This is a genomic window from Streptomyces luteogriseus (assembly GCF_014205055.1).
In the GTDB taxonomy this organism is placed as follows: domain Bacteria; phylum Actinomycetota; class Actinomycetes; order Streptomycetales; family Streptomycetaceae; genus Streptomyces; species Streptomyces luteogriseus.
In genome coordinates this window covers 1017664-1075334 of sequence record NZ_JACHMS010000001.1, presented here as the reverse complement: position 1 = coordinate 1075334, position 57671 = coordinate 1017664, and the positions used below count along the sequence as shown (strand labels likewise).

Annotated in this window: 52 protein-coding genes and 1 riboswitch (2 of these 53 only partly in view); of the genes, 37 read left to right on the top strand and 15 right to left on the bottom strand. The window is 71.6% G+C overall.

The annotated features are described in order from the left end of the window. On the bottom strand, positions 1-12 hold the start of the coding sequence (locus BJ965_RS04930) for a hypothetical protein (RefSeq protein ID WP_184907533.1). Its footprint begins 183 nt before the window's first position; the window shows 12 of its 195 coding nt (coding positions 1-12); the start codon lies at positions 10-12; its stop codon lies beyond the left edge, outside the window. A 180-nt stretch (positions 13-192) separates the two neighbouring features. Between BJ965_RS04930 and mmpA the strand changes: the two genes are divergently transcribed. Beyond that, complete coding sequence (gene mmpA / locus BJ965_RS04925) at positions 193-339, top strand: morphogenic membrane protein MmpA (protein ID WP_170320889.1); 147 nt, start codon at positions 193-195, stop codon at positions 337-339. 15 nt (positions 340-354) lie between these two features. On the opposite strand, the gene BJ965_RS04920 is transcribed toward mmpA, so the two are convergent. After that, positions 355-1533: a saccharopine dehydrogenase family protein gene (locus tag BJ965_RS04920; RefSeq protein WP_184907532.1), complete on the bottom strand. Its 1179-nt coding sequence runs from the start codon at positions 1531-1533 to the stop codon at positions 355-357. Between the two features lie 91 nt (positions 1534-1624). On the opposite strand from BJ965_RS04920, the gene BJ965_RS04915 reads away from it, so the two are divergent. The 4 genes from BJ965_RS04915 (at position 1625) to BJ965_RS04900 (ending at position 6707) form a co-directional block, all read left to right on the top strand. After that, positions 1625-2005, top strand: a complete 381-nt coding sequence (locus BJ965_RS04915; protein ID WP_184907531.1) for an MmcQ/YjbR family DNA-binding protein — start codon at positions 1625-1627, stop codon at positions 2003-2005. 109 nt (positions 2006-2114) lie between these two features. After that, complete coding sequence (locus BJ965_RS04910) at positions 2115-3260, top strand: CaiB/BaiF CoA transferase family protein (protein WP_184907530.1); 1146 nt, start codon at positions 2115-2117, stop codon at positions 3258-3260. 11 nt (positions 3261-3271) lie between these two features. Beyond that, positions 3272-4486 carry an acetyl-CoA C-acetyltransferase gene (locus BJ965_RS04905; RefSeq protein ID WP_184907529.1) on the top strand — a complete coding sequence of 405 codons (1215 nt, stop codon included), beginning with the start codon at positions 3272-3274 and terminating at the stop codon, positions 4484-4486. A gap of 34 nt (positions 4487-4520) precedes the next feature. Beyond that, positions 4521-6707, top strand: a complete 2187-nt coding sequence (locus BJ965_RS04900) for a 3-hydroxyacyl-CoA dehydrogenase NAD-binding domain-containing protein (RefSeq protein ID WP_184907528.1) — start codon at positions 4521-4523, stop codon at positions 6705-6707. On the opposite strand, the gene BJ965_RS04895 is transcribed toward BJ965_RS04900, so the two are convergent. Then, positions 6693-7415 carry a MerR family transcriptional regulator gene (locus BJ965_RS04895; RefSeq protein ID WP_184907527.1) on the bottom strand — a complete coding sequence of 241 codons (723 nt, stop codon included), beginning with the start codon at positions 7413-7415 and terminating at the stop codon, positions 6693-6695. The two genes, BJ965_RS04900 and BJ965_RS04895, sit on opposite strands and share 15 nt — an antisense overlap. Positions 7416-7634: 219 nt before the next feature. On the opposite strand from BJ965_RS04895, the gene BJ965_RS04890 reads away from it, so the two are divergent. Then, the gene (locus BJ965_RS04890) at positions 7635-9101 is read left to right on the top strand and encodes an amino acid permease (protein WP_184907526.1); all 1467 of its coding nucleotides are present in this window, start codon (positions 7635-7637) and stop codon (positions 9099-9101) included. A gap of 42 nt (positions 9102-9143) precedes the next feature. Here BJ965_RS04890 and BJ965_RS04885 read toward each other — a convergent pair whose 3' ends face one another. Then, positions 9144-10031: an arginase family protein gene (locus BJ965_RS04885; RefSeq protein ID WP_184907525.1), complete on the bottom strand. Its 888-nt coding sequence runs from the start codon at positions 10029-10031 to the stop codon at positions 9144-9146. 212 nt (positions 10032-10243) lie between these two features. Beyond that, positions 10244-11746, bottom strand: coding sequence for a M1 family metallopeptidase (locus BJ965_RS04880; protein WP_184907524.1), 1503 nt, complete (start codon positions 11744-11746; stop codon positions 10244-10246). Between the two features lie 212 nt (positions 11747-11958). On the opposite strand from BJ965_RS04880, the gene BJ965_RS04875 reads away from it, so the two are divergent. The 3 genes from BJ965_RS04875 to BJ965_RS04865 all read left to right on the top strand — a co-directional run bounded on the left by BJ965_RS04875 (position 11959) and on the right by BJ965_RS04865 (position 16995). Then, on the top strand, positions 11959-13914 hold the full coding sequence (locus BJ965_RS04875; RefSeq protein WP_184907523.1) for a Xaa-Pro dipeptidyl-peptidase: 1956 nt from the start codon (positions 11959-11961) through the stop codon (positions 13912-13914). Next, positions 13911-15185 carry a M14 family metallopeptidase gene (locus tag BJ965_RS04870; protein WP_184907522.1) on the top strand — a complete coding sequence of 425 codons (1275 nt, stop codon included), beginning with the start codon at positions 13911-13913 and terminating at the stop codon, positions 15183-15185. Before BJ965_RS04875 ends, BJ965_RS04870 begins: the two co-directional genes overlap by 4 nt. A gap of 85 nt (positions 15186-15270) precedes the next feature. Then, positions 15271-16995, top strand: a complete 1725-nt coding sequence (locus BJ965_RS04865) for a BCCT family transporter (protein ID WP_184907521.1) — start codon at positions 15271-15273, stop codon at positions 16993-16995. 286 nt (positions 16996-17281) lie between these two features. Here the strand turns inward: BJ965_RS04865 and BJ965_RS04860 are convergent, their stop codons facing one another. Then, positions 17282-18232, bottom strand: a complete 951-nt coding sequence (locus BJ965_RS04860) for an NAD(P)/FAD-dependent oxidoreductase (RefSeq protein ID WP_184907520.1) — start codon at positions 18230-18232, stop codon at positions 17282-17284. A gap of 66 nt (positions 18233-18298) precedes the next feature. Here BJ965_RS04860 and BJ965_RS04855 point away from each other — a divergent pair, with 66 nt between their 5' ends. Next, positions 18299-19321, top strand: a complete 1023-nt coding sequence (locus BJ965_RS04855; RefSeq protein WP_184907519.1) for an oxidoreductase — start codon at positions 18299-18301, stop codon at positions 19319-19321. Positions 19322-19350: 29 nt separating this feature from the next. After that, the gene (locus BJ965_RS04850) at positions 19351-20991 is read left to right on the top strand and encodes an ABC-F family ATP-binding cassette domain-containing protein (RefSeq protein ID WP_184907518.1); all 1641 of its coding nucleotides are present in this window, start codon (positions 19351-19353) and stop codon (positions 20989-20991) included. Here the strand turns inward: BJ965_RS04850 and BJ965_RS04845 are convergent. The 4 genes from BJ965_RS04845 to BJ965_RS04835 form a co-directional block, all read right to left on the bottom strand. Continuing rightward, entirely contained in the window at positions 20988-21536 is a 549-nt protein-coding gene (locus tag BJ965_RS04845) for a putative glycolipid-binding domain-containing protein (protein WP_184907517.1), read from the bottom strand. The genes BJ965_RS04850 and BJ965_RS04845 overlap by 4 nt on opposite strands. A 113-nt stretch (positions 21537-21649) precedes the next feature. Then, on the bottom strand, positions 21650-24049 hold the full coding sequence (locus BJ965_RS04840; protein ID WP_184907516.1) for a Tex family protein: 2400 nt from the start codon (positions 24047-24049) through the stop codon (positions 21650-21652). 99 nt (positions 24050-24148) lie between these two features. Beyond that, a complete protein-coding gene (locus tag BJ965_RS39845; protein WP_252100478.1) occupies positions 24149-24280 on the bottom strand; it encodes an LPFR motif small protein in 132 nt (43 codons plus the stop codon). 67 nt (positions 24281-24347) lie between these two features. Beyond that, entirely contained in the window at positions 24348-25223 is an 876-nt protein-coding gene (locus tag BJ965_RS04835) for an SCO6745 family protein (RefSeq protein ID WP_184907515.1), read from the bottom strand. 114 nt (positions 25224-25337) lie between these two features. Here BJ965_RS04835 and BJ965_RS04830 point away from each other — a divergent pair, with 114 nt between their 5' ends. Both BJ965_RS04830 and BJ965_RS04825 read left to right on the top strand, forming a co-directional pair. After that, positions 25338-26297 carry a GlxA family transcriptional regulator gene (locus BJ965_RS04830; RefSeq protein ID WP_184907514.1) on the top strand — a complete coding sequence of 320 codons (960 nt, stop codon included), beginning with the start codon at positions 25338-25340 and terminating at the stop codon, positions 26295-26297. 32 nt (positions 26298-26329) lie between these two features. Next, entirely contained in the window at positions 26330-26965 is a 636-nt protein-coding gene (locus BJ965_RS04825) for a DJ-1/PfpI family protein (RefSeq protein ID WP_184907513.1), read from the top strand. Here BJ965_RS04825 and BJ965_RS04820 read toward each other — a convergent pair. Next, positions 26952-27707 (bottom strand): enoyl-CoA hydratase/isomerase family protein, encoded by a 756-nt coding sequence (locus tag BJ965_RS04820; protein WP_184907512.1) that lies wholly within the window; start codon positions 27705-27707, stop codon positions 26952-26954. The two genes, BJ965_RS04825 and BJ965_RS04820, sit on opposite strands and share 14 nt — an antisense overlap. Positions 27708-27926: 219 nt before the next feature. Between BJ965_RS04820 and BJ965_RS04815 the strand changes: the two genes are divergently transcribed. Continuing rightward, a complete protein-coding gene (locus tag BJ965_RS04815) occupies positions 27927-28433 on the top strand; it encodes an ATP-binding protein (RefSeq protein ID WP_184916776.1) in 507 nt (168 codons plus the stop codon). A 24-nt stretch (positions 28434-28457) separates the two neighbouring features. Here BJ965_RS04815 and idi read toward each other — a convergent pair whose 3' ends face one another. From idi to galE, 3 genes are all read right to left on the bottom strand, one after another. After that, positions 28458-29051: an isopentenyl-diphosphate Delta-isomerase gene (gene idi / locus BJ965_RS04810; protein WP_142157065.1), complete on the bottom strand. Its 594-nt coding sequence runs from the start codon at positions 29049-29051 to the stop codon at positions 28458-28460. Between the two features lie 292 nt (positions 29052-29343). Next, positions 29344-30279 (bottom strand): cation diffusion facilitator family transporter, encoded by a 936-nt coding sequence (locus BJ965_RS04805; RefSeq protein WP_184907511.1) that lies wholly within the window; start codon positions 30277-30279, stop codon positions 29344-29346. A gap of 129 nt (positions 30280-30408) precedes the next feature. Continuing rightward, positions 30409-31398: a UDP-glucose 4-epimerase GalE gene (gene galE / locus BJ965_RS04800; RefSeq protein ID WP_184907510.1), complete on the bottom strand. Its 990-nt coding sequence runs from the start codon at positions 31396-31398 to the stop codon at positions 30409-30411. A 279-nt stretch (positions 31399-31677) separates the two neighbouring features. Between galE and BJ965_RS04795 the strand changes: the two genes are divergently transcribed. From BJ965_RS04795 to BJ965_RS04705, 20 genes are all read left to right on the top strand, one after another. Next, positions 31678-33492, top strand: coding sequence for a DUF5941 domain-containing protein (locus BJ965_RS04795; protein WP_184907509.1), 1815 nt, complete (start codon positions 31678-31680; stop codon positions 33490-33492). Then, a complete protein-coding gene (locus BJ965_RS04790; RefSeq protein WP_184907508.1) occupies positions 33489-34241 on the top strand; it encodes a phosphocholine cytidylyltransferase family protein in 753 nt (250 codons plus the stop codon). The genes BJ965_RS04795 and BJ965_RS04790 overlap by 4 nt, the downstream gene beginning before the upstream one ends. Then, on the top strand, positions 34229-35290 hold the full coding sequence (locus BJ965_RS04785) for an iron-containing alcohol dehydrogenase family protein (RefSeq protein ID WP_184907507.1): 1062 nt from the start codon (positions 34229-34231) through the stop codon (positions 35288-35290). The genes BJ965_RS04790 and BJ965_RS04785 overlap by 13 nt, the downstream gene beginning before the upstream one ends. Beyond that, positions 35268-36047, top strand: a complete 780-nt coding sequence (locus BJ965_RS04780; protein WP_078885076.1) for a CDP-alcohol phosphatidyltransferase family protein — start codon at positions 35268-35270, stop codon at positions 36045-36047. The genes BJ965_RS04785 and BJ965_RS04780 overlap by 23 nt, the downstream gene beginning before the upstream one ends. Before the next feature lie 5 nt (positions 36048-36052). After that, entirely contained in the window at positions 36053-36925 is an 873-nt protein-coding gene (locus BJ965_RS04775; protein WP_184916773.1) for a glycosyltransferase family 2 protein, read from the top strand. 106 nt (positions 36926-37031) lie between these two features. Then, positions 37032-37961, top strand: coding sequence for an ABC transporter permease (locus BJ965_RS04770; RefSeq protein ID WP_184907506.1), 930 nt, complete (start codon positions 37032-37034; stop codon positions 37959-37961). After that, complete coding sequence (locus tag BJ965_RS04765; protein WP_097222056.1) at positions 37954-38733, top strand: ABC transporter ATP-binding protein; 780 nt, start codon at positions 37954-37956, stop codon at positions 38731-38733. Before BJ965_RS04770 ends, BJ965_RS04765 begins: the two co-directional genes overlap by 8 nt. A gap of 360 nt (positions 38734-39093) precedes the next feature. Then, a complete protein-coding gene (hpnC, locus tag BJ965_RS04760; protein ID WP_184907505.1) occupies positions 39094-39996 on the top strand; it encodes a squalene synthase HpnC in 903 nt (300 codons plus the stop codon). Continuing rightward, entirely contained in the window at positions 39993-40943 is a 951-nt protein-coding gene (gene hpnD, locus BJ965_RS04755; protein WP_184907504.1) for a presqualene diphosphate synthase HpnD, read from the top strand. Before hpnC ends, hpnD begins: the two co-directional genes overlap by 4 nt. After that, entirely contained in the window at positions 40940-41131 is a 192-nt protein-coding gene (locus BJ965_RS40365; RefSeq protein ID WP_376777900.1) for a DUF6380 family protein, read from the top strand. Before hpnD ends, BJ965_RS40365 begins: the two co-directional genes overlap by 4 nt. After that, entirely contained in the window at positions 41128-42540 is a 1413-nt protein-coding gene (hpnE, locus tag BJ965_RS04750) for a hydroxysqualene dehydroxylase HpnE (protein WP_184907503.1), read from the top strand. Before BJ965_RS40365 ends, hpnE begins: the two co-directional genes overlap by 4 nt. Positions 42541-42605: 65 nt before the next feature. Continuing rightward, complete coding sequence (locus BJ965_RS04745) at positions 42606-43673, top strand: polyprenyl synthetase family protein (protein ID WP_184907502.1); 1068 nt, start codon at positions 42606-42608, stop codon at positions 43671-43673. A gap of 122 nt (positions 43674-43795) precedes the next feature. After that, positions 43796-45883 (top strand): squalene--hopene cyclase, encoded by a 2088-nt coding sequence (gene shc / locus BJ965_RS04740; protein WP_184907501.1) that lies wholly within the window; start codon positions 43796-43798, stop codon positions 45881-45883. After that, positions 45880-46521: a phosphorylase family protein gene (locus BJ965_RS04735; protein ID WP_184907500.1), complete on the top strand. Its 642-nt coding sequence runs from the start codon at positions 45880-45882 to the stop codon at positions 46519-46521. The genes shc and BJ965_RS04735 overlap by 4 nt, the downstream gene beginning before the upstream one ends. A 5-nt stretch (positions 46522-46526) precedes the next feature. Next, complete coding sequence (gene hpnH / locus BJ965_RS04730; RefSeq protein WP_184907499.1) at positions 46527-47549, top strand: adenosyl-hopene transferase HpnH; 1023 nt, start codon at positions 46527-46529, stop codon at positions 47547-47549. Between the two features lie 4 nt (positions 47550-47553). After that, entirely contained in the window at positions 47554-48711 is a 1158-nt protein-coding gene (gene ispG, locus BJ965_RS04725; RefSeq protein ID WP_184907498.1) for a flavodoxin-dependent (E)-4-hydroxy-3-methylbut-2-enyl-diphosphate synthase, read from the top strand. Between the two features lie 29 nt (positions 48712-48740). Next, a complete protein-coding gene (gene dxs / locus BJ965_RS04720) occupies positions 48741-50636 on the top strand; it encodes a 1-deoxy-D-xylulose-5-phosphate synthase (protein WP_184907497.1) in 1896 nt (631 codons plus the stop codon). After that, on the top strand, positions 50633-52048 hold the full coding sequence (locus tag BJ965_RS04715; RefSeq protein ID WP_184907496.1) for an aspartate aminotransferase family protein: 1416 nt from the start codon (positions 50633-50635) through the stop codon (positions 52046-52048). The genes dxs and BJ965_RS04715 overlap by 4 nt, the downstream gene beginning before the upstream one ends. A 64-nt stretch (positions 52049-52112) precedes the next feature. After that, positions 52113-52757: a helix-turn-helix domain-containing protein gene (locus tag BJ965_RS04710; RefSeq protein ID WP_184907495.1), complete on the top strand. Its 645-nt coding sequence runs from the start codon at positions 52113-52115 to the stop codon at positions 52755-52757. Then, positions 52754-52873, top strand: coding sequence for a DUF6126 family protein (locus tag BJ965_RS04705; protein WP_037820178.1), 120 nt, complete (start codon positions 52754-52756; stop codon positions 52871-52873). The genes BJ965_RS04710 and BJ965_RS04705 overlap by 4 nt, the downstream gene beginning before the upstream one ends. A gap of 15 nt (positions 52874-52888) precedes the next feature. On the opposite strand, the gene BJ965_RS04700 is transcribed toward BJ965_RS04705, so the two are convergent. Continuing rightward, positions 52889-53686 (bottom strand): tyrosine-protein phosphatase, encoded by a 798-nt coding sequence (locus tag BJ965_RS04700; protein WP_184907494.1) that lies wholly within the window; start codon positions 53684-53686, stop codon positions 52889-52891. Positions 53687-53865: 179 nt separating this feature from the next. Between BJ965_RS04700 and BJ965_RS04695 the strand changes: the two genes are divergently transcribed. The 3 genes from BJ965_RS04695 to BJ965_RS04685 form a co-directional block, all read left to right on the top strand. Next, on the top strand, positions 53866-55941 hold the full coding sequence (locus tag BJ965_RS04695) for an alpha-galactosidase (RefSeq protein WP_184907493.1): 2076 nt from the start codon (positions 53866-53868) through the stop codon (positions 55939-55941). Positions 55942-56256: 315 nt separating this feature from the next. After that, positions 56257-56411: riboswitch (cyclic di-AMP (ydaO/yuaA leader) on the top strand. 4 nt (positions 56412-56415) lie between these two features. After that, positions 56416-57330, top strand: a complete 915-nt coding sequence (locus tag BJ965_RS04690; RefSeq protein WP_184907492.1) for a M23 family metallopeptidase — start codon at positions 56416-56418, stop codon at positions 57328-57330. Between the two features lie 169 nt (positions 57331-57499). Further along, positions 57500-57671, top strand: partial view of a DUF6250 domain-containing protein gene (locus BJ965_RS04685; protein WP_184907491.1) — the start only. It continues 545 nt past the right edge of the window; the window shows 172 of its 717 coding nt (coding positions 1-172); the start codon lies at positions 57500-57502; its stop codon lies beyond the right edge, outside the window.

The following is a 57671-nucleotide window of genomic DNA, read 5'->3' as shown; positions in this document are numbered from 1 at the left end:
AAGGAATCGCATGCCTTCAAGGGTTTCATTGAACTCCTCGTTGGGACTTTCCGGGCGTTTGCCGGGGGGAGAACAGCGAAAGTCTCAAGCAGGGGGGACAGGCAGGGGCCGGGCGGGGCGAGCGAATCTGAGTACCGGGCCTGAGTACCCGTACGGATGCCCGGCGCCGGCCGGGCCGACAGGCTGGGGCGCATGACAACGCACCGCGCCCCCAAGCCTGTCGCCGCCCCGACCCAGACCGTCGAGCGGGCCGTCACCATAGGGCTGATCCTCGCCGTCCTGGCCGGGCTCGGCTGGATCGCCGGGATGATCTACACCCTCGCCGAGTGGCCGCTGTAGGCCCCCGACGGGCCCTCAGCGTGCCGAGGCGACGCGGAAGCGGATGCCCGCCGCGCGCAGCCGGTCGATCAGCGCGTTGCCCATCGCCACCGCCGTGGTGACCTGGCCCGCCGTCTCCGGAAGCTCGTCGAAGGCCAGACAGAGCGCCGACTCGGCGAACATCTTGGCCGTCTCGTCGTAGCCGGGATCGCCGCCCGAGACCTCCGTGTACACCCGCTGACCGCCGCCCTCACCCACGAAGCGCACGGAGAACCAGCTCTTCGCCCGCTTCTCGGGGCTCGGCCCGTCCCCGGGCTTGAGCCGGTCCGACAGCCAGCGCCGCGCCGGCGGCACCTGGGCCGCCGCGATCAGCGCGCCGACCGCCGCGGCCCCGCCGACCGCGACCGGCAGATGCCGGACGGCCGCGTACTGCCGGTAGCGGAAGTCGGGCCCGTACCGGTCGAGGGCCGACGCCGAGCGCCGCACGATCTGCGGGTCGATGGTCGGCATCGGCAGTGCCCACGCCCCGACCTCCTTGGCGAACCGCGGCCCGCCCAGCGGCGCCGTCGCCCGCCGGCCCACCAGCCGCGGCTCGTGCCGCCGCCGGTCCCGGGCGGCCGCCGCCATCTCCCGCTGCCGCGCGAACTGGCCCAACGCGGAGGCGAAGGTGCCGCCCGAGAACGCCGCGTCCGCGGTGACGAAGCCCTCCACGGTCAGCGGCACGTCCTCGGGCAGCTGCTGCACGGTGAAGTACACGCCCAGGTCGTGCGGGATCGAGTCGAACCCGGCGGCGTGCACCAGCCGTGCCCCGGTCTCCCGCGCGCGGGCGTCGTGCCGGACGTACATCAGGTCCACGAACTCCGGCTCGCCACAGAGGTCGAGGTAGTCGGTCCCGGAGTCCGCGCAGGCGGCGACGAGTTCCTCGCCGTACGTCACGTACGGGCCGACCGTCGTGGCCAGCACGCGCGCCTTCTCGGCGAGGTCGCGCAGCGAGGCGGGGTCGGAGACGTCCGCCCGCTCCACCCCGACCTTCGCGTCGGCGGGCAGCCGCTCCCGCAGCCGCTCCAGCTTCCCGGCGTTGCGGCCCGCGATCGCCCAGCGCAGCCCCTCGGGCGCGTGGGCGGCCAGGTACTCCGCGGTGAGCGCGCCGGCGAAACTGGTCGCTCCGAAGAGCACGATGTCGTACGGACGGTCCGTCCTGCTTTGCCTGCTCATGACACCCCTCGGTCGTGCAGCCCGTGCCGCTGTCGGTGGCCGAGGCTAGCGTGAGGAGTGCGGAGCCCGACGACGAGCCCGGAGGACCACGATGGCCGTGCCCAGGAATGCCCTGAAGAAGTGGGAGAAAGTGCGCGTGTTCGCACTGGGGCTGCCGGACGCCGTCGAGGAGTTCCCCTGGGGCGAGTCCGTCGCGAAGGTCAACAAGAAGGTGTTCGTCTTCCTCGGCGTCCAGGACGGCAGTTACCCCCTGGGGGTGACGGTGAAGCTCAAGGACGAGACGGCGCACGCGCATGCGCTGGCCTGTCCCGGCGCCGAGCCCGCCGGATACGGCCTGGGCAAGGCGGGCTGGGTGAGCGTCCCCCTGGAGCAGCAGGGCGCCCCGGCCGCCGAGGTGCTCTGCGACTGGGTGGAGGAGAGCTACCGGGTGATCGCGCCGAAGCGGCTGATAGTCGAGCTGGACGGAAGCTGACCCCGTCCGGCAGATTGCTAAGCGCTTGCTCGTTCAGGTCTTGTGCCGAGTGGAACACGTTCTTAGCATCACTGGTGTTACATCAGTTGTGTCACAGCATGGGGGCTGGATGACCACGGCAAGGACGCCAGGACACGGTCCGCTCACCGGCGTGCGCGTCGTCGAGCTGGCCGGCATCGGGCCCGGCCCGTTCGCCGCCATGCTCCTGGCCGACCTCGGGGCCGACGTCGTGCGCGTGGACCGGCCCGGTGGCCCCGGTCTCGCGATCGACCCGGCGTACGACGTCACCAACCGCAACAAGCGCTCGGTCGTCATCGACCTGAAGGCCCCGGACGGCCCGGACCGGGTGCTCGACCTCGTGGCCCGCGCCGACGTCCTGGTCGAGGGCTACCGCCCCGGCGTCGCGGAGCGCCTCGGGGTCGGCCCCGGGGACTGTCACGCCCGCAACCCGCGCCTCGTCTACGGCCGGATGACCGGCTGGGGCCAGGACGGCCCGCTCGCCCAGCGCGCCGGGCACGACATCGCCTACATCGCCCCCACCGGCGCCCTCGGCATGATCGGCCGCCCGGACGAACCGCCGCCGGTCCCCGCGAACCTGCTCGGCGACTACGCCGGCGGCTCCCTCTACCTCGTCGTCGGCGTCCTCGCCGCCCTGCACCACGCCCGCGCGACCGGCACCGGCCAGGTCGTCGACGCCGCCATCGTGGACGGCACCGCCCATCTCGCCACGATGATCCACGGCATGCTCGCCGCCGGCGGCTGGCAGGATCGCCGCGGCGCCAACCTCCTGGACGGCGGCTGCCCCTACTACGGCACCTACGAGACGGCCGACGGCCGGTACATGGCAGTCGGCGCCCTGGAGCCGCAGTTCTACGCGGAGTTCCTCGCCCTCCTCGGCGTCGAGGACCGAGCCGACGCGCGCAAGGACGTCACCCGCTGGGACGAACTGCGCGAAGAGATCGCCGTCCGCTTCAAAGCGCGGACGAGGGACGAGTGGACGGCCGTCTTCGACGGCTCCGACGCCTGCGTGGCGCCCGTGCTGTCACTGCGCGAGGCCCCGCACCACCCGCACCTGGCCGCCCGCGGCACCTTCACCGACCACGGCGGCATCACCCAGCCCGCCCCGGCCCCCCGCTTCTCCGCTACCCCGACCTCCGTCCGCACCGGTCCGGCCAGGCCGGGCGCCGACACGGCGGACGTCGCCCGGGACTGGGACGTCCCCGGGCTGCTCCCGTCGTCCCGCAACCCTCAGTGAAAGGCCTCCTCGTGAGCACCGAAGCGTACGTCTACGACGCGATCCGCACCCCGCGCGGCCGCGGCAAGGCCAACGGCGCCCTGCACGGCACCAAGCCCATCGACCTGGTCGTCGGGCTCATCCACGAGATCCGCGCCCGGTTCCCGGACCTCGACCCGGCCGCCGTCGACGACATCGTCCTCGGCGTCGTCGGGCCGGTCGGCGACCAGGGCTCCGACATCGCCCGGATCGCAGCCATCGCCGCGGGCCTGCCCGACACGGTCGCCGGTGTGCAGGAGAACCGCTTCTGTGCCTCGGGTCTGGAGGCCGTCAACCTGGCCGCCGCCAAGGTGCGTTCCGGCTGGGAGGACCTCGTTCTCGCGGGCGGTGTCGAGTCGATGTCCCGGGTGCCGATGGCCTCCGACGGCGGCGCCTGGTTCAACGACCCGATGACCAACCTGGAGGTCAACTTCGTGCCGCAGGGCATCGGCGCCGACCTCATCGCCACCATCGAGGGCTTCTCCCGGCGCGACGTCGACGAGTACGCGGCCCTCTCCCAGGAGCGGGCCGCCACCGCGATGAAGGACGGCCGCTTCGAGAGGTCCGTGGTCCCGGTCAAGGACCGCAGCGGTCTCGTCGTCCTCGACCACGACGAGTTCCCGCGCCCCGGTACCACCGCCGACTCCCTGGCCAAGCTCAAGCCGTCCTTCGCGGACATCGGCGAACTCGGCGGTTTCGACGCGGTGGCCCTCCAGCAGTACCACTGGGTGGAGAAGATCGACCACGTCCACCACGCGGGCAACTCCTCCGGCATCGTCGACGGCGCCTCACTCGTCGCGATCGGCTCCAAGGAGGTCGGCGAGCGCTACGGCCTCACGCCCCGCGCGCGGATCGTCTCCGCCGCCGTCTCCGGCTCCGAGCCGACCATCATGCTCACCGGCCCCGCCCCCGCCACCCGCAAGGCCCTCGCCAAGGCCGGACTGACCATCGACGACATCGACCTCGTCGAGATCAACGAGGCGTTCGCGGCGGTCGTGCTGCGCTTCGTGAAGGACATGGGCCTGTCCCTGGACAAGGTCAACGTCAACGGCGGCGCGATCGCGCTCGGCCATCCCCTCGGCGCGACCGGCGCGATGATCCTCGGCACCCTCGTCGACGAACTCGAGCGCCAGGACAAGCGCTACGGCCTCGCCACGCTGTGCGTCGGCGGCGGCATGGGCGTCGCCACGATCGTCGAGCGCATCTGACCCCCTCCCGACGGATCACACGGAGCACCTCCACATGAGCACTGAGTCCACCACCATCCGCTGGGAACAGGACCGCACCGGCCTCGTCACCCTCGTCATCGACGACCCGAACCAGTCCGCGAACACCATGAACCAGGCGTTCCGCGACTCCCTCGCCGCCGTCACCGACCGTCTGGAGGCCGAGAAGGACTCCATCCGGGGCGTCATCATCACCTCCGCGAAGAAGACCTTCTTCGCCGGCGGCGACCTGCGCGACCTCATCCGCGTCACGCCCGAGACGGCCCAGGAGCTGTTCGACGGCGGCATGGCCATCAAGCGGAACCTGCGCCGCATCGAGACCCTCGGCAAGCCCGTCGTCGCCGCCCTCAACGGCGCGGCCCTCGGCGGCGGCTACGAGATCGCCCTCGCCTGCCACCACCGCGTCGCGCTCGACGCGCCCGGCTCCAAGGTCGGCTGCCCCGAGGTCACCCTCGGTCTGCTCCCCGGAGGCGGCGGCGTCGTCCGCACCGTCCGCATGCTCGGCATCGCCGACGCCCTGCTGAAGGTCCTCCTCCAGGGCACCCAGTACAGCCCGCGCCGCGCCCTGGAGAACGGCCTCGTCGACGAGGTGGCCGACAGCCGGGAGGACATGCTCGCCAAGGCCCGCGCCTTCATCGACGCCAACCCCGAGTCCCAGCAGCCCTGGGACAAGCCCGGCTACCGCATCCCGGGCGGCACGCCGGCCAACCCCAAGTTCGCCGCGAACCTGCCCGCCTTCCCCGCCAGCCTGCGCAAGCAGACGAACGGCGCGCCCTACCCGGCCCCGCGCAACATCCTCGCCGCCGCCGTCGAGGGCTCCCAGGTCGACTTCGAGACCGCCCAGGTCATCGAGGCCCGCTACTTCGTGGACCTCGCGGCCGGCCAGACCTCGAAGAACATGATCCAGGCCTTCTTCTTCGACCTCCAGGCCGTCAACTCCGGCGCCAACCGCCCCCAGGGCATCGAGCCCCGCAAGGTCCGCAAGGTCGCCGTCCTCGGCGCCGGGATGATGGGCGCCGGCATCGCCTACTCCTGCGCCCGCGCCGGCATCGACGTCGTCCTGAAGGACGTCTCGCTGGAGGCGGCCCTCAAGGGCAAGGGCTACTCCGAGAAGCTGTGCGCCAAGGCCGTCTCCAAGGGCCGTACGACCCAGGAGAAGGCCGACGCGCTGCTCGCCCGCATCACCCCCACCGCCGAGGCGCAGGACCTGGCCGGCTGCGACGCCGTCATCGAGGCCGTCTTCGAGGACACGTCGCTCAAGCACAAGGTCTTCCAGGAGATCCAGCACGTCGTGGAGCCCGACGCGCTGCTCTGCTCCAACACCTCCACCCTGCCCATCACCGCCCTCGCCGAAGGCGTGGAGCGCCAGGGCGACTTCATCGGCCTGCACTTCTTCTCGCCCGTCGACAGGATGCCGCTCGTCGAGATCATCAAGGGCGAGCGCACCGGCGAGGAGGCCCTGGCCCGCGCCTTCGACCTGGTCCGTCAGATCAACAAGACCCCCATCGTCGTCAACGACTCGCGCGGCTTCTTCACCTCGCGCGTCATCGGCCACTTCATCAACGAGGGCGTCGCCATGGTCGGCGAGGGCATCGAGCCCGCCTCGGTCGAGCAGGCCGCGGCCCAGGCCGGCTACCCGGCCAAGGTGCTGTCCCTGATGGACGAACTGACGCTGACCCTGCCCCGCAAGATCCGGGCCGAGACGAAGCGCGCGGTCGAGGAGGCGGGCGGCACCTGGACGGCCCACCCGGCGGAAGCCGTCATCGACCGCATGGTCGACGAGTTCGGCCGCACCGGCCGCAGCGGAGGCGGCGGCTTCTACGACTACGGCGACGACGGCAAGCGCACCGGTCTGTGGCCCGGACTGCGCGAGCACTACACCAAGCCGGGGTATCGGATCCCGTTCCGGGACATGCAGGAGCGCATGCTGTTCTCCGAGGCGCTGGACACCGTCCGGCTGCTGGAGGAGGGCGTGCTGACGTCCGTCGCCGACGCCAACATCGGCTCCATCTTCGGCATCGGCTTCCCGGGCTGGACCGGCGGCGTGCTCCAGTACATCAACGGCTACGAAGGTGGCCTGCCCGGCTTCGTGGCACGCGCGCGTGAACTCGCCGAGCAGTACGGGGAGCGCTTCGCGCCGCCCGCGCTGCTGGTGGAGAAGGCGGAGAAGGGGGAGCGGTTCAGCGACTCAGCCCGCGGCTGACCCGCCGGAGCCCGACGGCCCGGTGAGCCACTCGCCCAGCTCTTCCTTCAGCGACCGCTGAAACGCGGTGAGGAGCGCCTGCACCACCAGAGGGTGCATGTGCGCGGACAAGGAGCGCACGTCCTGCGCGTCGCGCTCCGCCACCTCGCCGCGGAAGAGCTGGGACAGCTCCCGGGCCGCGGCGTGCGCGTGTTCGATGAGGACCTTGCGCGCCGCGAAGATCGCCTCCTGGGAGAGCGGCACGTCCAGCAGCCCGGCGCCGAGCCGGAGCAGACCGAGGTCGGCCTGGTACCCGTCGTCCGCGGGCCGGACCACGCCCATCGCGACGAGCCGCTCGACGTCCTCCTCGCCCAGCGGCCGTCCGGCCCGCCGCTCCAGCTCCGCCCGGGTGACCGTCTCGACGGTCTCCGGCGCCCAGGAGGCCACCACCGCCCGGTGGATGGCTAGGTCGTGCGCGCTCAGGTCCGGCGGCAGCTGCCGCAGGTAGCGCTCGATGCCGGCCAGCGTCATGCCCTGCTGCTGCAACTCCTCGATCAGCGCGAGCCGGGCGAGATGCTCACGCCCGTAGTGCCCCACGCGCCGCGGACCGAGCACGGGCGGCGGCAGCAGCCCCTTGGTGCCGTAGAAGCGGACCGTGCGCACCGTGACGCCGGTCCGGGCGGCCAGCTCGTCGATCGTGAGGGTCGGCTCCTCGGCGTCGGTCGTCATGTGCAGCAGTATCGCTGTCTCACCAGTGCTGTGAAACCTCCGGCGCCGAACGTGAAGGCCCTGTGAGAAGTAGCGCTCTGTGACGTGTGCCATCGCGTGAGCCGCGCAGGGCGGGGGAAGGTGGCCCCTTGGTCTGTGCCCTGACAGAGGGCCCAGACCTTATGTACGTCCGGAAGCCGAGCGCGACCCGCTCGGGCGCACCAAAGAAGTGGATCCACCGTGAGCAAGGACGCCGTGAACACGGCTGCGGCCACGCCGCGTACCGATGCGGCCGCAGTGCCCGCGGACGCGGGCGACGCCGGCTACAGCAAGGACCTCAAGGCCCGCCACGTCAACATGATCGCCATCGGAGGCGCGATCGGCACCGGACTCTTCCTGGGCGCGGGCGGCCGCCTCCACAACGCGGGCCCGGCGCTGGCGATCGCCTACCTGGTCTGCGGCATCTTCGCCTTCTTCGTGGTCCGGGCCCTCGGCGAGCTCGTGCTCTACCGCCCCTCCTCGGGCTCCTTCGTGTCGTACGCGCGCGAGTTCCTCGGCGAGAAGGGCGCGTACATCGCCGGCTGGATGTACTTCCTGAACTGGTCGACCACCGGCATCGCCGACATCACCGCGATCGCGCTCTACACGCACTACTGGAGCCTGTTCACCGACATCCCGCAGTGGGTGCTGGCCCTGGTCGCCCTCGCGGTGGTCCTGGCCGTGAACCTGATCTCGGTGAAGATCTTCGGCGAGATGGAGTTCTGGTTCGCGATCATCAAGGTCGCCACGCTCGTCGGGTTCATGCTCATCGGCATCTTCCTGCTCGCCACGCAGCACGAGGTGGGCGGCCAGACGCCGGGCCTGGGCGTCATCACCGACAACGGCGGCGTCTTCCCGCACGGCATGATGCCCGTCGTCCTGGTCATGCAGGGCGTGATCTTCGCCTACGCCGCGCTGGAGCTGGTCGGTGTCGCCGCGGGCGAGACCGCCGAGCCGGAGAAGGTCGTCCCGCGCGCGGTGAACTCGATCATGTGGCGGGTGGGCCTCTTCTACGTGGGCTCGGTCGTCCTGCTCGCCCTCCTTCTCCCCGGCTCGGTCTACTCGGCCGACCAGAGCCCCTTCGTCACGGTCCTGTCGAAGATCGGCGTCCCGGCCGCGGGCGACGTGATGAACCTGGTGGTCCTGACGGCCGCCATGTCCTCCCTCAACTCCGGCCTCTACTCCACGGGCCGCATCCTGCGGTCCATGGCGATGGCGGGCTCCGCCCCGAAGTTCACCGCGCGCATGAACCGCAGCCAGGTCCCCTACGGCGGCATCCTGCTGACCTGCGGGGTGTGTGTGCTCGGCGTCGGCCTGAACTTCCTCGTTCCGGCCCAGGCCTTCGAGATCGTGCTGAACGTGGCCTCCCTCGGCATCATCAGCACCTGGGTGATCATCATGGTCTGCCACCTGGTCTTCGTCCGCCGCGCCAAGGCCGGCGAGGTCACCCGCCCCTCCTTCCGCCTCCCCTTCAGCCCGGTCACGGAGATCACCACGATCGCCTTCCTGCTGGCCTGCCTCGGCATGATGTGGAACGACCCCGAGGTCGGCCGCAAGACCCTCCTCCTCATCCCGCTGATCGCGGCCATGCTGGTCGCGGGCTGGTTCGGCGTCCGGCGCCGGGTCTCCCGGACGGCGGACCAGGAGCTGTCGCGGCTGACGAAGTAGCGGATCGCGGCCTGTCGGGTCCCGACGCGGAACAGCGGCGGCTCAGCCCTGGCTGTCGAACGCCCTGACCAGGCAGTCGACGAGGCGCTGCGCGAGGGTGCCGTCGGGGTCCAGGCTGGGGTTGAAGATCGCCACGGTGAGGCCCGCCGCCCCGCCGCCCGTCAGCGCCGCGCGCAGGACGGTCTCCAGCTCCTGCCAGGTCAGGCCGTCCGGCTGCCGGTGGTCGACGGCCGGCATGACCGCGTCGTCCAGCACGTCGACGTCGAGATGGATCCAGTACCCGGCGCCCGTGCCGTCACCGGTCAGCACCCGGACGGCGCGCCGGGCCGCCTCGGCAGCCCCCAGGGCGCGCACCGTGTGCAGTTCCATCGCGTGCAGCGCGGGCGGCAGCGGCTGCATCCCGTACCCCGCGGACTCCTCCGCGTCGCGGAACCCCAGGGCGACGACGTCCTCGTCCCGCACGAGCGGGCCCCGGCCCTCCAGGTCGGCCAGCACCCGCGGGCCGCGCCCGGTGGCCAGGGCGAGCTCCATGGAGGCCACCTCGCCGGCGGGCTCCGCCGACGGCTGGTAGAAGTCGGTGTGCCCGTCCAGGAACAGCAGACCGTGCCGGTCCCGGCGGCGCAGTGCCAGCAGGGTGCCGAGCAGCACGCTGCAGTCACCGCCCAGGACGACGGGGAACCGGCCGTGGTCGAGGACATCGCCCACGGTGTCGGCCAGCGCGACGGAGTACCCGGCGATGCCGCCCGGGTTCAGCAGCCCCGTCGCCGGGTCCCGCTCGGAGTCGTACGGGGGCGGCTCGACCCGGCCCGCGCGCCGCGCCCCGAGCCCCTCGGCCAGCCCTGCCCCGAGGAGCGCCGCGGGCAGGTCCTCGACCCCCGTGGGGCGCAGCCCGAGCACGGAGGGTGCCTCGACGACCGCCAGCTTCCGCACGTCCGGCTCCCTCGTCAGCGGCCTCGCCCTCACACGCCACGGCGTATGGGCCCACCGTAGAGGGCGGGGTCGCGTTCGGCAGGCCGGGCGTCACCCTGACGGGGCAGCACATCGACGCCGTCTTCGCGCTGGAGACCGCCCGCAGCAGGGGCGCGCCGGACCGCCCCCTGCGGCGGGCTCCCCGTCGGCGGGGCGCGCACGGTCCGCGGATGTCAGTGCCCGTGCACCCCGTTGGTTGCCGCGATCCGCTTCCACGACCTGGGCTGGGACACGCTCTCGGCCCCCTTGGCCCCCTTCGCCACCGCCGCGGCCCGGGCCGCCGACACCCCCGGCTTCGACGGCTGGAACAGCCACGTGTCGAAGAGCGCGGCCAGCGGCTTGCCCGAGACCTCCTCCGCGTACCGCTGGAAGTCCGCCACGGAGGCGTTGCCGTGGGCGTACTTCGCCGGCCAGCCCTTGAGGATCGCGAAGAACGACTCGTCGCCGATCTTGTTGCGCAGCGCCTGGACGGCCAGGGCGCCACGGTCGTAGACCGCGATGTCGAACTGGTTCTCCGGGCCGGGATCGCCGGGCTTCACCGTCCAGAACGGGTCGTCGGCGGGGTGCGAGGCGTAGACGTGGTCGGCGAGTTCCTGCGCCGTGCCCTCGCCCTCGTGCTCGGACCACAGCCACTGCGCGTACCGGGAGAACCCCTCGTTGATCCAGATGTCCTTCCAGCCCTTGAGCGACACCGCGTCGCCGTACCACTGGTGGGCCAGCTCATGGACGACGATCGACACGTTCGACCCATTGGCGAACTGCCGCGGGCTGTAGAACGGCCGCGTCTGGGTCTCCAGCGCGTACCCGGTGTTCGTGTTCGGCACGTACCCGCCGAGTGCGCTGTAGGGATAGGGCCCGAAGTACCCGGCCAGCCAGTCCGCGATCTCCCCGGTCCGTTCGATGCTCGCCCGCGCCGCCCCGGCGTTCGCGCCGAGATCCTTGCTGTAGGCGTTGAGGACCGGGATGCCGCTCTCGGTCGTGCCGGTCGTGATGTCGAACTTCCCGACCGCGAGCGTGGCGAGGTACGTGGCCTGCGGCTTGTCGGACCGCCAGTTCCAGCGGGTCCAGCCGAGCTTCGAACTCGTCGACCGGAGCGTGCCGTTGGAGATGGCCTGGGTGCCGTCCGGGACCAGCACGGAGACGTCGTAGGTCGCCTTGTCGAGCGGATGGTCGTTGCCGGGGAACCACCACGCCGCCGCCTCGGGCTCGTTCGCCGCGACACCCCCGTCCGGGGTGCGGTGCCAGCTGGTGAAGCCGGAGACCTGCTTCGACGAGGGCACCCCGCGGTAGCGCACGACGACCGTGACGGGCGCGCCCTCGGCCAACGGGGTCTTCGGCGTGATCTCCAGCTCCTGCTCGCCTGAGGCCCGGAACGTCGCCTTCGCCCCGTTGACCCGCACCTCGCCGACGTCCAGCAGGAAGTCCAGGTTGAAGCTCGTCAGGTCCTGCGTGGCGCGGGCCACGAGGGTCGCGGTGCCCTCCAGTTCGTCCGTGGCCGGCTGGTACTTCAGCCGGAGGTCGTAGTGGGAGACGTCGTATCCGCCGTTGCCGTAGGCCGGGTAGTAGGGGTCGCCGATACCCGGCGCGCCGGGGGAGAGGGGGGCGGCCGATGCCGGGATCGCCAGCAGGAGAGAGGCCGCTGCCAGGGCTCCCGGCGCGATGATTCTGCGGTGCACGCAAGGCTCCAAGTCGTAGGGGTCCCGAGGTCTTCCGGGGTCTGTCCGGAGCCTATTGACTCCCTGTGCCCCTGATCATGTCCATGGCCCCCGCTGTCACACGATCGCCATTCGGCCGACATGCGACACCCGCCCCGAAGACCCGCCCCGGACACGCCGGTCCGTCAGCTGCCCTCTTCTGAACAGGAGTTCACCGATGTACCGTCCGGCGCATGCCGAAACGCACGCGCTTCACGACCTGGAGACCGCTCGCGACGGCGGCCACGGCCGCCCTCTTGGCCACCCTGCTCACCCCCGTGGCCGCACAGGCCGCGCCGCGCGGGAGCGAACCCGTCCACTCCTACGAGGACGCCATCCGCGAGGCCGTCTGGGTGGACACCGGTCTCGACGGCGACCGGGACGGAAGGACCGACCGGGTCGCCGTCGACATCGTCCGCCCCCGCGAAACCGCCCGGCAGGGCCGCAAAGTCCCCGTCATCATGGACGCCAGCCCGTACTACTCGTGTTGCGGGCGCGGCAACGAGAGCCAGAAGAAGACCTACGACGTGCAGGGCCGTGTCGCACAGATGCCGCTCTACTACGACAACTACTTCGTCCCGCGCGGTTACGCCTTCGTCGGCGTGGACCTGGCCGGAACCAATCGCTCCGACGGCTGTGTCGACGTCGGCGGCCGCTCCGACGTCCAGTCGGCGAAGGCCGTGGTCGACTGGCTGAACGGCCGCGCGAAGGCCTACACCAGCCGCACCGGCACCACCCGCGCCCAGGCCGGCTGGACCAACGGCCGCACCGGCATGATCGGCAAGAGCTGGGACGGCACCATCGCCAACGGCGTCGCCGCGACCGGCGTCAAGGGCCTGAAGACCATCGTCCCGATCAGCGCCATCTCCTCCTGGTACGACTACTACTTCCAGCAGGGCGCCCCCCTCTACGACTCCGGGCCCGAGTGGCTGTCGGACTACGTCGACAGCCCCGACGCCCGCGCCAAGTGCGCGGCCGTTCAGCGCAAGCTCGTCGACGGCGCGCCGCGCACCGGCGACTGGACCCCGCTGTGGACCGAGCGCGACTACGTGAAGGCCGCGCGCAAGGTCAGGGCGAGCGTCTTCCTGATCCACGGCATGCAGGACCTCAACGTCCGTATGAAGCACGTCGGCCCGTGGTGGGACGCCCTCGCGAAGAACGGCGTCGAGCGCAAGATCTGGCTGTCCCAGACCGGCCACGTCGACCCCTTCGACTTCCGGCGCGGCGCATGGGTCGAGACGCTGCACCGCTGGTTCGACCACGAACTCATGGGCATCGACAACGGCATCGACCGCGAGCCCATGGCCGACATCGAGCGCGCGCCCGGCCGGTGGGACACCTCCCGGGTCTGGCCGCCGAGCGGCACCCGCACCGCCACCCTGCGCCCCGACCGCGGCACCCAGGACGGCGTCGGCACCCTCGGCCTGCACCGCGGTCACGGCACCGCGAGCTTCACCGACGACCCGGAGCGGAGCGAGACCGACTGGGCCGCGCGGATCGACCGGCCCACACCCGAGAAGGCCGGATTCACCACCCGGACGCTCACCCGCGACCTGCGCCTGTCCGGCTCCTCCGAGGTCACCGTCACCGCGACGTCCTCCACCCCGACGGCCCACCTCTCCGCCGTCCTCGTGGACCTCGGCCCCGCCACCATCCGCGACTACGCCGACGCGGGCGAAGGCATCACCACCCTCACCGACCGCACCTGCTGGGGCCCGAGCACCCCCGCGGACAGCTCCTGCTTCAAGGAGACGAAGGCGAAGACCGCCGACGTCGACTACACGGTCGTCAGCCGCGGCTGGGCCGACCTCGGCAACCACGCCTCCGACCACAAGGGCTCCCCGCTCACCCCGGGCAAGCGCTACACGATCACTCTCGACCTGGCGGCGACCGACCATGTCGTCCCCAAGGGCCACCGCCTGGCGCTGATCGTCGCGGGCACCGACCAGGGCCTCATCGACCCTCCCGCCGACAAGCCGAGGCTCACGCTCGACCTCTCCCGCACCTCGGCGCGCGTCCCGTTCACCGGCGGAGCCGCCGCCTTCGCCCGCGCCACCACGGGCGCCGCCACCGCCACCCCCGACGCCACGCTCCTGGACGGCGTTCGGGAACCGCGCACCACCCACCGTGTCCCGGAGGCGAGCCAGTGATCCGTGCAGGCGCCCTGATAGCGACCACCGCGGCCCTCACGGCCTCCCTGGTCGCCGCACCGGCCCAAGCGGCCGGCGACACCCCGCCCCGCACCGGCTTCGAGCAGTCGAACGGCGCCCGCTGGACCACCCAGCCCGAGGAGCAGGACTTCCTCGATGCCGTCGACCGGGCCAGTGGCCGCGTCTCCCTGGCCCGCTTCGGCACGACCGAGCAGGACCGCCCGCTCCGGCTCGTGCGGATCGGCAACCGCCCGAGCCACAACAAGGTGCTGCTCGTGTGCAGCCAGCACGGCGACGAACCCTCCGGCCGCGAGGCCTGCCTGACCACCGTCCGCGACCTCGCGTACGCCCGCGACAGCCGCACCCGGCGCTTCCTGGACCGCACCACGGTCCTGGTCGTGCCCACCGCCAACCCGGACGGCCGGGCCGCGAACACGCGCGGCAACAGCGACGGCGTCGACATCAACCGCGACCACCTCGCCCTGAAGACCGCCGAGGGGCGCGCCCTGGCCGCCGTCATCCGCGACCAGCGCCCCGACATCGTCTACGACCTGCACGAGTACGGCTCCACCCCCAAGTACTACGACAAGGACCTCTTCGACCTGTGGCCGCGCAACCTCAACACCCACGAGGCGGTCCACGACGAGGCGCGGACCCTGTCCGAGGCGTACGTCCGCCCCGCCGCCGAGCGGGCCGGCCACTCGACCGGCACCTACGGCATCTGGACCGACCCGGAGACCGGTGAGCCGGTCAAGCAGGTCGCCGGAGACGGACAGGAGCGCATTCTGCGCAACATGTCCGGGGTGAAGCACTCCGTCGGACTGCTCATCGAGAGCCGGGTGGACCCGCTCACCGACGCGGAGAAGGCGGACCCGGCCCTGAACAACCGGCGCCGGGTGACCTCTCAACTCGATGCCCTCAAGGGCATGTTCGGCTACACCGACCGGCGCCGCGCCCGGATCGAGTCGGCGACGGCCCGGGCCCGTCTCGCGGGCTGGGCCGCCTCCGGCCCGGTCTACACCGGCGGCGCCGACAACGACCCGCCCGAATCGTCCGAAATCATCCCCAACCCGCCCTGCGGCTACCGGCTCACCGCCGCCCAGTACGCCGAGGTGGGCGATGAACTCGCACTGCACGGAATACGCGCGCGCGAGGACGGCGAAGGCGTGCTCGTGCCCCTGCGCCAGCCCCTGCGGGCACTCGTGCCACTGCTGCTGGACGACCGGGCCGAGTACCACCTGACAGGAGGTTCATACGAAACCGCATGTTGAGAGGGGTGAAATTCCGCCACACGTGGTAGCAGCGTTTACGGAGGACCTGCATCCTCCTCCGCTGTCCCGATGAAAGGTTCCGCCTGTGACGCAAGAACGACCAAGCGACAAGGACTCCCCGGAGGGAGCTGCGCTGCCGGGGTCGGAAGCGGGCCTGCCCGGTCAGGACCGGCCGCAGACCGACCGCATCGTCTTCGGCGTCACGGCGGTGCTCACCCTCGCCTTCGTGGTCTGGGGCGCCACCGCGACCGACTCGCTCGAAGACGTCTCCACCACGATGCTCGGCGGGCTGATGCACAACGGCGGCTGGGCGTTCATGCTCGCCGCCTCCGGTTTCGTCGTCTTCGCCCTCTGGCTCGCGATCAGCCGCTACGGACGTATCCACCTCGGCGCGGAGGGTGAGGAGCCCGAGTTCCGCACCGTGTCCTGGGTGGCGATGATGTTCAGCGCCGGCATGGGCATCGGCCTGATGTTCTACGGCGTGAGCGAGCCGCTCTCGCACTACGGCACGCCCCCGCCGGGATCCGACCCGGCCGACTCCGGCGAACGCATGGAGACGGCCATGGCCACCACCCTGTTCCACTGGACGCTCCACCCCTGGGCGATCTACGCGGTGGTCGGCCTCGCCATCGCCTACAGCACCTTCCGCAGGCGGCGCCGGCAGACCATCAGTGCCGTCTTCACCCCGCTCATCGGCAGGAAGAACGCCAACGGCGGCATCGGCCGGGCCATCGACATCCTCGCGATCATCGCGACCGTCTTCGGCTCCGCCGCCTCCCTCGGCCTCGGCGCGCTCCAGATCGGCTCCGGTGTCCAGGAGCTGAAGTGGATGGACGAGGTGAGCACCGGGCTGCTCGTCACGATCATCGCGGTGCTGACCCTGGCCTTCGTCGCGTCCGCCATCTCCGGTGTGGAGAAGGGCATCCAGTGGCTGTCCAACACCAACATGGTGCTGGCGCTGATCCTCGCCCTGTTCGTGTTCGTGGCGGGCCCGACCATCATCGTCCTCGACCTGCTGCCCACCTCCGTCTTCGCCTACCTCGGCGACCTGCCCCAGCTGGCCGGCCGCACCGAGGCGAGCGGCGGCGAGGGCGTGGCCGACTGGCTGAGCAGCTGGACGGTCTTCTACTGGGCGTGGTGGATCTCCTGGACGCCGTTCGTGGGCATGTTCATCGCCCGCATCAGCCGGGGCCGCACGATCCGGCAGTTCGTCGGCGGTGTCATCCTCGTGCCCAGCACGGTCAGCCTGATCTGGTTCGCGATCTTCGGCGGCTCGGCCATGAAGATGCAGGAGGAGGGGCAGCTCGGCAAGGAGGCGACCCCGGAGGGCCAGCTCTTCGGCGTGCTCCAGCAGTTCCCCGTCGCCACCGCCACGAGCCTGCTCGTGATGGTCCTCGTCGGCATCTTCTTCGTCTCGGGCGCCGACGCGGCCTCGATCGTCATGGGCACCCTGTCGCAGAAGGGCGCGCTCGAACCGGGCCGGTTCGTCGTGGTGTTCTGGGGTGTGGTCACCGGCGCGGTGGCCGCGATCATGCTGCTCGTCGGCAGCGGCCAGGGCGACGCCCTGACCGGTCTGCAGAACCTCACGATCCTCGCGGCAGCCCCGTTCGTCATCGTGATGATCTTCATGTGCGTCGCCCTGATGCGCGACCTTCGCCGTGACCCGGTGATCGTGCGCGAGCAGATGGGTTCCGAGGCCGTCGAGATGGCCGTCATGGAAGGCCACAAGAAGTACGACGGCGAGTTCGAGTTCCGCGTCGGCCCGGGCCGCGGCCCGGACGTCGAGGGAGACCCGATCGGCAAGCACTGATCCGAACGGCGTGGGGCGGCCCGGGTTCCAGGAACCCGGGCCGCCCTCGCGCCTCGGTCGGCGGCTCGCGGCTGGGCCTGCGGCTCGTGTCTCGGCCTTCTTGGTCTGGGGCTCGTGCTTGATCCAGAGGCTCGGGCCCGGGTCGGCGGCTTGCGCCCGAGCCAGAGGCTCGCGTCTCGGCCTGTGGCTACCGCCCGGGTCTGCGGCCCGTTTCCCGGCCGCCCCCCGGGTCTCGGCCGGCGCCCCGCCTCGGCCGGCGCCCCGCGCTCGGCCCGCGTCGCCCGCCTCAGCCCGAGACCAGCCGCGCGGCCTCCTCCGCGCACCCCCAGGCCACGGTGACGCCCGCGCCGCCGTGGCCGTAGTTGTGCACCAGGAGCCGCCCGTCCGGCAGCGTGTCGCGCTCCAGCCGGACCGCCGGCCGGGTGGGCCGCAGCCCCACCCGGTGCCCCAGCACACGGGCCCCGGCGATCTCCGGCCTGAGCGCCGCACAGCGGCGGATGATCGCCTCGGCCGTCGCGGGGTCGGGCTCCGGCGACCACGCGTCCTCCTCGGACGTACCGCCGAGGACGAGCCCGCCCGGCTGCGGGAACAGATACGCGTGCTCTCCCGCCGCGTCGGTGGTGACCAGCCAGGTGTCGATCCCCGGGTTCTCCACGACGACCAACTGACCGCGCACGGGCCGCACGGAGGGGTCCGGCACGAGTTCCCGCGCGGCGAGCCCCGTGCAGTTGACCACGACCGGCGCGTCCACCTCCGCGAAGGCGGACACCGTACGCGTCTCGACCACGCCGCCCGCGGCGACGAACCGCTCCCGCAGCCACGGCAGATGGGCCGGCATGTCGAGGAGCGGCAGCCGTGCCCGGACGCCCGCACCCGCGTACTCGCCGGCCGTGGACGCCCGCAGCCCCGGCACCCGGCCCGCCAGCCACCCGTCGACCTCGTCGAGGCCGGTCTCGCCCAGTACCCCTTCGACCATGCGTACGCCGGCCGGTTCGGCCCGCGCCGCCAGGTCCTCGTACACCTGCAGGGACCGCAGCGCCCACGCGCGCGCCGTCGCGACCGGCTCGATCCGGTACGGCCACCACAGAGCGCCCGCGACGGCGGAGGTGGTCGCCTCGACGGCGTCCCGCGTCCACACCCGCACCGACCGGCCCCGCTCCGCGAGGACCAAGGCCGTCGTCAGCCCGACCACCCCGCCGCCGACCACCACGATCTCGCCACTCGACTCACTCGCCATGCCCGGACCGTAGCGGAATGTGTCATGCCGTGCTCACATCACGCGCAGTGTGGGAATACTCACCGTATGTGTGCCGAGTACGCGACCTTCGGCCTGGCTCCCGCGATGCGGGCCGGGGGAGTCCTCCATGACGGTGGTTACCAGGTCCACCGGGACTTCGTGGACTTCATCGTCGACGGACGTCCGCTGCTGTTCCAGCTCTCCGACCTCGACGCGGTCTCCCCGCTCGCGTCCGACGTCCCGCCCGCGATCTTCACCGCGCAGGTCCGCAGTCTGCTCCTGGAGAGCCCGGCCCCATTACCGGGCGGCCGGTACGTCGTCTACGGCTGCCCCGAGTGCGAGGACCTGGCCTGCGGCGCCGTCACCGCCGTCATCCAGGGCGACGGTGAGGACGTCATCTGGCGGGACTTCGCCTGGCAGACCGACGACCACGCCGACCTGGAGCGCAACGGCTATCACGGCATCGGCCCCTTCCGCTTCCGCGGCGCCGAGTACCGGACGGCACTGAGCGCCCTGCTGAACGGCTCCGCGCCCGACCCGCGGCGCCGCGTCCTGCTGATCGGCGCCCGCGTCGCCGTCCTCGCCAAGCTCGCCGCGGCCCTGCGCACCATCGGAGTCGGCGCCGACATCGCCCATGACGCCGACGGCGTACCCGCCGAGGAACTCCGCGGCTACGGCGCCGTCGCCTTCGGCCACGCGGCCGGCGAGCGGGAACGTGCCGCCGTCCGCCGCGCCTTCGAACGCGCCGGGGTCCCGGTCGCCCACGTCGACGGCCTCGCCCCGATCGTCCCGCTCCTCGTCGCCCAGATCGAACACGCCCTGGACCGGAGCCCGGCCGACCGGCGCCGCCTCACCGGCCTCACCGCGACCGACGCCGGCGCGGACGTCGAGGTCACCTCCGCCTGCCGCGTCACCCTCACCGCGTACCGTCTCGACCGGCTCTCCCGCCCCCACAGCCACGAGATCTTCGACGGCGTCCTCGACACGGGCCGCCACCGCGTCGCCCTCGACGCGAAGGCCATCAGGGGCCGGTCGTACGTCGTGGCACGCACCTCCGGAAGCGTCCTGGTGACTGCCGTGAACCACTGAACGGCCCGGCCGTTAGGATCGGCGCTCTGATGACTGCCACCCTCGTCGCCAAGAACCTCGCCGCCGGCCACGGTGACCGCTCCCTGTTCACCGGACTCGACCTCGTCGTCGCGCCCGGCGACGTGATCGGCCTGGTCGGGGCCAACGGCGCGGGCAAGTCCACCCTGCTCAGGATGCTCGCCGGACTCACCGCGCCCGAGCAGGGCGATCTGCGCCTGTCCCCGCCGGCCGCCGCCGTCGGCCACCTCCCGCAGGAGCCGGACCGTCGCCCGGGTGAGACCGTCCGGGCGTTCCTGGCCCGCCGCACCGGTGTCGAAGAGGCCCAGCGGGCCATGGACGAGGCCACCCAGGCCCTGGTCGACGGGGCACCCGGTGCCGACGACGCCTACGCCACCAGCCTTGAGCGCTGGCTCGGCCTCGGCGGCGCCGATCTCGACGAACGCGCCGAGGAGGTGGCCGACGGCCTCGGTCTCGCCGTAGGCCTGGACCAGCCGATGACGTCCCTGTCCGGCGGCCAGGCGGCCCGCGCGGGTCTCGCCTCCCTGCTCCTGTCCCGCTACGACGTCTTCCTCCTCGACGAGCCCACCAACGACCTCGACCTCGACGGCCTGGAGCGCCTCGAACGCTTCGTGAGCGGTCTGCGCGCCGGCACGGTGGTCGTCAGCCACGACCGTGAGTTCCTCACCCGCACCGTCACCAAGGTCCTCGAACTCGACCTGGCCCAGCGGCAGATCAACCTCTTCGGCGGCGGCTACGAGGCGTACCTGGAGGAGCGGGAGGTCGCACGCCGGCACGCCCGCGACGAGTTCGAGGAGTACGCCGACAAGAAGACGGCCCTCCAGGACCGGGCGCAGATGCAGCGCTCCTGGATGGACAAGGGCGTGAAGAACGCCCGCCGCAAGGCGAACAACGACAACGACAAGATCGGCCGCAAGTTCCGCAGCGAGGCCAGCGAGAAGCAGGCGGCGAAGGCGCGCCAGACCCAGCGCATGATCGAGCGCCTCGACGTCGTCGACGAGCCCCGCAAGGAGTGGGAGCTGCGCATGGAGATCGCGTCGGCCCCGCGCTCGGGCGCCGTCGTCGCGACCCTGCGGGACGCCGAGGTGCGCCGCGACGGCTTCGTCCTCGGCCCCGTCTCCCTGCAGATCGACTGGGCGGACCGGGTGGCGGTGACCGGCGCGAACGGCGCCGGCAAGTCCACGCTGCTCGCCGCCCTCCTCGGCCGCGTCCCGCTGGACGCCGGGCACGCCGTGCTCGGCTCGGGCGTCCTGCTCGGCGAGGTCGACCAGGCCCGCAAGCTGTTCCACGGCGAGGAGTCCCTGCTCGACGCCTTCCGCGCGGCCGTCCCGGACACCGAACCGGTCGAGATCCGCACCCTCCTGGCCAAGTTCGGTCTCAAGACGGACCACGTCCTGCGCCCCGCGGGAAGCCTCTCCCCGGGCGAGCGCACCCGGGCCGCCCTGGCGCTGCTCCAGGGCCGGGGCGTCAACCTCCTGGTCCTCGACGAGCCGACCAACCACCTCGACCTGCCCGCCATCGAGCAACTGGAGTCCGCCCTCGACGCCTACGAGGGCACGCTCCTGCTGGTCACCCACGACCGCCGGATGCTGGACGCGGTGCACGTCACCCGCCGCCTGGAGGTGGCGGACGGCAAGGTGACGGAGCGCTAACGGGCCGTCAGGCGCGTGGCCAACCGCGGGTAGTCGACGACGTACCCCTCGTCGTCGAACTCCAGGTCGCTGCGGAAGTCACCGGAGACGTAACGGACCCGTCCGGGTGCGAGATGCGTGTACGTCTGCCGCGACGGCCGCACCGCCAGATCCGGCACCGACACCCAGGCCATCAGGAACTCCCGCTCGCCGGGCTCCCGATGGAACCCGTGCCGCAGCACCGGCATGGTGTTGGTGAGCGGGCACAGCCCGAGGTCGCAGTCGAGCGCCCCGTCGACAGCGGGCAGTGGCTCGCCGTTCGCGGTCCAGCGACCCTGCCCGTCGTGGAGCAGATCGAGCGCGCGGGTCCCGGCCTCGGCCTCCGCCGTGACAGTCAACCGCCTGGTCACGAATCCTTCTGCGGTCTCCAGCTCATAGGAGATCCAGTACGGCTCCGGAACGGTACCGACGGCCCGCCCGCGCGCCCGCAGCACGCCTTCTCCGCGCTGGACCCAGGCGGTCTCGAACCCATGGCTTCCGGACACTTCCCAGGTGATGGCACGCATTCAGCAACCCTAGAACGGAAAGGGCGCGAAACGCCTCTTTGCCAGGGGCGCGGGGAACTGCGCGACCAGCCACAACGGGCCCGCAGCTCCCCACGGCCTCCCCGACGGAACAGTCAGCGCTTGCCGCCCTTGGGATCCGCCAGTCCCGCGCGGCGCAGCGCATCGGCCATCGCGCTGTTGGCCGGCGGAGGCGCCTGACGCGAACCGCCACCACGGCCACCGCCACCACCACGCCCGCCCTGCCGCTGCTGCGGCGGACGCCCACCCCGCTGCCGACGCTCACCGGAGCCGCCGCCCTGGCCCTGCGAGGCCGCCGCCTCGTCCTCAAGCCGCAGCGTCAGCGAGATCCGCTTGCGCGGGATGTCGACGTCGAGCACCTTCACCTTGACGATGTCCCCGGGCTTCACGACGTCCCGCGGGTCCTTCACGAACGTCTTCGACATCGCGGAGACATGCACCAGACCGTCCTGGTGGACGCCGATGTCGACGAACGCCCCGAACGCGGCGACGTTCGTCACGACGCCCTCCAGGATCATCCCGGACGACAGGTCGGAGATCTTCTCCACGCCCTCCTTGAAGGCGGCCGTCTTGAAGGCCGGGCGCGGGTCGCGGCCGGGCTTCTCCAGCTCCTTCAGGATGTCGGTGACGGTGGGCAGACCGAACGTCTCGTCCACGAAGTCCTCCGGCCTGAGCGAGCGCAGCACCCCGGTGTTGCCGACGAGCGAGGCGACCTCCTGCCCGGCGGTCTTCACCATGCGCCGCACCACCGGGTACGCCTCGGGGTGCACGCTCGACGCGTCCAGCGGGTCGTCGCCGCCGCGGATCCGCAGGAAGCCCGCGCACTGCTCGTACGCCTTCGGGCCGAGCCGTGCCACCTTCTTCAGCTCACCGCGGGCCTTGAACGGTCCGTTCTGGTCCCGGTGCGCCACGATGTTCTCGGCGAGCCCCGAGGTGATGCCGGAGACCCGGGCGAGCAGCGGGGCCGACGCCGTGTTGACGTCCACACCCACGCCGTTCACACAGTCCTCCACCACCGCGTCCAGCGAACGCGACAGCTTCACCTCGGACAGGTCGTGCTGGTACTGGCCGACACCGATCGACTTCGGGTCGATCTTCACCAGCTCGGCCAGCGGGTCCTGGAGCCGGCGGGCGATCGACACGGCGCCGCGCAGCGACACGTCCATGTCGGGCAGCTCCTGCGAGGCGAACGCGGACGCCGAGTACACGGACGCGCCGGCCTCGGACACCATCACCTTCGTGAGCTTCAACTCGGGGTGCTTGGTGATCAGTTCCCCGGCGAGCTTGTCGGTCTCGCGGGAGGCGGTGCCGTTGCCGATGGCGACCAGCTCGACCGCGTGCTCCTTCGCGAGCCGGGCCAGCTTGGCGATGGCCTCGTCCCAGCGGTTGGCCGGGACGTGCGGGTGGATGACGTCCGTGGCGACGACCTTGCCGGTCGCGTCGACCACGGCGACCTTCACTCCCGTACGGAAACCGGGGTCCAGGCCGAGCGTCGCGCGCGTGCCCGCCGGGGCGGCCAGCAGCAGGTCGCGCAGGTTCGCGGCGAAGACCCGCACCGCCTCGTCCTCGGCGGCCGTACGCAGCCGCAGCCGCAGGTCGAGGCCGAGGTGGACGAGGATGCGGGTGCGCCACGCCCAGCGGACCGTGTCCTTCAGCCACTTGTCACCGGGGCGGCCCCGGTCGGCGATGCCGAACTTGTGGGCGACGATCCCCTCGTACGAGGAGGGGCCGTCGGTCTGCTCCTCGGGCTCCAGGACGAGGTCGAGGACCTCTTCCTTCTCGCCGCGCAGCATCGCGAGGATGCGGTGCGAGGGCAGCTCCGTGAACGGCTCGGCGAAGTCGAAGTAGTCGGAGAACTTCGCCCCCGCCTCCTCCTTGCCCTCCCGCACCTTGGCGGCCAGCCGCCCGCGCACCCACATGCGCTCGCGCAGCTCGCCGATCAGGTCGGCGTCCTCCGAGAACCGCTCGGTGAGGATCGCCCGGGCCCCGTCCAGGGCGGCCTGTGGATCGGCGACGCCCTTGTCGGCGTCGACGAACGCGGCGGCCGCGGCGAGGGGATCGACGGACGGATCGCCGAGCAGCCCCTCCGCCAGCGGCTCGAGTCCGGCCTCGCGGGCGATCTGCGCCTTGGTGCGCCGCTTGGGCTTGTACGGGAGGTAGATGTCCTCCAGGCGCGCCTTCGTCTCGGCGCCCCGGATGCTCGCCTCCAGCTCGTCGGTGAGCTTGCCCTGCTCGCGCACCGACTCCAGGATCGCCGCCCGCCGCTCCTCCAGCTCCCGCAGGTAGCGCAGCCGCTCCTCGACGGTGCGCAGCTGCGCGTCGTCGAGCATCTCCGTCGCTTCCTTGCGGTAGCGGGCGATGAAGGGCACCGTAGAACCGCCGTCGAGCAGTTCCACGGCGGCCCTGACCTGCCGCTCCCGTACGCCGAGCTCCTCGGCGATCCTGCCTTCGATGGACACTGCGTTGATGGACCCGATGGACCCGGGTGTCGTCACGATCCCCTACCGCCTTCTCCGCTGAGGTTGCGCGGCAATTGTGGCAGGTGGTGGCGACAGTCGGGGATCAGGGCGGCTCCCGGCAGGTCGGGATCCGGATCAGGCCCTGCGGCTGCGGGTGGAGGACGAGGCCCCGCCGAACAGCCGGGCCAGGGCCCGGAAGGGCAGTGTGACGACGGTGGCGATGGCGCCGCCGATCTGGCGCAGCACATCTGCGATAGCACGGAACACGAAATTCCCCTTTCTCCACTCCCGGCCGCGACGGCCGGTGGAGAGCGGGTACCTCACCCACGCGTCACTATGCGTCACCCTTGCCGATCAGATCCGCCGGGAACGCCCCGGCCGCGAGCGCGGCGTGCGCGAACGCCCCGCCCAGCTCGGTCAGCCGGGCCACGCCCTCGGCGCCCAGGTGCTCGTACGGGGCACGGTCCAGGCGGTCCGTCTCGTCCTCGATATCCCGGCGCAGGGCGACGCCCCGTTCGGTGAGGTCGCCGGACGCGTCCAGCAGCCCGCGCTCCCGCAGCCGCTCCGTCGCCGCGTCCCAGTCCTCCCGGCTCCAGCCGCGGGTGGCGCACACCCACCTCGGGTTCATGCCCTTGCCCGTCGCCGTGTGGGTGACCATCGCCTCCAGACCGTCGAGACCCGCGGACATCAGGGCGGCCAGGTGCCCGTCACCCCGGTGCTCGCGCAGCAGGGTCGCCGCGTGCCAGTAGGCGAGGTGCGGATTCTCGGGGACGGGCAGGTCGGCGTGGGCGGCGTACAGCGGACGCGCCGAGCGTGAGCAGGCCTCGGCGGCGCGCAGTGCGAGCCGCGCGGCCTCGGCCATCTCGGCCGAGGCCAGGGTCTCCTCGCCGAGCAGGCGGCGCAGGGTCGCGTCGACCGCACGCGCGCGTGCCGCGAGGACCTGTTCGGGCGCCGCGGTCTCCCACACCGCCGGCACGTGCCGGGCCACGAGCTCGTACGTGTAGTGGTAGAAGGCCGCGGCCACCGGGCCTGCGCCGACCGGACCGAAGGCGGCGGCCCGCACGGCGAAGTTCACGGCGCGCGGGTCGGTGACCCCGAGGGCGCCCAGCTCCCGCCCGAGGTCGGGGGAGAAGTAGTGCGTCGAGTGCAGGGAGTTGAGCATGTTGTGGCAGCGTCGGCCGGCGCGCGGCTCCAGGGCGGCAGTCGTCATGCCCGGCAGGTTACCAACCGCTTGGTATGCCCTCCACGGTCGCGTACCGCATGGCAGGAAAGGCGGGATACCCGTCCTTGCGGCCATGCCCGGGACCCACGAAGAATCGACGGTATGGCCCCACGCACGGTTCTCGCCGTCCTCTTCGACGGCCTGCAGAGTCTCGACGTCTCCGGCCCCCTGGAGGTCTTCGCGGGCGCGGACCTGCTCTCCCCGGGCGCGTACCGGATCCGCACCGCCTCCCTGGACGGCGCGCCCGTGCGGACCACCAGTGGTCTGACCCTCGTCCCCGACGAGTCCCTGACCGGCGCGAAAGACCCGGACATCCTCCTCGTCCCCGGCGGACCGGGCAGCCTGCGGCCCGACCCGCGCCTGGTGGACTGGGTGCGCGAACGCGGGCCGCGCGCCGCCCGTCTGGTCTCCGTGTGCACCGGCGCGGCCGTGCTCGCCGGGGCGGGCCTTCTGGACGGCCGCCGCGCGACCACCCACTGGGCGTACTGCGACCGGCTCGCCCGCGAGTACCCGGCCGTCGAGATCGACCCCGACCCCGTCTACGTACGCGACGGGCACATCTCCACCTCGGCCGGTGTCACCGCCGGCATCGACCTGGCCCTCGCCCTGGTCGAGGACGACCTGGGCCGGGACGCCGCCCTGACGATCGCCCGTCACCTGGTGGTGTTCCTGCGCCGCCCGGGCAACCAGGCCCAGTTCAGCGCCCAGCTCGCGGCCCAGACCGCGCAACGAGAGCCCCTGCGGGACGTCCAGCGGTGGATCACCGACCACCCCGACGCGGACCTCAGCGTCGACACCCTCGCCGACCGCGCCCGTCTCTCGCCCCGCCACTTCGCCCGCGCCTTCCGCGCCGAGACCGGCATGACACCGGGCCGCTACGTGGACCGCGTCCGCCTCGAACACGCCCGGCGCCTCCTGGAGGACACCACCGGCGGGGTCGAGGAGATCGCCCGCACCAGCGGCTACGGCACGCCCGAGGCCATGCGCCGGGCCTTCGTCCGGACCCTCGGAACGCCCCCGGCCGAGTACCGCCGCCGCTTCCGCCCCGCGACCACGCCCTGAACCCCATCGACACCAGCCGACGGAAGGACACCATGCAGATCGCCATCGCCCTCTACGACCGCTTCACCGCCCTCGACGCCATCGGCCCCTACGAAACGCTCGGCCGGCTCCCGGACGCCGAGACCGTCTTCGTCGCCGAGGAGGCCGGCCCCGTACGGAACGACTCCGGGAACCTCGCGCTCATCGCCGACCGGACCCTGGCCGACGTACCGCACCCCGACATCATCGTGGTGCCCGGCGGCCCCGGCCCGCTCCCGCTGGCGCCGGACGGGCCCCTGCTCACCTGGCTGCGCAGCGCCGACGCCACCAGCACGTGGACGACGTCCGTGTGCACCGGCTCCCTGCTGCTCGCCGCCGCCGGACTCCTGCGAGGCCGCCGCGCGACCTCCCACTGGCTGGCCCTGGAGGAGCTGAAGCGCCACGGCGCCGAACCGACGGGGGAGCGGGTCGTCACCGACGGCAAGTACGTCACCGCGGCCGGCGTCTCCTCCGGCATCGACATGGGACTCACCCTGCTCGGCCGGATCGCGGGCGACGACCACGCGCAGATCGTCCAGCTCGCCACCGAGTACGACCCGCAGCCGCCCTACGACGCCGGATCGCCCGAGAAGGCCCCCGCCCACCTCGTCGAACTCGTCCGCACCCACTCCGGCGTCATCCTGACGTAGGCACGCTCCAGCCGAAGCGCGGCTGCCGGCGCTCCAGGAACGCGGCGACACCCTCCGCGGTGTCGCCGCTCGCGCGTGCCTGCCCGGCCCAGTGCGCGTCCCGGTCTGTACGACCGTCCGCGAACTCCTTGGCCGCCGCCTGGGTCAGCTGCGAACGCGACACCAGCACCCGGGTGAACTCTGCGACCCGCTTGCCGAGTTCGCCCTCGGGCAGCACCTCGTCCACCAGCCCGGCGCGCAGTGCCCGCTGGGCGTCGATCAACTCTGCCGAGAACAACAGGTACTTGGCGGTGGCCGGTCCCACCAGGGACACCAGCCGCCGGGTCGAGGACGCCGGGTACACGATGCCGAGCTTCGCGGGCGTCACACCGAACAACGCCCCCTCCTCGGCGAACCGCAGATCACAGGCCGCCGCCAGTTGCGCCCCGCCGCCCACGCAGTGACCCCGGATCGCCGCCAGTGTCGGCTTCGGGAACGCCGCCAGCGCCTCCTCGGCCCGCACGGCCAGGCCCTGCGCCTCCTCCGGAGAGCCCCGCAGCGTCGAGATGTCGGCTCCGGCGCAGAACGTCCGGCCCTCGCCGGTCAGCACCAGCGCCCGTACCGCCGGATCCCCCGCGAACTCCTCCAGCAGGGTGGGCACGGAGCGCCACATCGCGGCCGTCATGGCGTTGCGCTTCTCGGGATGACGTATGACGACCGTCGCGACCGAGTCGGTCACGCGGTGCTCCAGCTGCGGCTCCATGTGCCGGATGCTATCCGCATGCCAAACCCGTACAACCCGAATAGTTCGCCGAGACGGCACAACAGGGACAGGACCAGTCCCACAACTGACCGTGTCATACGCCAACGGTCAGAAGTGCTCGATACTTGCTGACTTCTGTTCAGTCCCGGGGTGCGAGGCGCATCGTTACCAACACTCAGAGGTGTGGCGACAATCGAGCGCGAGGGTGGCGACCGGACGATGGACGACGACGGGCGTGGGTTCGGTGCGCGCCCAGAGGGCGGCGCGGCGCCCCTCGGACCCGGGCCCGCGGATCCGCTGCCGTACGAAGGGGTCTGGCGGTTCACCGCACCGGCGGTCGAGTCCTCGGTCCCCCAGGCGCGGCACGCCGTACGGGACCTGCTGCTGCGTCAGGGAGTGCCGGTCTCGGACGACCTGGCCCAGGGACTGCTGCTGATCGTCTCGGAGCTGGTGACGAACGCCGTGAAGCACGCGGCGGTGCTGTCGCCGACGATCGCCGTCGAGCTGGCCGTCGGCGCCGAGTGGCTCCGGGTGTCCGTGGAGGACAACCATCCGTACCGGCCCACCGCCCTGGAGACCGACCACGGCCGGACCGGCGGGCGCGGACTGCTCCTGGTGCGCGAGATCACCCGGGAGGCGGGCGGCCTCTGCGAGGTCGAGTACACCGCGAGCGGCGGCAAGGTGATCTGGGCCGCCCTGCCGCTCAAACCCGCGCGCTTCGCCTGAGCCCCCGCCGCGCCGGGGCCGGGATCACCAGCCGGCGGACGGGCCCGTCAGCTCCCGGATCGCCGGCCGGGCCGCGTCCAGGACGGTCATGAACCAGGCCGAGAAGGTGTCCTTGGCGTGCCGCTCCGCCAGCTCCGGCGGGGTCACGAACACCGTCGACGCCACCTCCTCCGGGTCCGGCCGCACCACGGCCTGCACCATGCCGACGAAGAGGTGGTTGTACTCCTGCTCCACCAGACCGGACTCCGGGTCCGGGTGGTTGTAGCGGACCGTGCCCGCCTCGGCCAGCAGGGACGGGGAGGCGCCGAGTTCCTCGAACGTGCGCCGTGCCGCCGCCGCGAAGGGCGCCTCGCCGGGGTAGGGGTGGCCGCAGCAGGTGTTGGACCACACACCGGGGGAGTGGTACTTGCCCAGCGCGCGCTGCTGGAGCAGCAGCCGGCCGTATTCGTCGAAGAGGAACACGGAGAACGCGCGGTGCAGCTGTCCGGGCGGCTGGTGGGCGGCGAGCTTCTCCGCGGTGCCGATCGTCACGCCGTCCTCGTCGACCAGTTCCAGCAAAATCGCGTCTGCGGTGCCGTTCGACGGGTTGTGCGTCGCGGTGGCAGGTGTGATCGGCATACCCATCCTTCACATCGGTCTTCGCGCCCCAAGTCTGCCGTACGAATCCGGCACTCCCGGCACTTCGCGGCACGCCCGCATGTCCCGCGCGGTGACGCGGACCGCGGTCGGCACCGGTCCGACGCCGGGAAAGGGACCCGGTAGCTGATCGTGCCCGGCCAGGCAGGCGGAAAATCGTCCCCACCGGAGCTGTGGGGCTCAGGACGCGGGCGTACGGCGGAGGGTTGCGTTCCCCGGCGCACTCTCAGAGGTGTGCGCCCCGCCTGCCCCGCACCTCCCGGAAGCCGCCGTGTCAGTGACAGAGCCGCGCCTCGTGCTGCGCGTGCCCGACCGGTTCCAGCTGGAAAGTGCAGTGCTCCACGTCGAAGTGGTCGCCGAGGCAGCCCTGGAGCTCGTGGAGCATCTTCTCGTGGCCTATCGCGTTCAGGGCCTCCGAGCTGACGACCACGTGCGCCGACAGCACCGGCATGCCGGAAGTGATCGTCCAGGCGTGCAGGTCGTGGACGTCCTCCACGCCGTCCGTCGCCAGGATGTGCGAGCGCACCTCCGCCATGTCGACGCCCTGGGGAGCGGCCTCCAGCAGCACCGACAGCGTCTCGCGCAGCAGCTTCCACGTGCGGGGCGCGATCATCAGTGCGATCACGAGCGAGGCGATCGGGTCGGCGGGCTGCCAGCCCGTGAGCATGATCACCACGGACGAGACGATCACCGTGACCGAACCGAGGGCGTCCGCCGCGACCTCCAGGAACGCGCCGCGCACGTTCAGGCTCTCCTTCTGCCCGCGCATCAGCAGCGACAGCGACACCAGATTCGCGACCAGGCCGATCACACCGAACAGCAGAGCCAGCCGGCCCTCGGTCTCCGCGGGCGTGATGAAGCGCTGGACCGACTCGTACACGACGTACCCGCCGGCCCCGAGCAGCAGCAGACAGTTGGCCAGGGCGGCGAGGATCTCCGCCCGGGCGTAACCGAAGGTGGCCCGCTCGCTGGGCGGACGGTTCGCGAAGTGGATCGCGAGCAGCGCCATGCCCAGTCCCAGGGCGTCCGTCGCCATGTGGGCCGAGTCCGCGACGAGCGCGAGCGAGTCGGCCAGGGCGCCACCGACGATCTGCACGACCACGATGCCGAGCGTGATCGCCAGCGCGGCCCGCAGCCTGCCGCGGTACGCCGAGGTCGCCGTACCGCCGGCCGCGCCGTGCGCGTGCCCGTGATCGTGCCCAGCCCCCATGAGAAGTCAGCCTCCCTGTGTTCGCCCGATCGTGCTCGGGCACCCCAGTGAACTACGGGGAGGGGGTATGTGCAACGCGGCACTGAACACCGTTGTCATGTGCCCTGACCTGCGGAAACGATATGCAGGTCAGGGCGCTTCCAGGGGTCGGGAGCCGTGGTGCAGCAGCCAGCCGCGCCAGGCCGACTCGGTCATCTCGCGCACCCCGCGCCGGGCGGTCCAGCCGAGCTCCCCGGCAGCCCGGGCGGCCGACGCGACCGCACGCGGGGCGTCTCCGGGACGGCGGTCCTCGACGAGCGGAGGGCGGCGGTCGCCCGTGACCTCGCCGACGACCGTGATGAGCTCGCGGACCGAGACGCCCTCGCCGCGGCCGATGTTGACCGTCAGGTCACCCGTGATGCCGCCGTCGGCCAGCCGCCGGGCCGCCGCCAGATGGGCCTCGGCCAGGTCGGCGACGTGAATGTAGTCACGGATACAGGTGCCGTCCGGGGTCGGGTAGTCGTCGCCGAAGATCCGGGGCGCCTCGTCACGCGTCAGCCGGTCGAAGACCATCGGGACGATGTTGAAGACACCGGTGTCCGCGAGCTCCGGCGCGGCGGCGCCCGCCACGTTGAAATAGCGCAGACATACGGTGGAGATCCCGTGCGCCTTTCCCGCCGCCCGCACCAGCCACTCCCCGGCGAGCTTGGTCTCGCCATAGGGGTTCACCGGCGCGCAGGGCGTGTCCTCCGTGATGAGGTCCACACCCGGGTCGCCGTAGACGGCCGCCGACGAGGAGAACACGAAGCGCTCGATCCCGGCCCCGGCGACCGCGTCCAGCAGGGTCACCAGACCGCCGACGTTCTCCCGGTAGTAGCGCGTCGGCTGAGCGACGGACTCGGCGACCTGCTTGCGCGCCGCGAGGTGCACCACACCCGTCACGCCGTGCTCGGCGAAGATCCGCCCCAGCAGCTCCCCGTCCAGGGAGGAACCCCGCACGAGCGGGACCTCCGCCGGGAGCCGCGCGGGCACCCCGGCCGAGAGGTCGTCCAGGGCGAGGACGCGCTCCCCGGCCTCGGTCATGGCCCTGGCCACGTGTGCTCCGATATAGCCGGCACCGCCGGTGATCAGCCATGTCATGGTCGCCCACCCTATGCGGACGCGGTGGCCGCCTGCGCAATGTCCCCGTTGTCCGCATAGGAGGGGCACGGTTTGTGGGGCGGCCCCCGGATCCACGATGATGATCGCGGCAGGGGCTTGTGCGAACCACGTCGATCCAGCCGCCGAACGGGCGGTGAACGTGGCCCTCCCGGCATCCGATAGCCTCTGCCGACATGCCGCCCGGGAGCCACCGGAGAAGGCGCCCCCACCATGCACATCACCGGCGCGGACACGTCGGTACCCAGGGAGTGAATTCGGTTGTCGACCGCCATCCTCACCGGCCAGCCGGTCCCCGGATCGTCGATCGAGGCCGACCTGCGATCCCTCGGGTTCGACCTCCGGACCGCGGCCGACGCCGCCGAGGCAGAGACCCTCCTCGCCGAGGTGCCGGGCGACGAACGGGTCGCCCTGGTCGACGCCCGCTTCGTGGGGCACGTGCACGCGCTGCGCCTCGGCCTCACCGACCCCCGCTTCCCGCTCGCCGGGATCCCCGGGGCCGTCACGGCCCAGCCCGCCGGGCGCCAGGCCCTGACCCGGGCGATGGCCCGCGAGAACTCCGCCGGCGGCGGCACCACCCTGGTCGACAGCCTCGCCGACCGCATCCTCACCGCCCTCGACGCCGACGGCACCGGCGTGCACCACCCCGAGCTGGGCAGCCTCGTCGCCGCCGTCCCCGCCGACCCGCAGGCCCGCAACGAGGCACGCCAGGCGGTGGCGGACGTCGACGACGAGGCCGTACGCCTGAAGTCGGCGGTGAAGGCCCGCGACGGGTTCTTCACCACCTACTGCATCAGCCCTTACTCCCGCTACATCGCCCGCTGGTGCGCCCGCCGCGGCCTGACCCCCAACCAGGTCACCACCGCCTCGCTGATCACCGCCCTCATAGCGGCGGCCTGCGCGGCCACCGGAACCCGCGGCGGTTTCGTCGCGGCCGGCGTCCTGCTGATCGCGTCCTTCGTGCTGGACTGCACCGACGGCCAGCTCGCCCGCTACTCCCTGCAGTACTCCACGCTCGGTGCCTGGCTGGACGCCACCTTCGACCGGGCCAAGGAGTACGCCTACTACGCGGGCCTCGCGCTCGGAGCCGCGCGGGGCGGCGACGACGTATGGGCCCTGGCGCTCGGCGCCATGGTCCTGCAGACCAGCCGGCACGTCGTGGACTTCTCCTTCAACGAGGCCAACCACGACGCCACCGCCAACACCAGCCCCACCGCCGCCCTCTCCGACAAGCTCGACAGCGTCGGCTGGACGGTCTGGGTGCGGCGGATGATCGTCCTGCCCATCGGCGAGCGCTGGGCGATGATCGCCGTGCTCACGGCGGTCACCACCCCCCGCATCACCTTCTACGCGCTGCTCATCGGCTGCGCCTTCGCCGCGACGTACACCACGGCCGGCCGGGTGCTGCGCTCCCTGACCCGCAAGGCCAGGCGGACCGACCGGGCGGCCGGCGCCCTGGCCGACCTCGCCGACAGCGGCCCGCTCGCGCAGGGCCTCGCGGGGGCGCTCAGGAAGCCCGCCCGCGGGCTGCCGGGCTTCACCGCCCCCGCCGTGGCCCTGCTCGGCGGTCTCGCCGTCGTCCTCACCGCGGCGCTGACGGACTTCGGGGGCCCCTGGCCGGTCGTCGCGGCCCTCGGCTACGCCCTGACCTCGGGCCTCGCCGTCGCCCGCCCGCTCAAGGGCGCCCTCGACTGGCTGGTCCCCCCGTTCCTGCGCGCCGCAGAGTACGGCACCGTCCTGGTCCTGGCGGCCGAGGCGGACGTGAACGGGGCCCTTCCCGCCGCCTTCGGGCTGGTGGCCGCGGTCGCCTACCATCACTACGACACCGTCTACCGCATCCGCGGCGACGCCGGAGCGCCCCCGGCCTGGCTGGTGCGCTCCATCGGAGGGCACGAAGGACGGACGCTGCTCGTCACCGTCCTCGCCGCGCTGCTCACCGCCTCGCAGTTCAAGGTCGCGCTCACGGCACTGGCCGTGGCCGTGGCTCTCGTGGTGCTCGTCGAGAGCATCCGCTTCTGGGTCGGCGCCCACCAGGGCGGCGCACCCGCCGTACACGATGAAGGAGAAACCGCATGATCGGCCTCGTGCTTGCGGCCGGCGCCGGCCGGCGTCTGCGCCCCTACACCGACAGCCTCCCCAAGGCACTGGTGCCGGTGGGCCCCGCGGGCATAGAAGGCGAGCCCACGGTCCTCGACCTGACCCTCGGCAATTTCGCCGAGATCGGTCTCACCGAGGTCGCGATCATCGTCGGCTACCGCAAGGAGGCCGTGTACGCGCGCAAGGAGGCCCTGGAGCAGAAGTACGGCCTCAAGCTCACCCTCATCGACAACGACAAGGCCGAGGAGTGGAACAACGCCTACTCCCTGTGGTGCGGCCGTGACGCGCTCAAGGACGGCGTGATCCTCGCCAACGGCGACACCGTCCACCCGGTCTCCGTCGAGAAGACGCTGCTCGCCGCCCGCGGCGACGGCAAGAAGATCATCCTCGCCCTCGACACGGTCAAGCAGCTCGCCGACGAGGAGATGAAGGTCGTCGTCGACCCCGAGAAGGGCATGACGAAGATCACCAAGCTGATGGACCCCGCCGAGGCCACCGGCGAGTACATCGGCGTCACGCTGATCGAGGGCGACGCCGCCCCCGAGCTGGCCGACGCCCTCAAGGCCGTCTGGGAGACCGACCCGCAGCAGTTCTACGAGCACGGCTACCAGGAGCTGGTCAACCGCGGCTTCCGCATCGACGTGGCGCCGATCGGCGACGTCAAGTGGGTGGAGATCGACAACCACGACGATCTCGCCCGTGGACGGGAGATCGCGTGCCAGTACTGACCCGGCTCATCCCCTCGCCGCTCGTCGTCGACATCCGCCCGGGTGCCCTCGACGACCTCGCGTGCGTCCTCGCCGACGAGCGCATCTCGCACTCCGGCCGTCTCGCCGTCGCCGTCAGCGGCGGCTCGGGCGCCAGGCTGCGCGAGCGCATCTCGCCGAGCATGCCCGGCGCCACCTGGTACGAGGTCGGCGGCGGCACCCTCGACGACGCGGTCCGGCTGGCGGGCGACATAAAGGCCGGCCACTTCGACGCGGTCGTCGGCCTCGGCGGCGGCAAGATCATCGACTGCGCCAAGTTCGCCGCGGCACGGGTCGGCCTGCCCCTGGTCGCCGTGCCGACGAACCTCGCGCACGACGGTCTGTGCTCGCCGGTCGCCACCCTCGACAACGACGCGGGCCGCGGCTCCTACGGTGTGCCGAACCCGATCGCGGTCGTCATCGACCTGGACGTCATCCGTGAGGCCCCGGTGCGTTTCGTGCGCGCGGGCATCGGTGACGCGATCTCCAACATCAACGCGATCGCCGACTGGGAACTGGCCAACCGCGTCAAGGGCGAGAAGATCGACGGACTCGCCGCCGCCATGGCCCGCCAGGCGGGCGAGGCGGTGCTCCGGCACCCGGCCGGGGTCGGCGACAACGGCTTCCTCCAGGTGCTCGCCGAGGCGCTCGTCCTCACCGGCGTCGCCATGTCGATCTCGGGCGACTCGCGGCCGGCCTCCGGGTCGTGCCACGAGATCAACCACGCCTTCGACCTGCTCTTCCCCAAGCGCGCCGCCTCCCACGGCGAGCAGTGCGGTCTCGGCGCGGCCTTCGCGATGTGGCTGCGCGGTGCGCACGAGGAGTCCGCGTACATGGCCGAGGTGCTGCGCCGGCACGGCCTGCCCGTGCTGCCGGACGAGATCGGCTTCACGACGGACGAGTTCGTCAAGGCCGTCGAGTTCGCCCCGGAGACCCGCCCCGGCCGCTACACCATCCTCGAACACCTCGACCTGAACACCGAACAGATCAAGGACATCTACGCCGACTATGTCAAGGCCATCGGTAGCTGAACTCCGCCCCGTCGTTCACCCCCCGGGGGTGAAGGACCGGCGCAGCGGTGAGCACTGGATGGGACGCCTCTACATGCGTGAGGTGTCCCTGCGGGTCGACCGTTACCTGGTCAACACCAGGGTGACGCCCAACCAGCTCACCTACCTGATGACCGTCTTCGGTGTGCTCGCGGCCCCGGCACTGCTCGTGCCGGGGATCGCGGGCGCCGTCCTCGGCGTGGTGTGCGTCCAGATGTACCTGCTGCTGGACTGCGTCGACGGCGAGATCGCGCGCTGGAAGAAGCAGTACTCCCTCAACGGCGTCTACCTGGACCGGGTCGGCGCCTACCTCACCGACGCGGCGGTCCTCACCGGCTTCGGCCTGCGCGCCGCCGACGTGTGGGGCAGCGGGCGCATCGACTGGCTGTGGGCCTTCCTCGGCACCCTGGCCGCCCTCGGCGCCATCCTGATCAAGGCGGAGACCGACCTCGTCGGCGTCGCCCGGCACCAGGCCGGCAAGCCCCCGGTCAAGGAGGCCGCCGCCGAGATGCGCTCCTCCGGCATGGCGCTGGCCCGCAAGGCCGCCGCCGCCCTGAACTTCCACCGCCTCATCCTCGGCATCGAGGCGTCCCTGCTGATCCTCGCGCTGGCGATCGTCGACCAGGTCCGCGGCGACCTGTTCTTCTCCCGGCTCGGCGTCGCCGTGCTCGCCGGCATCGCGCTGGTGCAGACCCTGCTGCACCTCGTGTCCATCCTCGCCTCGAGCAGGCTGAAGTGAGCGGCATGAAGGTCGGCGCCGTCATCATCACCATGGGCAACCGGCCCGAGGAGCTGCGCGCCCTGCTCGACTCCGTCGCCAAGCAGGACGGCGACCGGGTCGAAGTGGTCGTCGTCGGCAACGGCTCGCCCGTCCCGGACGTCCCCGAGGGCGTCCGCACGATCGAGCTGCCCGAGAACCTCGGCATCCCGGGTGGCCGCAACGTCGGCATCGAGGCGTTCGGCCCCGCCGGCCGGGACGTCGACGTCCTGCTCTTCCTGGACGACGACGGACTGCTCGCGAGCCACGACACCGCCGAGCTGTGCCGCAAGGCGTTCGAGGCCGACCCGAAGCTCGGCATCGTGAGCTTTCGCATAGCCGACCCGGAGACCGGCGTCACCCAGCGCCGCCACGTCCCCCGGCTGCGCGCCGCCGACCCCATGCGCTCCTCGCGTGTGACCACCTTCCTCGGCGGCGCCAACGCCGTCCGCACCCGCGTCTTCGCCGACGTCGGCGGGCTCCCGGACGAGTTCTTCTACGCCCACGAGGAAACCGACCTGGCCTGGCGGGCCCTCGACGCGGGCTGGATGATCGACTACCGGTCCGACATGGTGCTCTACCACCCGACGACCGCGCCCTCACGGCACGCGGTCTACCACCGCATGGTCGCCCGCAACCGGGTCTGGCTGGCCCGCCGCAACCTCCCCGCCCCGCTCGTCCCCGTCTACCTCGGCGTGTGGCTGCTGCTCACTCTCCTGCGCCGTCCCTCCCGCAGTGCGCTGCGGGCCTGGTTCGGCGGATTCCGTGAGGGCTGGGCCACCTCGTGCGGCCCCCGCCGGCCCATGAAGTGGCGTACGGTGTGGCGGCTGACCCGGCTGGGCCGGCCCCCCGTCATCTGACAAGCTCGTATCCGGGAAAACCCGGGAGTCCCCGGGCCGTACCCTGGCCCCGGCTCATGCCGGACCCGGCACAGGCCGAGCATCTCGAAGACGAAAGTTTCCACTAGTGAGTGAGACAACGCACGACGCCACGGTCGCGGTGAGCGCGCCCGCGGCGCCCGACGAGGGCCTCACGGCGAGTGAACTCGCCGCCAAGCACGGGCTCACCGTGAGCGGCGCCCGGCCGACCCTCATCGAGTACGTCCGTCAGCTCTGGGACCGGCGGCATTTCATCCTCGCCTTCTCCCGGGCGAAGCTGACCGCCCAGTACAGCCAGGCCAAGCTCGGCCAGCTGTGGCAGGTGGCCACGCCGCTGCTCAACGCGGCCGTGTACTTCTTCATCTTCGGCCTGCTCCTGGAGGCGGACCGCGGCCTGCCCCGCGAGGTGTACATCCCGTTCCTGGTCACGGGCGTGTTCGTGTTCACCTTCACGCAGAGCTCGGTGATGGCGGGCGTGCGCGCGATCTCCGGCAACCTCGGCCTGGTCCGCGCCCTGCACTTCCCGCGTGCCTCGCTGCCGATCTCCTTCGCGCTGCAGCAGCTCCAGCAGCTGCTGTTCTCGATGATCGTGCTGTTCGCCGTCGCGGTCGGCTTCGGCCACTACCCGGATCTGTCCTGGCTGCTGATCGTGCCGGTGCTGGTCCTGCAGTTCTGCTTCAACACCGGCCTCGCGCTGATCATGGCCCGGGCGGGCGCCAAGACCCCCGACCTCGCCCAGCTGATGCCCTTCGTGATGCGGACGTGGATGTACGCGTCCGGGGTGATGTTCTCCATCCCGATCTTCCTGGAGGGCAAGCCCCAGTGGATCGCGAACGTCCTGCAGTGGAACCCCGCCGCGATCTACATGGACCTGATGCGCTTCGCGCTCATCGACGAGTACGACTCGACGTACATGCCCGACCACGTCTGGGCGGCCGCGGGCGGCTGGGCCGTGCTGTTCGCCGTGGGCGGCTTCGTGTACTTCTGGAAGGCGGAGGAGAGGTACGGCCGTGGCTGAGCAGCAGCAGGACGCACGCATCCCCACCGTCGTCGCGGACGACCTCCACATCGTCTACCGCGTCAACGGCGCCAAGACCGGCAAGGGCAGCGCAACCGCCGCCCTCAGCCGCATCATCAAGCGCGGTGAGGAGCGCGGCGTGCGCAAGGTGCACGCCGTGCGCGGCGTCTCCTTCGTGGCGTACCGCGGTGAGGCCATCGGCCTGATCGGCTCCAACGGCTCCGGCAAGTCGACCCTGCTGCGCGCCATCGCCGGCCTGTTGCCCGCCGAGCAGGGCAAGGTCTACACCGACGGCCAGCCGTCGCTGCTCGGTGTCAACGCGGCCCTGATGAACGATCTCACCGGCGAACGGAACGTCATATTGGGCGGGCTCGCCATGGGCATGTCCCGCGAGGAGATCAAGGAGCGCTACCAGGAGATCGTCGACTTCTCCGGCATCAACGAGAAGGGCGACTTCATCACCCTGCCCATGCGCACGTATTCCTCCGGCATGGCGGCCCGGCTCCGCTTCTCCATCGCCGCGGCCAAGGACCACGACGTCCTGATGATCGACGAGGCGCTGGCGACGGGCGACCGCAAGTTCCAGAAGCGCTCCGAGGACCGCATCCGGGAGCTGCGCAAGGAAGCCGGCACGGTGTTCCTGGTCAGCCACAACAACAAGTCCATCCGCGACACCTGCGACCGCGTCCTGTGGCTGGAGCGCGGCGAGCTGCGCATGGACGGCCCCACCGACGAGGTGCTCAAGGAGTACGAGAAGTTCACGGGCAAGTAGCCCGGATTCGGACAGGGCCCCGACGGAACTGTTCCGGCGGGGCCCGGCGTCTGCAAAGGAAACGTCAACTCCGGCCCATCTCGGGAATCTTGGGGCCAATCGGTGTGTTCTCGTGATGCGCGGGACACCCTGGCGAACCATGTCGCGTTGTACAACGTAAGCTGTACCGGTCCCGAAACACGGCAATCAGGGCGATACTGCGCGACACCGCCCGTCGGGCCACCGTGCGGACGGCCGGGCGGCGTGTCCGAAATAGTGTGTATTGGGTCGGCAGTGTAGAACGGGAGATGTGACGGCGATGGCTACGGAAACTCCCCAGCTCCACGCAGCACGTGCCGTCCCCGCGCCGGGCAGCCGGCGGTGACGGGAACCGGCACGGCGCGCGCCCTCGATCCGGAGCGCGGCACGCTCGACAAGGCCGCCGGCGAGAACTTCCCGGTGGCCCCCTTCTTCCTGCCCCGGGCCTGGCGCACCGACCTCATGGCCGTCTACGGCTTCGCCCGTCTGGTCGACGACATCGGCGACGGCGATCTGGCCCCCGGCGGCGCCGACGCCCGCCTGCTCGGTGTGTCCCCGCGGGAGGCGGAGGACCGGCTGGTCCTGCTGGACGCCTTCGAGGCCGACCTGCGCCGCGTCTTCGACGCGACCCCCCGCCACCCCCTGCTGCGCCGCCTCCAGCCGACCGTGCGCCGTCGCTCGCTGACCCCCGAGCCGTTCCTCGGCCTCATCGCCGCCAACCGCCAGGACCAGCTGGTCAGCCGCTACGAGACCTACGACGACCTGCTCGCCTACTGCGAGCTCTCCGCCAACCCCGTCGGCCGCCTCGTCCTCGCCGTCACCGGAACCTCGACGCCCGAGCGGATCCGCCGTTCCGACATGATCTGCACGGCCCTCCAGATCGTCGAGCACCTCCAGGACGTCGCCGAGGACCTCGGCCGCGACCGCGTCTACCTGCCCGCGACCGACATGAAACGCTTCCACGTCCAGGAAGCTGATCTCGCCACGAAATCCGCCGGTGCGTCGGTCCGTGCGCTGATTGCGTACGAAGCGCAAAGGGCCCGGGACCTCCTGAATGAAGGCGCCCCCCTGGTGGGTAGCGTCCACGGCAGGCTGAAACTGCTGCTCGCGGGGTTCGTGGCGGGGGGAAGGGCGGCGGTCCACGCGATCGCCGCCGCCGAATACGACGTACTTCCCGGCCCGCCCAAGCCCGGCAAGCTCCGGCTGCTGCGTGAGGTGGGCGTGACTCTGCGAGGAGAGGGGTGATCCGGACCGTGGAGTCGGAACCACACGCGTCCCCACCGGTACTCGCCGCCTACAGCTACTGCGAGGCCGTCACCGGACGGCAGGCCCGCAACTTCGCCTACGGCATCCGGCTGCTGCCGACGCCCCAGCGCCGCGCGATGTCGGCGCTGTACGCGTTCTCGCGGCGGGTCGACGACATCGGGGACGGCGCGCTCGCCCACGACGTCAAGACGGCCCGGCTGGAGGAGACCCGGACGCTGCTCACCCGGATCCGCGAGGACGAGGTCGACGAGGACGACACCGACCCGGTCGCCGTCGCCCTCGCGCACGCGGCCGGGCACTTCCCGATCCCGCTCGGCGGTCTGGACGAGCTCATCGACGGCGTCCTCATGGACGTCCGCGGGGAGACCTACGAGACCTGGGACGACCTGAAGGTCTACTGCCGTTGCGTGGCGGGCGCCATCGGGCGTCTCTCGCTCGGCGTGTTCGGCACGGAACCGGGGGCGCGCGGCGCGGACCGCGCCCCGGAGTACGCCGACACGCTCGGGCTCGCGCTCCAGCTCACCAACATCCTCAGAGACGTCCGCGAGGACGCCGTGGACGGGCGGACCTATCTCCCCGCCGACGATCTCGCCAAGTTCGGCTGCTCGACCGGCTTCAGCGGGCCGCGGCCGCCGGAGGGCTCCGACTTCGCGGGCCTCGTGCACTTCGAAGTGCGACGGGCCCGCGCTCTGTTCGCCGAGGGCTACCGCCTGCTCCCCATGCTCGACCGGCGCAGCGGCGCCTGTGTCGCCGCCATGGCCGGCATCTACCGACGCCTCCTCGACCGTATCGAGCGCGACCCGGAGGCCGTGCTGCGCGGCCGGGTCTCCCTGCCCGGACGGGAGAAGGCCTACGTCGCCGTGCGCGGCCTGTCCGGTCTCGACGCCCGGCACGTGACCCGGCGGACCGTCAGGAGGCGTGCGTGAACAGCGCAGAGTCAGCCGTCGGTGGTGCGGCCCGGGAGGCCGGGCGCGGGTGCGACGCGCCTCTCGGCCGAGCCGTCGGAGACAACCGGCGGGCAACCCTCCGGCGCGGGGCCGCGTCCCTGACGGAGACGGCCGGTCGTGCACCGTTCGAGCGGCACGCTCCGGCCATGGGGGAGGGCGCGCGATGAGCCACGGCACACGGCCCGGGGGGCCGACGGCACCGTCGCGGCACGTCGTCGTGGTCGGCGGCGGGCTCGCCGGTGTCACCACCGCGCTCGCGCTCGCCGACGCCGGGGTGCGCGTCACCCTGCTGGAGGGCAGGCCGCGCCTGGGTGGTCTGGCCTTCTCCTTCCGGCGCGGCGACCTCACCGTCGACAACGGCCAGCACGTCTACCTGCGCTGCTGCACCGCCTACCGCTGGTTCCTCGACCGCATCGAGGGCGCGGCGCTGGCCCCGCTGCAGGACCGGCTCGACGTACCCGTCCTGGACCTCGCCCGGCCCGAGGGGCGGCGCCTCGGCCGGCTGCGCAGGGACGCCCTGCCCGTCCCGCTGCACCTGGGGCGCAGCCTCGCCTCCTACCCGCACCTGTCGCTCGCCGACCGCGCCAGAGTGGGCCGGGCCGCGCTCGCGCTCAAGGGACTCGACCTCGCCGACCCGGCGCTGGACACCCAGGACTTCGGAAGCTGGCTGGCCGCGCACGGCCAGTCGGCACGCGCCGTCGAGGCCCTGTGGGACCTGGTCGGGATCGCCACCCTCAACGCGGTCGCCTCCGACGCCTCCCTGGCACTCGCCGCGATGGTCTTCAAGACCGGTCTGCTGTCCGACCCGGGCGCGGCGGACATCGGCTGGGCGCGGGTCCCGCTGGGCGACCTGCACGACGGGCTGGCCCGCAAGGCCCTCGACTCCGCGGGCGTCCGCACCGAGGTCCGCACCCGCGTCACCTCCGTTTCAGCGGCCGCGGCCGGACAGTGGACCGTCCAGGTCCCCGGCGAGACGCTGGAGGCCGACGCGGTGGTCCTCGCCGTACCGCAGCGCGAGGCGCACGACCTGCTGCCGGCGGGCGCCCTCGACGCGCCCGAGCGGCTCCTGGAGATCGGCACCGCGCCGATCCTCAACGTCCATGTGGTGTACGACCGCACGGTCCTGGGCCGGCCGTTCTTCGCCGCCCTGGGCAGCCCCGTGCAGTGGGTCTTCGACCGGACCGACGCGTCCGGGCTGCGCGAGGGCCAGTACCTCGCTCTGTCGCAGTCGGTCGCCCAGGACGAGATCGACGAGCCCGTGGCCGTGCTGCGCGAACGGTACCTGCCCGAGCTGGAACGGCTGCTGCCGCTGACCCGCGGCGCCGCGGTGAGGGACTTCTTCGTCACCCGGGAGCGCACCGCGACGTTCGCTCCCGCCCCCGGCGTCGGGCGCCTCAGGCCCGGCGCCCGCACCAAGGCATCCGGCCTCTACCTGGCCGGAGCGTGGACCGCCACCGGGTGGCCCGCGACCATGGAGAGTGCGGTCCGCAGTGGTGTGAGCGCGGCGGACGCCGTGCTGGGCGCCCTGGGCCGGCCCCGTCCGCACGCCCTCTTCGACTTCGAGGAGGCGGCATGATGCCGGCCCAGGCCGGCGCGGCAGGCGGCCCCCGCACCCCCGGTACCGCGACAAGAGGAGAGACTGTGCCCACTGTGCCCCCGGCCTCGAAGACTGCCGAGGCGGTGGACGTGACCGCGCTGCTGGAGCGCGGCCGGACCCTGGCCACACCGGTACTGCGGGCGGCCGTCGACCGCCTGGCACCTCCCATGGACACTGTTGCCGCCTACCACTTCGGCTGGATCGACGCCCAGGGCAGGCCCGCGGAGGGTGACGGCGGCAAGGCTGTGCGCCCCGCCCTCGCGGTGCTGTCCGCCGAGGTCATGTCGGCTGTCCCCGAGACCGGCATCCCCGGCGCCGTCGCCGTGGAGCTCGTCCACAACTTCTCCCTCCTCCACGACGACCTCATGGACGGCGACGAGCAGCGCCGTCACCGCGACACGGTCTGGAAGGTGCACGGACCCGCCCAGGCCATCCTGGTCGGCGACGCCCTGTTCGCCCTCGCCAACGAGGTGCTCCTCGAACTCGGCACCGTCGAGGCGGGCCGCGCCACCCGCCGCCTGACCACCGCCACCCGCGCCCTGATCGACGGCCAGGCCCAGGACATCTCCTACGAACACCGCGACCGCGTCAGCGTCGAGGAATGCCTGGAGATGGAGGGCAACAAGACCGGCGCCCTGCTCGCCTGCGCCAGCTCCATCGGTGCGGTCCTCGGCGGCGCCGACGACCGCACCGCCGACACCCTCGAGAAGTACGGCTACCACCTGGGCCTCGCCTTCCAGGCCGTCGACGACCTGCTCGGCATCTGGGGCGACCCGGTCTCCACCGGCAAGCAGACCTGGAGCGACCTGCGCCAGCGCAAGAAGTCCCTGCCGGTCGTGGCCGCCCTCGCGGCGGGCGGCCCGGCCTCCGAGCGGCTCGGCGAGATCCTTGCCGCCGATGCCAAGAGCAGCGACGTCGAGAACTTCTCCGAGGAGGAGTTCGCGGCCCGCGCCGCCCTCATCGAGGAGGCCGGCGGTCGCGAATGGACCGCCGACGAGGCACGCCGCCAGCACACCATCGCCATCGAAGCCCTCGACGCCGTCGACATGCCCGAACGGGTGCGGGCACAGTTCACGGCCCTCGCGGACTTCGTCGTCGTACGAAAGAGATGATCACTATCGGCCGAATAACCCTCGCGTAGTCGCCGGCCGGTGCCGTGAGTCATCACGGAGCACCGGCCGACGGCGGACCCACAGCAGCTGCACACCTTGCACCACTGCACGAAGGGGAAGCCATGACAGCGACGACCGACGGAAGCACCGGGGCCCTGCCACCCCGCGCCGCCGCGGCCAGCGACACCGACACGCACACCCCCGGGGCGGCCGGGGTACCGGAAGCCGCCGCACACGCCGCCCGGCGTGCCACCGACTTCCTGCTCTCCCTCCAGGACGCCGAGGGCTGGTGGAAGGGCGACCTCGAGACCAACGTCACGATGGACGCCGAGGATCTGCTGCTCCGTCAGTTCCTCGGTATCCGCGACGAGAAGACCACACAGGCAGCCGCCCTCTTCATCCGCGGTGAGCAGGGCGAGGACGGCACCTGGGCCACGTTCTACGGCGGACCGAGCGAACTGTCCGCCACGATCGAGGCGTACGTGGCCCTCCGCCTGGCCGGTGACGCCCCCGACGCCCCGCACATGGCCAAGGCCTCCGCATGGATCCGCGCGCAGGGCGGCATCGCCGCCGCCCGGGTCTTCACCCGGATCTGGCTGGCCCTGTTCGGCTGGTGGAAGTGGGAGGACCTGCCCGAACTCCCGCCGGAGCTCGTCTTCTTCCCGAAGTGGGTGCCGCTCAACATCTACGACTTCGGCTGCTGGGCGCGGCAGACCATCGTCCCGCTGACGATCGTCTCCGCGAAGCGGCCGGTACGCCCCGCGCCCTTCCCGCTCGACGAGCTGCACACCGACCCGGACCTTCCCAACCCGCCGAAGCCTCTGGCTCGGCCGTTCAGTTGGGACGGCGCGTTCCAGCGGATGGACAAGGGCCTGCACGCCCTGCGGAAGGTCGCCCCGCGCAGACTGCGCAGAGCGGCCATGAACAGCGCCGCCCGCTGGATCATCGAGCGGCAGGAGAACGACGGCTGCTGGGGCGGCATCCAGCCCCCCGCCGTGTACTCGATCATCGCCCTGCACCTGCTCGGCTACGACCTCGAACACCCCGTGATGCGTGAGGGGCTGGCGTCCCTGGACCGGTTCGCCGTGTGGCGCGAGGACGGGGCCCGGATGATCGAGGCCTGCCAGTCGCCGGTGTGGGACACCTGCCTGGCCGCTATCGCCCTCGCCGACGCCGGACTGCCCGCCGATCACCCGCAGTTGGTGAAGGCGGCCGACTGGATGCTGGGCGAGGAGATCGTCCGGCCCGGCGACTGGTCCGTGAAGCGGCCCGGACTGCCGCCCGGGGGCTGGGCGTTCGAGTTCCACAACGACAACTACCCCGACATCGACGACACCGCCGAGGTGATCCTCGCGCTGCGCCGGATCGCCCACCCCGACCCGGAGCGGCTCGACCGGGCCGCCGCGCGCGGCATGCGCTGGACGCTCGGCATGCAGTCGAAAAACGGCGCCTGGGCCGCCTTCGACGTGGACAACACCAGCCCCTTCCCCAACCGGCTGCCGTTCTGCGACTTCGGCGAGGTCATCGACCCGCCCTCCGCCGACGTCACCGCGCACGTCGTCGAGATGCTCGCCGTGGAGGGACTCGCCCACGACCCGCGCACCCGCCGCGGCATCGAGTGGCTGCTGGCCGAGCAGGAGCCGGACGGCTCGTGGTTCGGGCGCTGGGGCGTCAACTACATCTACGGCACCGGGTCCGTCGTGCCCGCCCTGACCGCCGCCGGCATCCCCGCCGCGCACCCGGCGATCCGGCGGGCCGTGGCCTGGCTGGAGTCGGTCCAGAACGACGACGGCGGCTGGGGCGAGGACCTGCGCTCCTACCAGCACGTCAGGGAATGGAGCGGCCGCGGCGCCTCGACCGCCTCGCAGACGGCGTGGGCGCTGATGGCCCTGCTCGCGGCGGGGGAGCGGGACTCCAAGGCCGTCGAACGCGGCATCGAGTGGCTCGCCGCGACCCAGCGGGCGGACGGCTCCTGGGACGAGCCGTACTTCACGGGGACGGGCTTCCCGTGGGACTTCTCGATCAACTACCACCTCTACCGGCAGGTGTTCCCGCTCACCGCGCTCGGCCGCTACCTGCACGGCGAACCCTTCACCGACATGCCGCGGGGAACCGGGAGCGCCGAGGAGCGCCGGGTGGCCGGGAAAACCGAGCAGCTCCGGGGGAGCGGGACCGGCAGTCCGCTCACCGAGGCCAAGGGGAGCAGATGAGCGCACAGCCCGCCCCGGCCCCGCTGCTGATCGCCTGCGCGCTCGGCATCGAGCAGTTCGCCCTGCGCGCGGGCGGCCGGAGCGGGGCCGGCGGGCCGGTCACGGTGCTGCGGACGGGCATGGGTCCGGCCGCCGCCGAGCGGGCCGTCACCCGCATGCTGGCCGACCCGGCCCTGTGTGACGCCGCCGTCCTGGCCACCGGCTTCTGCGCCGGCCTCGCGCCGGGCATGCACCCCGGTGATCTCGTCGTCGCCGAGGAGACCCGCGACCCGCGCGGCACGACCCCCTGCGTGGGGACCGAGCTGCTGGTCAAGGAGCTGGCCCGGGCGCTGCCCGGGCGCACGGTGCACACCGGGCCGCTGACCTGCTCCGACCACGTCGTGCGGGGCTCGGAACGGTCCGCTCTGCGCGCGACCGGCGCGATCGCGGTCGACATGGAGTCCGCCGTCACGCTCCTGAGCGCCGTACGGGCGGGCGAGCGCCCGGTTGCGGCCGTCCGGGTGGTCGTGGACGCTCCTGAACATGAACTCGTCCGGATCGGCACGGTGCGCGGTGGAATATCAGCTTTCCGTGTTCTTCGTTCCGTACTTCCCGCTTTCTTCGAATGGCACCGTTCCTTGCTGCTCCCCAGGAGGTGAGCCAGATGGCCATGCCGCTCCGACAGTCCATCAAGGTCGCTACGTACTTGGCTGAACAGAAGATCCGCCGACGGGACAAGTTCCCGCTGATCGTCGAGCTGGAGCCGCTGTTCGCCTGCAACCTCAAGTGCGAGGGGTGCGGCAAGATCCAGCATCCGGCCGGGGTGCTCAAGCAGCGGATGCCGGTCGCCCAGGCCGTGGGGGCGGTCGTGGAGTCCGGCGCCCCGATGGTGTCCATCGCCGGCGGCGAGCCCCTGATGCACCCGCAGATCGACGAGATCGTCCGCCAGCTGGTGGCCAAGCGCAAGTACGTCTTCCTCTGCACCAACGCGATGCTGCTGCGCAAGAAGATGGACAAGTTCACGCCGTCGCCCTACTTCGCCTTCGCGGTGCACATCGATGGCCTGCGCGAGCGGCACGACGAGTCGGTCGCCAAGGAGGGCGTGTTCGACGAGGCCGTGGAGGCGATCAAGGAGGCCAAGCGGCGCGGCTTCCGGGTCACCACCAACTCGACCTTCTTCAACACCGACACCCCCCAGACCATCATCGAGGTGCTGAACTTCCTCAACGACGACCTCCAGGTCGACGAGATGATGATCTCGCCCGCCTACGCCTACGAGAAGGCCCCCGACCAGGAGCACTTCCTCGGCGTGGAGCAGACCCGCGAGCTGTTCAAGAAGGCCTTCTCCGGCGGCAACCGGCGGCGCTGGCGGCTCAACCACTCCCCGCTCTTCCTGGACTTCCTGGAGGGCAAGGTCGACTTCCCGTGCACGGCGTGGGCGATCCCGAACTACTCGCTCTTCGGCTGGCAGCGCCCCTGCTACCTGATGAGCGACGGATACGTGCCGACGTACCGGGAGCTGGTCGAGGACACCGACTGGGACAAGTACGGCCGCGGCAAGGACCCGCGCTGCGCCAACTGCATGGCGCACTGCGGCTACGAGCCCACCGCCGTCCTCGCCACCATGGGATCGCTCAAGGAATCTCTGCGCGCCATGCGTGAGACGGTCTCCGGGAACCGGGAGTGAGGCCATGACCGCCATTGAGCTGGGCGTCCCCGAGGTGCCGCTCCGGCCGATCGCCGAGCGGCGCGTCTCGCGCCGGATCCAGGTCGGTCCGGTGGCGGTCGGGGGAGGGGCCCTGGTGTCGGTGCAGTCGATGACGACGACCCGTACGTCGGACATCGGCGCCACCCTGCAGCAGATCGCCGAGCTGACCGCGTCCGGCTGCCAGATCGTCCGGGTCGCCTGCCCCACGCAGGACGACGCGGACGCGCTGGCGACCATCGCGCGCAAGTCGCAGATCCCGGTGATCGCGGACATCCACTTCCAGCCGAAGTACGTGTTCGCGGCCATCGAGGCGGGCTGCGCCGCGGTCCGCGTCAACCCGGGCAACATCAAGCAGTTCGACGACCGGATCAAGGAGATCGCCCAGGCGGCGAAGGACCACGGCACGCCGATCCGCATCGGCGTCAACGCCGGGTCGCTGGACCGGCGCCTGCTCCAGAAGTACGGCAGGGCCACCCCGGAGGCGCTCGTGGAGAGCGCGCTGTGGGAGGCCTCCCTGTTCGAGGAGCACGGCTTCCGGGACATCAAGATCTCCGTCAAGCACAACGACCCGGTCGTCATGATCGAGGCGTACAGCCAGCTGGCCGAGCAGTGCGACTACCCGTTGCACCTGGGCGTGACGGAGGCCGGGCCCGCCTTCCAGGGCACGATCAAGTCGGCGGTGGCGTTCGGGGCGCTGCTGTCGCGGGGCATCGGCGACACGATCCGGGTGTCGCTGTCCGCGCCGCCGGCCGAGGAGGTCAAGGTCGGCATCCAGATCCTCCAGTCCCTCGGGCTCAAGGAGCGCCGGCTGGAGATCGTGTCGTGCCCGTCCTGCGGGCGCGCCCAGGTCGACGTCTACAAGCTGGCCGAGGAGGTCACGGCCGGGCTCGACGGCATGGAGGTGCCGCTGCGGGTCGCCGTCATGGGGTGTGTGGTCAACGGGCCCGGCGAGGCACGGGAGGCCGATCTGGGGGTCGCCTCCGGCAACGGCAAGGGGCAGATCTTCGTCAAGGGCGAGGTCATCAAGACCGTCCCCGAGTCCAAGATCGTCGAGACGCTGATCGAAGAGGCGATGAAGATCGCCGAGCAGATGGAGCAGGACGGCGTGGGGTCGGGGGAGCCGGCCGTCACCGTGAGCTGAGCACCGCGGAATGCGAAGGGGGCCCGAGCGTGACGATTCTGGAGAGCATCCGGGGACCACACGACCTGAAGGCGCTGTCCGAGGCGGAAGTAGGGGAACTGTCGGAGGAGATCCGGGAGTTCCTGGTGCATGCGGTCGCCAGGACCGGCGGCCATCTCGGACCCAACCTGGGCGTGGTGGAACTGACCATCGCCCTGCACCGGGTCTTCGAGTCGCCGGCCGACCGCATCCTGTGGGACACCGGCCACCAGAGCTACGTCCACAAACTGCTGACCGGCCGTCAGGACTTCTCCAAGCTGCGCGGCAAGGGCGGCCTGTCCGGCTACCCCTCGCGCGAGGAGTCCGAGCACGACGTCATCGAGAACAGCCACGCCTCCACCGCCCTCGGCTGGGCCGACGGGCTCGCCAAGGCCCGCCAGGTGCAGGGCGAGAAGGGCCATGTCGTCGCGGTCATCGGCGACGGGGCCCTCACCGGCGGCATGGCCTGGGAGGCCCTGAACAACATCGCGGCCGCCAAGAACCGCCCGCTGATCATCGTCGTCAACGACAACGAACGTTCCTACGCCCCCACCATCGGCGGCCTCGCCAACCACCTCGCCACACTGCGCACCACCGACGGCTACGAGCGGGTCCTGGCCTGGGGCAAGGACCTGCTCCAGGGCACGCCCCTGGTCGGCAACACCCTCTACGAGGCCCTGCACGGCGCGAAGAAGGGCTTCAAAGACGCCTTCGCCCCGCAGGGTCTCTTCGAGGACCTGGGCCTGAAGTACGTGGGGCCGATCGACGGGCACGACACCGGGGCCGTGGAGTCCGCGCTGCGGCGCGCGAAACGCTTCCACGGGCCGGTGCTGGTGCACTGTCTCACGGAGAAGGGCCGCGGCTACCAGCCCGCCCTCGCCCACGAGGAGGACCACTTCCACACCGTCGGCGTGATGGACCCGCTGACCTGCGCACCGCTCTCCCCGGCGGGCGGCCCCTCCTGGACCTCGGTGTTCGGCGAGGAGATCGTCAGGATCGGCGAGGAGCGCGAGGACGTGGTGGCGATCACCGCCGCCATGCTGCATCCCGTCGGCCTGGGCGCCTTCGCCGAGCGGTTCCCGGACCGGGTGTGGGACGTCGGCATCGCCGAGCAGCACGCGGCCGTGTCCGCGGCCGGCTTGGCGACGGGCGGACTGCACCCGGTCGTCGCCGTCTACGCCACCTTCCTCAACCGCGCCTTCGACCAGCTGCTCATGGACGTGGCCCTGCACCGCTGCGGGGTGACCTTCGTCCTGGACCGGGCCGGGATCACCGGTGTCGACGGGGCCTCCCACAACGGCATGTGGGACATGTCCGTCCTCCAGGTCGTGCCCGGGCTCAGGATCGCCGCGCCACGGGACGCCGACCAGCTGCGGGCCCAGCTGCGCGAGGCGGTCGCCGTCGACGACGCGCCGACGCTGCTGCGGTTCCCGAAGGAGTCCGTCGGCCCGGCGATCCCGGCCGTGGACCGGGTGGGCGGACTGGACGTGCTTCACCGTTCCGCCCAGCCGCAGGCTCTCCTGGTGGCCGTCGGCGTGATGGCGCCGGTCTGTCTCCAGGCCGCCGAGCTGCTCGAAGCGCGCGGCATCGGCTGCACCGTCGTCGACCCCCGCTGGGTCAAGCCCGTCGACCCGGCGCTCCCGGGCCTTGCCGCCGAGCACCGCCTGGTCGCCGTCGTCGAGGACAACAGCCGTGCGGCCGGGGTCGGTTCGGCCGTGGCGCTGGCCCTGGGCGACGCCGACGTCGACGTGCCGGTACGGCGGTTCGGCATCCCCGAGCAGTTCCTCGCACACGCCAAGCGCGGTGAGGTGCTCGCCGACATCGGCCTGACACCCGTCGAGGTCGCCGGACGGATCGGCGCAAGCCTGGCCGTCAAGGAAGAGCTGTCCAAGGAGCCCCAGGAATGACAACCGCCGAGTCCGCGTCGGAGTCGTCGCAGGCCGGGGAGTTCGACCTCGGCAAGCTGCTGGCCGAGCGCGGGGCCGAGCGCTACGAGCTGCACACCCGGTACCTCAACCACCAGCTCCCGCGCATGCTGCACACCATCGGCTTCGACAAGGTCTACGAGCGCGCCGAGGGCGCCTACTTCTACGACGCGGACGGCAACGACTACCTGGACATGCTCGCCGGGTTCGGGGTGATGGGCCTCGGCCGCCACCACCCCGTGGTGCGCAAGGCGGTGCACGACGTCCTGGACGCGCAGCTCGCCGACCTCACCCGCTTCGACTGCCAGCCGCTGCCGGGCCTGCTGGCGGAGAAGCTCCTCGCGCACAGCCCGCACCTGGACCGGGTGTTCTTCGGCAACAGCGGCACCGAGGCCGTCGAGGGCGCCCTGAAGTTCGCCCGGTTCGTCACCGGCAGGCCCAGGGTCCTGTACTGCGCGCACGCCTTCCACGGCCTGACCACCGGCTCCCTCTCCGTGAACGGCGAGTCCGGCTTCCGTGACGGCTTCGCCCCGCTGCTGCCCGACACGGCCGTCCCGCTCGGCGACCTCGACGCGCTGGAGAGGGAGCTGAGGAAGGGCGACGTCGCCGCGCTGATCGTCGAGCCGATCCAGGGCAAGGGCGTCCTCACGGGCCCGCCCGGCTGGCTGAGGGCCGCCCAGGAGCTGCTGCACCGGCACAAGGCGCTGCTCATCGCCGACGAGGTGCAGACCGGCCTCGGCCGGACCGGCGACTTCTACGCCTACCAGCACGAGGACGGCGTGGAGCCCGACCTGGTGTGCGTAGCCAAGGCGCTCTCCGGCGGATATGTCCCGGTCGGCGCCACGATCGGCAAGGACTGGATCTTCAAGAAGGTCTACTCGTCCATGGACCGCGTCCTCGTCCACTCGGCGAGCTTCGGATCCAACGCGCAGGCCATGGCGGCGGGCCTCGCGGTGCTGTCGGTGATGGAGAACGAGCAGATCGTCGCGAACGTCCGGGCCACCGGGGAGCGGCTCAGATCCCGGCTGGCCGCGCTCACGGACCGCTACGAGATGCTCGCCGAGGTCCGGGGCCGGGGCCTGATGATCGGCATCGAGTTCGGACGCCCCAGGTCGCTGAAGCTGCGCAGCCGCTGGGCCATGCTCCAGGCCGCCCGCAAGGGGCTCTTCGCGCAGATGGTCGTCGTGCCGCTGCTGCAGCGGCACCGGATCCTCACCCAGGTCTCCGGCGATCACATGGAGGTGATCAAGCTGATCCCGCCGCTGATCATCGGCGAACGCGAGGTGGACCGGTTCGTCGACGCCTTCACGGCGGTGATGGACGACGCGCACAATGGCGGGCTGGTGTGGGACTTCGGGAAGACCCTGGTCAAGCAGGCGGTGGCCAACCGATAGGCGGCGAGTTTGCCTGTGGGGCAAGAAATTTGCCGGTGAGGCAAAGGTCCGGCTGAATGGAGGCATGAGCCCCTCCGAGACCGAGCGGCCCTCCGGGGCCGACTCGCCGGCCGAACCCGCGGCCGCTGCGCTCCCCGCCGTCGCGCCCCAGCTGCGGGCCCTGCGGCGCCAGGCCTCCCTCACCCTGGAGGCCGCGGCCCGCGCCGCCGGGCTGTCGCCCGCCCACCTCTCCCGTCTGGAGACCGGGCAGCGCCAGCCCTCGCTGCCGATGCTGCTCGCGCTCGCCCGTGTCTACGGTACGACCGTCGCCGAGCTGCTCGGCGAGACGGTCGCCGGACGGGACGCCGTCGTCCGCGCGGCCGACATGGAACCCACGGCGGCCGGCGGCTGGACCTACTGGCAGGCCGGTGCCCCGGGCCGCGGGATGCAGGCCCTGCGGGTCCACGTCCCGTACGGCTCCCAGGGCGACGTCGTGCGCGTCCACCCGGGCGAGGAGTGGCTCCATGTGCTGCGCGGCCGGCTGCGGCTGCGCCTCGGGGACAGCACGCACCGGCTGGCGGCCGGCGACAGTGCCCACTTCGACTCGCTCACCCCGCACCGGATCGCCGCCGAGGACCACGACGGTGTCGACCTGCTCTTCGTCCATACCCTGCTGCAGAGCCCCACGGCCGCCCTGTGCCTGGGCCCCACCCCTGGAGACGCGTCATGAGCGACATGGAGGAGAAGTTCCCCCGTGCCCTGTGGGTGAGACTGTTCGTCTACCTCATCGCCGGCCACATCTTCGCCGCGTTCGTGTACCTGCTCTTCGCGCTCGGCGCGAAGTAGCCCCGTCCCGGCGTCTCAGTCGACGAGCCGCTCGCGCAGCCGCTCCCGGGTCTCCGGGGTGAGGTTCAGCCCCTTCTCCAGGTAGGCGTCGACGCCGCCCCAGGTCTCCTCGATGGTGTCGAAGGCCGCCGTCAGGTACTCGGAGCGCGCGTCGAAGAGGGGGCTGAGCAGCTCCATGACCTCGGGGGAGTAGGCCGAGGCGGCGGAGCTGCTGCGGTGCACCTTGTAACGGCGGTGCTTGGCGTTCGACTTCAGGTAGTCCTCGACGATCGCCTCGCGCTCGACGCCCACCGCCAGCAGCGTCACCGCCACGGACAGACCAGCGCGGTCCTTGCCCGCCGCGCAGTGCATCAGCGCGGGGACGCTGTCCTGCGCCAGCGCGTGCAGCACCCGGGAGTGCTCGTCGGTGCGGTGTTTGATGATCGTGCGGTAGGAGGCGATCATGCGACCGGCGCCCTTGCCGTCCGAGAGGATCTCGCGCAGCTGGTCCAGGTCGCCGTCGCGGACCATCTTCCAGAACTCGGCGCCGTCGGCGGGGTCGCTCAGCGGCAGGTTCACATTGCGCACGCCGGGCAGCTCGACGTCCGGCCCCTCGAGCTTCTGGTCGGCGGCGTTGCGGAAATCGAAGATCGTGTGCAGGCCCAGCGTGGTCAGGAAGGCGGCGTCCTCCCCGGTCGCATGGGCGAGGTGGCCGCTGCGGAACAGCACTCCCTGGCGCACGCGCCGTCCGTCCACGGTCGGAAGTCCTCCCACATCACGGAAGTTGCGCACTCCGGCCAGCTCGGGCTCGGTCGACGGGACCTGCTGTGTCACGAGGGCTCCTCCCCTTCGGCGCCGCCGCCGCGGCTCGTCGGCGGGCACGACTCGACGATACGACATGCCTGCCTGGGGCAATGAGTTGTCCACAGGCGTTGCCCGGAGCCCCCGCGGCCCTTGATGATGTTGCCGCCTGGTCGCACCTGGTCGGGCTTGTTCGAATCTGTGAGGGCGCGATGCTGGACATCTCCGAAGACGGTCGTACGTGGGTGCTCTCCGGGCCGGCCAGCAGCTACGCCGTCCATGTCACCGAGCGGGACGAGCTGCTGCACCTGCACTGGGGCCCCCGGATCGGCCTCGCCGACGCCGAGGCCCTCGCCGTCCGGCCGCTGCCGGACTACTGGCCCTTCGAGTCCCCGCTCGACGGACGCGAGGAGTACCCGGTCGAGGGCGGCCCCCGTTTCGTCCGCCCCGCCCTGTCCGTGCGCACGGCCGGGCGGCGCGGCACCGAGTGGGTCCACGTGGGACACGACACCGAGGACGGCGAGCTGCGGCTCCGGTTCCGTGACGGCGACCTCACCGTCACGCTGCACTACCGGATGCGCCCCTCGACGGATGTCGTCGAGCGCTGGGTGACCCTGGACAACCGGGGACCGGCCGTCGAGCTGCTGCGCGCCGACTCCGCCACCTGGACCCTGCCCGACCGCGACGCCTGGCGGCTGTCCCAGCTGCACGGTCGCTGGGGCGCCGAGTCCCGGCTGGCACGCTCGGCCCTCACGCATGGCGAGAAGGTCATCGGCAGCCGCCGCGGGCACACCTCCCACCAGCACCTGCCGTGGGTCGCCCTCGACACCGACGCCACCGAGGAGCGCGGCGAGGTCTACAGCTGTGCCCTGGGCTGGTCCGGGTCGTGGCGCATCGCCGTGGCCCAGCTGCCGGACGCGCGGGTGCAGATCACCGGCGGCGCCGGCCACGACGACTCGGGCCTGCTGATGCTGGGCACGGGGGAGTCGTACACGACCCCTGTCTTCGCCGGGCTCTGGAGCGACGGCGGCTTCGGCGGGGCGAGCCGCGCCTGGCACGCGTACCAGCGGGCGTACGTGATCCCGGACGTCGGCCGGGACCGGCCGGTGCTGTTCAACTCCTGGGAGGCGACCGAGTTCGACATCTCCGAGGAGCAGCAGCGGGCGCTCGCCGAGCGGGCCGCCGCCATGGGCGTGGAGCTGTTCGTGGTCGACGACGGCTGGTTCGGGGCACGTACCAGCGACCGGGCCGGACTGGGCGACTGGACCCCGAACCCCGACCGCTTCCCGGGCGGACTGAAGCCGCTCGCCGACCACGTGCACGGCCTCGGCATGCAGTTCGGGATCTGGGTCGAGCCCGAGATGGTCAACCCTGACAGCGACCTGTACCGCGCGCACCCGGACTGGGTGCAGTACCAACCAGGACGAAAGCGGACGGAGTTCCGCAATCAGCTCGTACTGAACCTGGCCCGCGAGGACGTCCGGGAGTACCTGTGGGAGCAGCTCGACGCGCTCCTCTCCAGTGCTCCGATCGACTACGTCAAGTGGGACTTCAACCGCTGCTTCACCGACGCCGGCTGGCCGGACGACCCTTACCCGCAGCGGCTGTGGATCGACCACGTGCACGGCTTGTACGCCCTGCTGGACCGGCTGCGGGCCGCCCACCCGGGAGTCGCCTTCGAGTCCTGCTCGGGCGGCGGTGGCCGGATCGACCTCGGCGTGCTGAGCCGCACGGACCAGGTGTGGACCTCGGACAACACCGACCCGCTCGACCGGCTCGCGATCCAGGACGGCTTCAGTCAGATCCATCCGGCCCGGGTCATGGCCGCCTGGGTCACCGACAGTCCGAACGCCATGCTCAACCGGCGGGCCAGCTCCCTGCGGTTCCGCTTCGTCAGTGCCATGGCCGGCGTGCTGGGCGTCGGCGGCGACCTCACGAAGTGGACGCGCGAGGAGCTCGCCGAGGCGCGGGAGTGGGTGGGGCTCTACAAGGAGATCCGGCCCGTGGTGCAGCGCGGCGACCTCTACCGGCTGCGTCCCCCGGAGGGTGGATCGAGTGCCGTGCAGTACGTCCTCGGCGACGAGACCGTCGTCCTCGCCTGGCTCCAGGCGCAGCGTTACGGCGAGCGCGTACCGGCACTCCGGCTGCGCGGTCTCGACCCGGCAGCAGAGTACGAATGCCTCGAAACCGGCGAAGTACACCGAGGGGCCGTGCTGCTTCATCACGGACTGGGGGTCGGTCTGCGTGGAGACCTGGACGCCGCAGTCGTCCGGCTTAAGCGGAAGTAGTCGTTCTGTCCGAATAGGGAGCTTCGGCCGCTAAGGGGTAACGTGCCCCGATCGTAAAGGAGATGAGGTCGGGGTGCGTGACCATCGTCATATTCGTGACGATGTGTTGTTGCCATGTTCACGTAATTCTGGCGTTATTCAGGGGTATTGAGGAAAGCGGGAGATCCGTAATCCACGCTCGGTGACGCCGCATCTGCCGAGGCATCAAGGGAAACACCGTCACGGGCAACCGCAAGCTTGTCCTATTGCGTCTTGGTCGCTTACGTTCCACACCAATCCGGACGGACGCCTAATCCTGCCGCCGCCCGGAGCCCCACACACTGACCCGACGTACGGCAGGAGCGGGGGACCCACAGGTAAGACGCCTGTTCCGGTTCCCGGAACGGCTTGGGGTTAAGCCGCGCCACGGCGCGGCCGGGCATCTCCAGCCCGCACCCGACAGCTCACCTCGCAGGCGACGGAGAGGAATTCGCCATGCCCGCGAAGGGTAAGCACCGCCGCCCCAAGTCCCAGCGTTTCACCCGCTCCATCGCCGTCGCCGGAACCGGCGGGGCCGCCCTCGCCCTGCCGCTCATGGGGGCCGCCGGCGCTCATGCCGCCACCCCGGAGACGGCTCCGGAAAAGGCCGTCCAGTCCGCTCCGGCCGCCGAGAAGAAGGCCGCCGAAAAGGCCAATGGCCCCCGCACGTACACCGTGAAGGCCGGCGACTATCTCGCGAGGATCGCCGACGACCAGAACGTCAGCGGCGGCTGGAAGAAGCTCTACGCGGACAACCGTGACGCCGTCGGCTCCGACCCGTCGCTGATCCACCCGGGCCTGAAGCTGTCGATCGGCAAGAAGGCCGCGAGCGCGCCGAAGGCCGCCGCCCCGGACGCGCCGAAGGCCTCGGCCCCGAAGCCGTCCGCCGCCGAGTCGGCCCCGAAGGCGCAGACCGCTGCCGAGCCGGCCGCGGCCAAGCCCGCCGCCGAGAGCAACTCCAGCGGCTACACCCTCCCGGTGGACGGTGCCACCGTCGGCACGCCGTACCGCATGTCCGGCAGCATGTGGTCCAGCGGCTACCACACCGGTGTCGACTTCGTCGTACCGACCGGCACGTCCCTCAAGGCCGTCGGCCCGGGCGAGGTCGTCTCCGCCGGCTGGGGCGGCGCCTACGGCAACCAGGTCGTCATCAAGCTGAACGACGGCCACTACGCCCAGTACGCCCACCTGTCCCAGCTCTCCGTCTCGGCCGGCCAGACCGTGACGGCCGGGCAGCAGGTCGGCCTGTCGGGCGCGACCGGCAACGTGACCGGACCGCACCTGCACTTCGAGATCCGCACCACGCCGGACTACGGCTCCGACGTCGACCCGGTCGCGTTCCTGCGCTCGCACGGCGTCTCTGTCGGCTGACCGACCGCACGACCGCCTGCCTGACACGCCTCCGAAGGCCGGACCCCGATCCCCGGGTCCGGCCTTCGGTGTGTCTGCGTCGACCGCCTCAAGGGATCGACAGGGGGCGGCAGTTGAGACACAGTGATCGCATCGTGAGTGCAAGCGCTTTCTGAAGGAGCTGTGTCCCGTGCCGACCACCCGCAGAACGTTCGCAGCCCTGGCAGCAGGAGCCGCCCTGGCGGCCATCGCCCCGACGGGGAGCGCGAGTGCCGTCCCCGGGCGCCGACGGCTCATCGCTCACGACGACTTCCGTCACGGCCTCACCCAGTGGGTGACCGAACTCCAGGACGGCGGTACGG

Bases quoted from the DNA above. Each gene is read 5' to 3' on its own strand.
- mmpA (WP_170320889.1), top strand. From the start codon at position 193: ATGACAACGCACCGCGCCCCCAAGCCTGTCGCCGCCCCGACCCAGACC.
- BJ965_RS04920 (WP_184907532.1), bottom strand. From the start codon at position 1,533: ATGAGCAGGCAAAGCAGGACGGACCGTCCGTACGACATCGTGCTCTTC.
- BJ965_RS04915 (WP_184907531.1), top strand. From the start codon at position 1,625: ATGGCCGTGCCCAGGAATGCCCTGAAGAAGTGGGAGAAAGTGCGCGTG.
- BJ965_RS04910 (WP_184907530.1), top strand. From the start codon at position 2,115: ATGACCACGGCAAGGACGCCAGGACACGGTCCGCTCACCGGCGTGCGC.
- BJ965_RS04900 (WP_184907528.1), top strand. From the start codon at position 4,521: ATGAGCACTGAGTCCACCACCATCCGCTGGGAACAGGACCGCACCGGC.
- BJ965_RS04895 (WP_184907527.1), bottom strand. From the start codon at position 7,415: ATGACGACCGACGCCGAGGAGCCGACCCTCACGATCGACGAGCTGGCC.
- BJ965_RS04875 (WP_184907523.1), top strand. From the start codon at position 11,959: ATGCCGAAACGCACGCGCTTCACGACCTGGAGACCGCTCGCGACGGCG.
- BJ965_RS04860 (WP_184907520.1), bottom strand. From the start codon at position 18,232: ATGGCGAGTGAGTCGAGTGGCGAGATCGTGGTGGTCGGCGGCGGGGTG.
- BJ965_RS04855 (WP_184907519.1), top strand. From the start codon at position 18,299: ATGTGTGCCGAGTACGCGACCTTCGGCCTGGCTCCCGCGATGCGGGCC.
- BJ965_RS04850 (WP_184907518.1), top strand. From the start codon at position 19,351: ATGACTGCCACCCTCGTCGCCAAGAACCTCGCCGCCGGCCACGGTGAC.
- BJ965_RS04845 (WP_184907517.1), bottom strand. From the start codon at position 21,536: ATGCGTGCCATCACCTGGGAAGTGTCCGGAAGCCATGGGTTCGAGACC.
- BJ965_RS04835 (WP_184907515.1), bottom strand. From the start codon at position 25,223: ATGACGACTGCCGCCCTGGAGCCGCGCGCCGGCCGACGCTGCCACAAC.
- BJ965_RS04830 (WP_184907514.1), top strand. From the start codon at position 25,338: ATGGCCCCACGCACGGTTCTCGCCGTCCTCTTCGACGGCCTGCAGAGT.
- BJ965_RS04825 (WP_184907513.1), top strand. From the start codon at position 26,330: ATGCAGATCGCCATCGCCCTCTACGACCGCTTCACCGCCCTCGACGCC.
- BJ965_RS04820 (WP_184907512.1), bottom strand. From the start codon at position 27,707: ATGGAGCCGCAGCTGGAGCACCGCGTGACCGACTCGGTCGCGACGGTC.
- BJ965_RS04815 (WP_184916776.1), top strand. From the start codon at position 27,927: ATGGACGACGACGGGCGTGGGTTCGGTGCGCGCCCAGAGGGCGGCGCG.
- idi (WP_142157065.1), bottom strand. From the start codon at position 29,051: ATGCCGATCACACCTGCCACCGCGACGCACAACCCGTCGAACGGCACC.
- BJ965_RS04805 (WP_184907511.1), bottom strand. From the start codon at position 30,279: ATGGGGGCTGGGCACGATCACGGGCACGCGCACGGCGCGGCCGGCGGT.
- galE (WP_184907510.1), bottom strand. From the start codon at position 31,398: ATGACATGGCTGATCACCGGCGGTGCCGGCTATATCGGAGCACACGTG.
- BJ965_RS04790 (WP_184907508.1), top strand. From the start codon at position 33,489: ATGATCGGCCTCGTGCTTGCGGCCGGCGCCGGCCGGCGTCTGCGCCCC.
- BJ965_RS04780 (WP_078885076.1), top strand. From the start codon at position 35,268: ATGTCAAGGCCATCGGTAGCTGAACTCCGCCCCGTCGTTCACCCCCCG.
- BJ965_RS04775 (WP_184916773.1), top strand. From the start codon at position 36,053: ATGAAGGTCGGCGCCGTCATCATCACCATGGGCAACCGGCCCGAGGAG.
- hpnE (WP_184907503.1), top strand. From the start codon at position 41,128: ATGAGCCACGGCACACGGCCCGGGGGGCCGACGGCACCGTCGCGGCAC.
- shc (WP_184907501.1), top strand. From the start codon at position 43,796: ATGACAGCGACGACCGACGGAAGCACCGGGGCCCTGCCACCCCGCGCC.
- BJ965_RS04735 (WP_184907500.1), top strand. From the start codon at position 45,880: ATGAGCGCACAGCCCGCCCCGGCCCCGCTGCTGATCGCCTGCGCGCTC.
- hpnH (WP_184907499.1), top strand. From the start codon at position 46,527: ATGGCCATGCCGCTCCGACAGTCCATCAAGGTCGCTACGTACTTGGCT.
- ispG (WP_184907498.1), top strand. From the start codon at position 47,554: ATGACCGCCATTGAGCTGGGCGTCCCCGAGGTGCCGCTCCGGCCGATC.
- BJ965_RS04715 (WP_184907496.1), top strand. From the start codon at position 50,633: ATGACAACCGCCGAGTCCGCGTCGGAGTCGTCGCAGGCCGGGGAGTTC.
- BJ965_RS04710 (WP_184907495.1), top strand. From the start codon at position 52,113: ATGAGCCCCTCCGAGACCGAGCGGCCCTCCGGGGCCGACTCGCCGGCC.
- BJ965_RS04705 (WP_037820178.1), top strand. From the start codon at position 52,754: ATGAGCGACATGGAGGAGAAGTTCCCCCGTGCCCTGTGGGTGAGACTG.
- BJ965_RS04695 (WP_184907493.1), top strand. From the start codon at position 53,866: ATGCTGGACATCTCCGAAGACGGTCGTACGTGGGTGCTCTCCGGGCCG.
- BJ965_RS04690 (WP_184907492.1), top strand. From the start codon at position 56,416: ATGCCCGCGAAGGGTAAGCACCGCCGCCCCAAGTCCCAGCGTTTCACC.